Origin of the sequence: Hymenobacter sediminicola, from assembly GCF_014250515.1 — a bacterium.
GTDB lineage: Bacteria > Bacteroidota > Bacteroidia > Cytophagales > Hymenobacteraceae > Hymenobacter > Hymenobacter sediminicola.
Genome location: NZ_CP060202.1, coordinates 1,970,225 through 2,027,374 on the forward strand (window position 1 = coordinate 1,970,225; position 57,150 = coordinate 2,027,374).

Annotated in this window: 50 protein-coding genes and 1 pseudogene (2 of these 51 only partly in view); 18 read left to right on the forward strand and 33 right to left on the reverse strand. The window is 58.8% G+C overall.

Translation table 11 applies throughout. From position 1 onward, the window contains the following. The 5 genes from H4317_RS08315 to H4317_RS08335 form a co-directional block, all read right to left on the reverse strand. On the reverse strand, positions 1–132 hold the 5' portion of the coding sequence (locus H4317_RS08315; RefSeq protein ID WP_185889660.1) for an enhanced serine sensitivity protein SseB C-terminal domain-containing protein. The gene continues 852 nt to the left of window position 1, outside the view; only the first 132 of its 984 coding nucleotides appear in the window; the start codon lies at positions 130–132; its stop codon lies beyond the left edge, outside the window. A 141-nt stretch (positions 133–273) separates the two neighbouring features. Continuing rightward, positions 274–711 (reverse strand): c-type cytochrome, encoded by a 438-nt coding sequence (locus tag H4317_RS08320; RefSeq protein ID WP_260625862.1) that lies wholly within the window; start codon positions 709–711, stop codon positions 274–276. Further along, entirely contained in the window at positions 708–1,400 is a 693-nt protein-coding gene (locus H4317_RS08325; protein ID WP_185889661.1) for an SCO family protein, read from the reverse strand. The genes H4317_RS08320 and H4317_RS08325 overlap by 4 nt, the downstream gene beginning before the upstream one ends. Continuing rightward, entirely contained in the window at positions 1,400–1,828 is a 429-nt protein-coding gene (locus H4317_RS08330) for a hypothetical protein (RefSeq protein WP_185889662.1), read from the reverse strand. Before H4317_RS08330 ends, H4317_RS08325 begins: the two co-directional genes overlap by 1 nt. Before the next feature lie 101 nt (positions 1,829–1,929). Then, positions 1,930–2,631 carry a DoxX family membrane protein gene (locus H4317_RS08335; protein ID WP_185889663.1) on the reverse strand — a complete coding sequence of 234 codons (702 nt, stop codon included), beginning with the start codon at positions 2,629–2,631 and terminating at the stop codon, positions 1,930–1,932. Between the two features lie 238 nt (positions 2,632–2,869). Here H4317_RS08335 and H4317_RS08340 point away from each other — a divergent pair, with 238 nt between their 5' ends. Together H4317_RS08340 and H4317_RS08345 are read left to right on the forward strand one after the other, a co-directional pair. Next, on the forward strand, positions 2,870–3,583 hold the full coding sequence (locus H4317_RS08340; RefSeq protein WP_185889664.1) for a 3'-5' exonuclease: 714 nt from the start codon (positions 2,870–2,872) through the stop codon (positions 3,581–3,583). Continuing rightward, complete coding sequence (locus H4317_RS08345; protein WP_185889665.1) at positions 3,576–5,480, forward strand: DUF294 nucleotidyltransferase-like domain-containing protein; 1,905 nt, start codon at positions 3,576–3,578, stop codon at positions 5,478–5,480. The genes H4317_RS08340 and H4317_RS08345 overlap by 8 nt, the downstream gene beginning before the upstream one ends. A gap of 27 nt (positions 5,481–5,507) precedes the next feature. On the opposite strand, the gene H4317_RS08350 is transcribed toward H4317_RS08345, so the two are convergent. Next, positions 5,508–6,005 (reverse strand): DUF4112 domain-containing protein, encoded by a 498-nt coding sequence (locus H4317_RS08350; RefSeq protein ID WP_185889666.1) that lies wholly within the window; start codon positions 6,003–6,005, stop codon positions 5,508–5,510. A 143-nt stretch (positions 6,006–6,148) separates the two neighbouring features. On the opposite strand from H4317_RS08350, the gene H4317_RS08355 reads away from it, so the two are divergent. Further along, positions 6,149–7,138, forward strand: coding sequence for an aldo/keto reductase (locus tag H4317_RS08355; protein ID WP_185889667.1), 990 nt, complete (start codon positions 6,149–6,151; stop codon positions 7,136–7,138). A gap of 61 nt (positions 7,139–7,199) precedes the next feature. Here the strand turns inward: H4317_RS08355 and H4317_RS08360 are convergent, their stop codons facing one another. Continuing rightward, entirely contained in the window at positions 7,200–8,651 is a 1,452-nt protein-coding gene (locus H4317_RS08360) for a DNA integrity scanning protein DisA nucleotide-binding domain protein (RefSeq protein WP_185889668.1), read from the reverse strand. Positions 8,652–8,885: 234 nt separating this feature from the next. Here H4317_RS08360 and H4317_RS08365 point away from each other — a divergent pair, with 234 nt between their 5' ends. Then, on the forward strand, positions 8,886–9,143 hold the full coding sequence (locus H4317_RS08365; protein ID WP_185889669.1) for a hypothetical protein: 258 nt from the start codon (positions 8,886–8,888) through the stop codon (positions 9,141–9,143). 30 nt (positions 9,144–9,173) lie between these two features. Here H4317_RS08365 and H4317_RS08370 read toward each other — a convergent pair whose 3' ends face one another. Next, on the reverse strand, positions 9,174–10,379 hold the full coding sequence (locus tag H4317_RS08370) for a BaiN/RdsA family NAD(P)/FAD-dependent oxidoreductase (protein WP_221899189.1): 1,206 nt from the start codon (positions 10,377–10,379) through the stop codon (positions 9,174–9,176). Between the two features lie 143 nt (positions 10,380–10,522). Here H4317_RS08370 and H4317_RS08375 point away from each other — a divergent pair, with 143 nt between their 5' ends. Continuing rightward, positions 10,523–11,713 carry a cation:proton antiporter domain-containing protein gene (locus H4317_RS08375; protein WP_185889671.1) on the forward strand — a complete coding sequence of 397 codons (1,191 nt, stop codon included), beginning with the start codon at positions 10,523–10,525 and terminating at the stop codon, positions 11,711–11,713. 71 nt (positions 11,714–11,784) lie between these two features. On the opposite strand, the gene H4317_RS08380 is transcribed toward H4317_RS08375, so the two are convergent. The 6 genes from H4317_RS08380 to H4317_RS08405 all read right to left on the reverse strand — a co-directional run bounded on the left by H4317_RS08380 (position 11,785) and on the right by H4317_RS08405 (position 18,920). Continuing rightward, positions 11,785–13,563 carry a chloride channel protein gene (locus H4317_RS08380; protein ID WP_185889672.1) on the reverse strand — a complete coding sequence of 593 codons (1,779 nt, stop codon included), beginning with the start codon at positions 13,561–13,563 and terminating at the stop codon, positions 11,785–11,787. Between the two features lie 116 nt (positions 13,564–13,679). After that, a complete protein-coding gene (locus H4317_RS08385; RefSeq protein WP_185889673.1) occupies positions 13,680–14,507 on the reverse strand; it encodes a mechanosensitive ion channel family protein in 828 nt (275 codons plus the stop codon). Positions 14,508–14,599: 92 nt separating this feature from the next. Beyond that, the gene (locus tag H4317_RS08390; protein WP_185889674.1) at positions 14,600–14,986 is read right to left on the reverse strand and encodes a hypothetical protein; all 387 of its coding nucleotides are present in this window, start codon (positions 14,984–14,986) and stop codon (positions 14,600–14,602) included. Next, positions 14,983–15,288, reverse strand: coding sequence for a hypothetical protein (locus H4317_RS08395; protein ID WP_185889675.1), 306 nt, complete (start codon positions 15,286–15,288; stop codon positions 14,983–14,985). The genes H4317_RS08390 and H4317_RS08395 overlap by 4 nt, the downstream gene beginning before the upstream one ends. Before the next feature lie 96 nt (positions 15,289–15,384). Continuing rightward, complete coding sequence (locus H4317_RS08400; protein WP_185889676.1) at positions 15,385–15,819, reverse strand: nucleoside deaminase; 435 nt, start codon at positions 15,817–15,819, stop codon at positions 15,385–15,387. Positions 15,820–15,905: 86 nt separating this feature from the next. Beyond that, positions 15,906–18,920, reverse strand: coding sequence for a PD-(D/E)XK nuclease family protein (locus H4317_RS08405; protein WP_185889677.1), 3,015 nt, complete (start codon positions 18,918–18,920; stop codon positions 15,906–15,908). A gap of 69 nt (positions 18,921–18,989) precedes the next feature. Here H4317_RS08405 and H4317_RS08410 point away from each other — a divergent pair, with 69 nt between their 5' ends. From H4317_RS08410 to H4317_RS08420, 3 genes are all read left to right on the forward strand, one after another. Continuing rightward, on the forward strand, positions 18,990–20,189 hold the full coding sequence (locus H4317_RS08410) for a hypothetical protein (protein WP_185889678.1): 1,200 nt from the start codon (positions 18,990–18,992) through the stop codon (positions 20,187–20,189). A gap of 32 nt (positions 20,190–20,221) precedes the next feature. Further along, entirely contained in the window at positions 20,222–20,782 is a 561-nt protein-coding gene (locus H4317_RS08415; protein ID WP_185889679.1) for a hypothetical protein, read from the forward strand. Between the two features lie 80 nt (positions 20,783–20,862). Continuing rightward, entirely contained in the window at positions 20,863–21,366 is a 504-nt protein-coding gene (locus H4317_RS08420; RefSeq protein WP_185889680.1) for a vitamin K epoxide reductase family protein, read from the forward strand. 40 nt (positions 21,367–21,406) lie between these two features. On the opposite strand, the gene H4317_RS08425 is transcribed toward H4317_RS08420, so the two are convergent. The 5 genes from H4317_RS08425 to H4317_RS08445 all read right to left on the reverse strand — a co-directional run bounded on the left by H4317_RS08425 (position 21,407) and on the right by H4317_RS08445 (position 30,667). Then, positions 21,407–22,942, reverse strand: coding sequence for a rhomboid family intramembrane serine protease (locus H4317_RS08425; protein ID WP_185889681.1), 1,536 nt, complete (start codon positions 22,940–22,942; stop codon positions 21,407–21,409). Between the two features lie 113 nt (positions 22,943–23,055). Next, complete coding sequence (locus H4317_RS08430; RefSeq protein ID WP_185889682.1) at positions 23,056–25,269, reverse strand: xanthine dehydrogenase family protein molybdopterin-binding subunit; 2,214 nt, start codon at positions 25,267–25,269, stop codon at positions 23,056–23,058. Between the two features lie 41 nt (positions 25,270–25,310). Then, positions 25,311–25,781, reverse strand: coding sequence for a (2Fe-2S)-binding protein (locus H4317_RS08435; RefSeq protein WP_185889683.1), 471 nt, complete (start codon positions 25,779–25,781; stop codon positions 25,311–25,313). Between the two features lie 83 nt (positions 25,782–25,864). Then, positions 25,865–27,127, reverse strand: coding sequence for a TCR/Tet family MFS transporter (locus H4317_RS08440; RefSeq protein ID WP_185889684.1), 1,263 nt, complete (start codon positions 27,125–27,127; stop codon positions 25,865–25,867). A 120-nt stretch (positions 27,128–27,247) separates the two neighbouring features. Beyond that, positions 27,248–30,667, reverse strand: coding sequence for a UvrD-helicase domain-containing protein (locus H4317_RS08445; RefSeq protein ID WP_185889685.1), 3,420 nt, complete (start codon positions 30,665–30,667; stop codon positions 27,248–27,250). A 51-nt stretch (positions 30,668–30,718) separates the two neighbouring features. On the opposite strand from H4317_RS08445, the gene H4317_RS08450 reads away from it, so the two are divergent. Next, the gene (locus H4317_RS08450) at positions 30,719–31,429 is read left to right on the forward strand and encodes a hypothetical protein (protein WP_185889686.1); all 711 of its coding nucleotides are present in this window, start codon (positions 30,719–30,721) and stop codon (positions 31,427–31,429) included. A 9-nt stretch (positions 31,430–31,438) separates the two neighbouring features. On the opposite strand, the gene H4317_RS08455 is transcribed toward H4317_RS08450, so the two are convergent. Continuing rightward, positions 31,439–31,849, reverse strand: coding sequence for an acyl-CoA thioesterase (locus tag H4317_RS08455; protein ID WP_185889687.1), 411 nt, complete (start codon positions 31,847–31,849; stop codon positions 31,439–31,441). A 243-nt stretch (positions 31,850–32,092) separates the two neighbouring features. On the opposite strand from H4317_RS08455, the gene H4317_RS08460 reads away from it, so the two are divergent. Beyond that, a complete protein-coding gene (locus H4317_RS08460; protein ID WP_073282449.1) occupies positions 32,093–32,284 on the forward strand; it encodes a cold-shock protein in 192 nt (63 codons plus the stop codon). 116 nt (positions 32,285–32,400) lie between these two features. Here H4317_RS08460 and H4317_RS08465 read toward each other — a convergent pair whose 3' ends face one another. Beyond that, positions 32,401–33,117, reverse strand: a complete 717-nt coding sequence (locus tag H4317_RS08465; protein WP_185889688.1) for a DNA alkylation repair protein — start codon at positions 33,115–33,117, stop codon at positions 32,401–32,403. Positions 33,118–33,498: 381 nt separating this feature from the next. On the opposite strand from H4317_RS08465, the gene H4317_RS08470 reads away from it, so the two are divergent. Beyond that, positions 33,499–35,481 carry a DEAD/DEAH box helicase gene (locus H4317_RS08470; protein ID WP_185889689.1) on the forward strand — a complete coding sequence of 661 codons (1,983 nt, stop codon included), beginning with the start codon at positions 33,499–33,501 and terminating at the stop codon, positions 35,479–35,481. Between the two features lie 149 nt (positions 35,482–35,630). On the opposite strand, the gene H4317_RS08475 is transcribed toward H4317_RS08470, so the two are convergent. Next, positions 35,631–36,083: a PA2169 family four-helix-bundle protein gene (locus tag H4317_RS08475; RefSeq protein WP_185889690.1), complete on the reverse strand. Its 453-nt coding sequence runs from the start codon at positions 36,081–36,083 to the stop codon at positions 35,631–35,633. Between the two features lie 123 nt (positions 36,084–36,206). Next, positions 36,207–37,454: a BaiN/RdsA family NAD(P)/FAD-dependent oxidoreductase gene (locus H4317_RS08480; RefSeq protein WP_260625863.1), complete on the reverse strand. Its 1,248-nt coding sequence runs from the start codon at positions 37,452–37,454 to the stop codon at positions 36,207–36,209. Between the two features lie 678 nt (positions 37,455–38,132). On the opposite strand from H4317_RS08480, the gene H4317_RS08485 reads away from it, so the two are divergent. After that, the gene (locus H4317_RS08485; protein WP_185889691.1) at positions 38,133–39,431 is read left to right on the forward strand and encodes a hypothetical protein; all 1,299 of its coding nucleotides are present in this window, start codon (positions 38,133–38,135) and stop codon (positions 39,429–39,431) included. Between the two features lie 15 nt (positions 39,432–39,446). Here the strand turns inward: H4317_RS08485 and H4317_RS08490 are convergent, their stop codons facing one another. Beyond that, positions 39,447–40,310: a Rossmann-fold NAD(P)-binding domain-containing protein gene (locus H4317_RS08490; protein WP_185889692.1), complete on the reverse strand. Its 864-nt coding sequence runs from the start codon at positions 40,308–40,310 to the stop codon at positions 39,447–39,449. Positions 40,311–40,552: 242 nt separating this feature from the next. Between H4317_RS08490 and H4317_RS08495 the strand changes: the two genes are divergently transcribed. Next, complete coding sequence (locus H4317_RS08495) at positions 40,553–41,431, forward strand: SDR family oxidoreductase (protein WP_185889693.1); 879 nt, start codon at positions 40,553–40,555, stop codon at positions 41,429–41,431. Between the two features lie 122 nt (positions 41,432–41,553). On the opposite strand, the gene H4317_RS08500 is transcribed toward H4317_RS08495, so the two are convergent. Then, the gene (locus H4317_RS08500; protein ID WP_185889694.1) at positions 41,554–42,420 is read right to left on the reverse strand and encodes a LysM peptidoglycan-binding domain-containing protein; all 867 of its coding nucleotides are present in this window, start codon (positions 42,418–42,420) and stop codon (positions 41,554–41,556) included. A 191-nt stretch (positions 42,421–42,611) separates the two neighbouring features. On the opposite strand from H4317_RS08500, the gene H4317_RS08505 reads away from it, so the two are divergent. Then, positions 42,612–43,370 (forward strand): glycosyltransferase, encoded by a 759-nt coding sequence (locus H4317_RS08505; protein WP_185889695.1) that lies wholly within the window; start codon positions 42,612–42,614, stop codon positions 43,368–43,370. Here H4317_RS08505 and H4317_RS08510 read toward each other — a convergent pair. The 3 genes and pseudogenes from H4317_RS08510 to H4317_RS19530 form a co-directional block, all read right to left on the reverse strand. Next, complete coding sequence (locus tag H4317_RS08510) at positions 43,367–44,197, reverse strand: hypothetical protein (RefSeq protein WP_185889696.1); 831 nt, start codon at positions 44,195–44,197, stop codon at positions 43,367–43,369. The two genes, H4317_RS08505 and H4317_RS08510, sit on opposite strands and share 4 nt — an antisense overlap. Positions 44,198–44,432: 235 nt before the next feature. Next, on the reverse strand, positions 44,433–46,694 hold the full coding sequence (locus H4317_RS08515; protein WP_185889697.1) for a S46 family peptidase: 2,262 nt from the start codon (positions 46,692–46,694) through the stop codon (positions 44,433–44,435). 308 nt (positions 46,695–47,002) lie between these two features. Further along, positions 47,003–47,101: pseudogene (locus H4317_RS19530) on the reverse strand (YkvA family protein); the annotation flags it as partial. 365 nt (positions 47,102–47,466) lie between these two features. On the opposite strand from H4317_RS19530, the gene H4317_RS08525 reads away from it, so the two are divergent. Next, on the forward strand, positions 47,467–47,997 hold the full coding sequence (locus H4317_RS08525; protein WP_185889699.1) for a DinB family protein: 531 nt from the start codon (positions 47,467–47,469) through the stop codon (positions 47,995–47,997). A gap of 235 nt (positions 47,998–48,232) precedes the next feature. Here H4317_RS08525 and H4317_RS08530 read toward each other — a convergent pair whose 3' ends face one another. The 3 genes from H4317_RS08530 to H4317_RS08540 form a co-directional block, all read right to left on the reverse strand. Beyond that, entirely contained in the window at positions 48,233–48,865 is a 633-nt protein-coding gene (locus H4317_RS08530) for an RNA-binding domain-containing protein (protein WP_185889700.1), read from the reverse strand. Between the two features lie 64 nt (positions 48,866–48,929). After that, the gene (locus H4317_RS08535) at positions 48,930–49,802 is read right to left on the reverse strand and encodes an SDR family oxidoreductase (RefSeq protein WP_185889701.1); all 873 of its coding nucleotides are present in this window, start codon (positions 49,800–49,802) and stop codon (positions 48,930–48,932) included. Positions 49,803–50,008: 206 nt separating this feature from the next. Further along, on the reverse strand, positions 50,009–50,434 hold the full coding sequence (locus H4317_RS08540) for a DUF3127 domain-containing protein (RefSeq protein WP_185889702.1): 426 nt from the start codon (positions 50,432–50,434) through the stop codon (positions 50,009–50,011). A gap of 145 nt (positions 50,435–50,579) precedes the next feature. On the opposite strand from H4317_RS08540, the gene H4317_RS08545 reads away from it, so the two are divergent. Then, positions 50,580–51,575, forward strand: coding sequence for an isoaspartyl peptidase/L-asparaginase family protein (locus tag H4317_RS08545; protein ID WP_185889703.1), 996 nt, complete (start codon positions 50,580–50,582; stop codon positions 51,573–51,575). A 114-nt stretch (positions 51,576–51,689) separates the two neighbouring features. Here the strand turns inward: H4317_RS08545 and H4317_RS08550 are convergent, their stop codons facing one another. Both H4317_RS08550 and H4317_RS08555 read right to left on the reverse strand, forming a co-directional pair. Next, entirely contained in the window at positions 51,690–52,634 is a 945-nt protein-coding gene (locus H4317_RS08550; RefSeq protein ID WP_185889704.1) for a cyanophycinase, read from the reverse strand. Positions 52,635–52,756: 122 nt separating this feature from the next. Continuing rightward, positions 52,757–54,565 (reverse strand): M1 family metallopeptidase, encoded by a 1,809-nt coding sequence (locus tag H4317_RS08555; protein ID WP_185889705.1) that lies wholly within the window; start codon positions 54,563–54,565, stop codon positions 52,757–52,759. 335 nt (positions 54,566–54,900) lie between these two features. On the opposite strand from H4317_RS08555, the gene H4317_RS08560 reads away from it, so the two are divergent. Beyond that, on the forward strand, positions 54,901–56,709 hold the full coding sequence (locus H4317_RS08560; protein ID WP_185889706.1) for a L,D-transpeptidase family protein: 1,809 nt from the start codon (positions 54,901–54,903) through the stop codon (positions 56,707–56,709). A gap of 314 nt (positions 56,710–57,023) precedes the next feature. Continuing rightward, positions 57,024–57,150, forward strand: partial view of a helix-turn-helix domain-containing protein gene (locus H4317_RS19535; RefSeq protein ID WP_185889707.1) — the 5' portion only. The gene runs 503 nt beyond the window's last position; 127 of the gene's 630 nt are visible here — the first part of the coding sequence; it begins with the start codon at positions 57,024–57,026; its stop codon lies off the right edge, out of view.

A 57,150-nucleotide genomic window follows, 5' to 3' on the forward strand; every position in this document is an offset into this window, starting at 1 on the left:
GTTGGAACCCTTGTAGCGCGGGCCGGCAGGAGCGGAGGTGGAAGCAGTGCCGGGAGTGGTAGGAGAAGCCGGGGTGGCCGGAGTGGTTTCCGGCGTTTCCGGCTTCTTTTTCAGAAAGTCAAACAGACCCATAGGAATACGAAAAATGAAAGTGCAATCTACTGAGGTTTGCTGAAGTGGTGAAATCGGGAGGCGGGTAAATTGCCCGTCAATTTGCACAAAGTGCGCCCGAAACGGCTGGCACTGGCTCTTACCAGCATGCCGCGTTACATGTCACTGCCCGTCGGAGCCATGGCAGGGCTCCAGCAGTTCCGATACTTCGCGCACTGTGTACGGCTCGTTCTGGTTGCCCCAGTTGCGCTGCACAAAGTTCAACAGGTTGGTAATCTGCGAGTCGGTCAGGTCTTCGTGGCCCGGCATCACCTGGTTATAATGAATGCCATTCACCACCACGTCGCCCTTCATGCCGCGGCGCACTAGGCAGGGTAGCCCGGCACGGTTGCAGGCCACGTAGTCGGAAGCGGCTACGGGCGGAATAAGGCGGCGCAGGCCTTCGCCCTGAGTGCCGTGGCAGCTGGAGCAGTGCGTCTGGTAGAGCGCAGCGCCTTCATTCTGGCGGTTGGAGAAGCAGCCGGTACTGGCCGTAGCGAGGAGCAGCCCGGCCGCGCCGCCGGCACTCAGACGCAGAAACGGCAGCAAATACCGGCTCATTTGGCCACCGTCTGACGGGTTTCGGCTTCTTCTTTCAGCAGAATAGGCAAATCATGAATGAGCTGATCCACCTGGCTTTTCTCCATGCCATCGTACACGCCGCGAATACGCCGCTGGGAATCTACCAGCGCAAAGGTGCCGCTGTGGGCATAGCCCCCAGCTACCGTGGAATCCTTTTCGGCGCCGGTCATGTAAGCGCGGGCCAGGGCAAACACCGTATCGTGCGGAGCGGTGGCGAAGTGCCAGCGCGAAGCGTCCTGAATACCAAGCCGCTGGGCATAGTCGCGCAGCACCGGAATGGAGTCGTGGGCCGGGTCGATGGTATGGCTCAGAAACAACACGTTCGGGTCGCCCTTGAACTGCTCGTACACGCGCAGCAGTTCGCTCTGCATCTTGGGACAGATGCTGGGGCAGGTAGCAAAGAAAAAATCCGTGACATATACCTTGCCGGCAAAGGTCTGGTTGGTAATGACTTTGCCGTCCTGGTTGGTAAGCCGGAACGAGGGCACCGGGTCCGGCAGCGTATCGGAAGCGGAAGTCGGTTCCGTACGCTTGATACCCTGAATAGGTAGGCGCTCTGGCTGCGTGGAGGCTGTATCGGAGGAGCAGGCGGCCAGCAAGCTACCGGCTGCCAGCAGGCTGGCTACGGCGGCGCGGCGAAGGAAAAAACGCGGGGTGGAAGGTGTCATTAGCGGCGGGTAGAGGATGGGGCCGGCGCGGCTGCTTTGAGCAGCAGTTGCGCCGAGTCGAGGCTGGTGCGGAATAAAACAGCCACGGAGTCTATTTTGTGCTGCTGGCCCGCAAAGTAGCTGAGGCGCCGCGCTACGGCGGCCGTATCGGCGGGCTTGCGGTAGCGGTGCATCCAGTCCATCATGGCGGCATCGGCGGCAAGCAAGGCGCGGCGCTGGCGGCAGGCGGCCACAGTATCGGGGCCGGGCGTCTTCTGGAGCTGCTGACGTAGTATGGTGAGCTGGTCCATCTGAGCCATTAGCTCGTCGTGTTTGGCCAGCACGGCTTTTTCGGCGGCTTCGGCTTTCTGCTCGTCGCTGTTGAGCGAAAGGCAGCCCGATAGCAAGGCCAGAACGGGTAGCAGGTAAACTAGGTGGAGTGTTTTCACAGCCGCAAAGGTAGGGCCTGCGGACTTGTGGATGGAACGAAACCCTAAGAACTTCCTGCCTGGCGGGTCTACTTTTGGGCTTGTTCGCGGCGCTGGATTGCCTACCTATTATCGGTGGTGTTTTGTATTCCGGTATCCGGCCGAAGCCGTGCTCTACGCAGCCACAGGCTGGCAGCCAGCACCAGCAATAGCCCAACGAGCATGGTCGTCTGCATCAGCCGGAACGAAACCGGGTAGAGCAAGCTGCCGCCTACTACCAAGCCTATGCCCAGCCACCACAGGCCTTCGGCGGGTGGCGGGCCGGTTTGCAGTGGCTGGGCCCGCAGCACCGCTGCCTCGGCAGGCGGGTAAAGCAGCCACTTCAGCCGGGCATAATCGTGCAGCAGCAGGCCAACATTCAACACCAGAAACCCCGTAACCAGAAAGGGCGTGCCGGTCCAGTGCTGCGACCAGGTGAGGAAGATGATGTTGAGCCACATGGGTACCAGCAGCACCGCGCCCAGCAGCGCGAACCGGCCCGTGAGCAGCAGCAGACCCGTCAGCAGCTGGGCTACACCAATAAACTGCGCAAAGATTTCCAGGCTGTGCTCGGCCAGAAACGTGTGGTTCATGGGCGGGCCCATCAGGCCCGGGATATGGTTGTCGGAGAGCTTGTAGAGGCCGCCACCCAGCATCAAGGCCCCCAGCAGCAGGCGGGCTCCCAGCACATACAGGCGCCGCCACCAGCCGCTGGCCCATAGCGCCACTACCGTAGCCAGAAGTGGGAGCAGAATAACCGGAGAATATAAAAGCAACGGGGACATAGCAGCAGGAGCGGGTTGAATGGCGGCTTCTCGGGCAGTAATATAGCACAGACACAGAAGCCGTTCCGTACCCCTGTGGCGCGAAACCAGCAGCAGATGCCCTGAGCGTAGCTTGCTATTGCCATGCGCATACGCCTACCTTGCCATGGCTTTGCCCCAAAATGCCGCCGGGATTCGGCGTGTCGGAAATGCGCCGGCCGTGTAGGCAGGTTACCTTTCCCCGCCCAAACAGCCTTACATGTCGCCGGAATACCTGCTCTTCGTGGATACGGAAACCACCGGCCTGCCTGGTCGCTGGAACCTGCCCTATGACGCGCCCGGCGCCACGTGGCCCTATGTGGCGCAGGTGGCCTGGCAGGTATACACGCCGGACGGACAGCTGGTGAAGGAGGCAATGCATTACCTGCATATCCCAGATGGCTCCATGCTCGCGCCGGCGTTGGCCGTGCATGGCCTCACAGAAGCCTTTCTGCAGGAAGCCGGACAGGAGCCAGCTCAGGTGCTACAACTGCTCCTGAACGACCTGCAGCAGTTCCGGCCCCGGGTAATTGGCTATTTCCTGCAGCTCGACTTTCATGTGCTGAGCGCCAGTCTCCACCGTGCCGGCCTGCCCAACCTGCTGCCGGAGCTGCCCCAGTTCTGCCTGATGCGCGTAACCGAGCGGCCGAATGATGGCACGCACCGGCGCTATCAGCGGCTCTCGGAGCTGCACGAAAACCTCTTTCGCGAATCCATGCCGGCCCTGCACGATGCCTATCAGGACGCAGTAGCCACGGCACGCTGCTTTTTCGAGCTGCGCCAGCGCGGACGTATTTCGCCCGAAACACTGGTTGGCCAGCCCCCGCTGAAGGTACCCATTGCCCGGCCACGCCGGCCTATCGGCTGGCGACTGGTGGTATTGGCATCCGGCTGCTTACTATTGCTTCTTTTTGGCTGGCTTTTGTATGGATAACCGTCTTGCATTTCTGCAAACCGTAGCGCCCTTCAACACGCTGCCTTCTGATGTGCTGGTGGGCGTGGTGGAGCTGCTGCAGGAAGTACAGCATCCGCGCGAAACGCTACTCTACCAACAGGATACCTCCAAGCTGCGCCACCTCGATATCATTGTGGAAGGCGAATACGAAACGTTCTTCTACGACAGTCAGCAGCACAAACGCCTGCCCGAAGTGTATGGCCCTGGCACCTGTTACGGCGGCATGTCCATTCTGCTGAACAAAAAACGCTCGTTGCGCACCGTACTGGCCCGAAAAGGCACGCGCGTGCTCCAACTGCCCCGCCGCGACTTCCGGGCCCTGTGCCTGGCCTACGAAAGCTTCTTCCATTACTTCACGGCCCGCTACGGCGAGCGGATGCTGAATGAGGAGTATGCCCACTTCGTGAAGCCCGCCGGTCTGCCTGCCGACAACTTCTTGGTGGCCGACCAGCTGTTTTCGCGGCGTGTGGAAACGCTGGAACTGCGCGGACTGGTGATGAGCCCTGCCACCGAACCCATCTTTGAAGCAGCCCGGCGCATGGCGGCGGCCAAAGTAAGCTGCCTGTTCGTGACGGAGCCAGGCACAAGCACCATCGTCGGTTACTGCACCGACATCACCCTGCGCGACTCCGTTATTGCCCGCCAGTTGGATGCCAGCCGGCCTATAGGAGACGTGGTGGCCACGCCTATCGTGCGTATTGCCAGCGAAGCCTATGTATATGAGGCAATTCTGCTGATGTTCCAGACCAAGACGCGCTACCTGCTGGTAGAGCGCAACAATGAATATGTGGGTTTCCTGAGCCGCAACAAGTTGCTCAGCGACTTGGCTCAGTCGCCGTTTATGTTCATCCAGGCTGTGAAGCTGGCCCAGGGCACACTGGAGCTGAAACGCCGCTGGGAAATGGTACCCGACATCGTGAACCAGCTGCTGAGCCGCGGTGTGCGTCCCGAAATCGTGAACCAGGTTATCAGCACCGTCGCCGATACGATTGCGCTCCGCGTGATTGAAAACGTGCTGGCCGCCCAGGGGCCGGCGCCGGCTCGGTTCGTGTTTATGGTGCTGGGCAGCGAGGGCCGCAAAGAGCAAACCCTCGTCACGGACCAGGACAACGCCATCATCTACGAAGACAAGGCCAATGAGCAACGGGAACTGGTGCGAGCCTGGTTTCTGCGCTTCGCCGAGTCGATTTCTGATGAGCTGAATCATATCGGGCTACATTTCTGCACGGGCGGCTTCATGGCTAAAAATCCCAAGTGGACTCATTCTCTCTCGCACTGGAAGCGCAACTACCAGCAGTGGATGAGCGAATCGAACCCCGAAACGGTGATGCAGATGGCCACCTTCTTTGACTGCCGCTACCTCTACGGCGACCAGCCGCTGATGCAGGAGCTGCAAACGTTTCTGCAAGCCGAACTAGCCCGGCCACTGGACCGGTTTCTGTTTTATATGGCCAAAAATGCCCTGCAATATGAGCCGCCCCTAACCTTCTTCCGCGGCTTCCGCACCTTCGAGCAGGAAGGCCAAAGGGTGTTCGATCTGAAAAAAGCCATGTCGCCGATAGTAGATCTGGTACGGGTGTACGCGCTTAAAAATCAGGTGTTCAGCACAAATACCGGCGAACGGCTGGCCGAACTGCGGGAGCGGGGCGTGTTTCGGGAGCAGGAATATCAGGAGCTGCTGCAGGCCTACTACTACCTGATGGGTATGCGCCTGAAAAAACAGGCCCGCCAGCTCATCGACGACCGCACGGCCCCCACCAACTACCTCGACCCCAAAACCTTGACCCAGGTAGAGCAAGTAACCCTAAAGGAAATCTTCAAGGTCATCGGCGACTTTCAACTCAAGATTAAGGTAGGTTTCACTAAAACACTGTAAGTGAAATGCTTTAATATAGGCGTGGTCTTACTGAAAATACTCCCACAACGACTTGAACAGCCAGTAGCCGCCCCATAGGGCAAGCCCCCCGATTACGATGAGTGCCAGTAGCGTAGCAGCCAGCAGTCCTTTGCCAGAGCCCGTATATCGGCCTTCGGCATAGTGGCGGCGTAGCAGGCGTACGTTCTTGTCGTTGGCCTTGTACGTGAAGTCGAAGATGGTGCCCACCACCGGAATGGCACCGATGATAGTATCGAGCAGCACGTTCAGGACCATGCGTACCACTAGGTTGCCGCTAGCGCCGTGGCGCATCATGGTAAGAATAAGTACCCCCGATATGGCCAGCGACGGAATGCCGCCTACCACCGGAATCAGGCTCATGAGCGGGTCGATGCCGAAGCGCCAGTTGGTGCCAGGTACCGTAAACTGGCTGTCGAGCAGGTGCGAGATACGCTCTACCCAGCGCAGCCGCTCATCCTGGTCAAAGGTGGCGGGAAGGGGAGTTGCGGTGAGTGGAGATGTCATGGCTGAGAGGGAGAGAGGGGAGTTGCTGCGTTAAACGCAGAGTGTCCGATATAAGGTTGGTTTTCGTAAGGTCAGGACAAACGGCGCCAACCATTCATGGTGCTGCAGGTTATGTTCCTCCACACTTTCAACCCTCTACGTATATGCAGCAACGCACACTGGGCCAGTCCGGCCTCACAGTTTCTGCCCTGGGCCTTGGCTGCATGGGCATGTCAGATTTCTATGCGGGCCGCGACGATGCCGAAAGTATCCGGACGCTGCACCGCGCCGTAGAGTTGGGCGTTACATTCTTTGATACGGCTGACATGTACGGTCCTTACACCAACGAAGAGTTGGTGGGAAAAGCCCTAAAGGACCGCCGCAGTCAGGTAGTCATTGCCACCAAATTCGGTATTCTGCGCGACCCTAATGACCCGACCAAGCGTGGTATCAGCGGCCGCCCGGAGTATGTGCGCCAGGCCTGCGACGCCTCCTTGAAACGCCTCGGTACCGACTACATCGACCTTTACTATCAGCACCGCGTCGATCCGAACACGCCAACTGAAGAAACGGTGGGGGCCATGGCCGAACTGGTGAAAGCCGGCAAAGTGCGCCACCTGGGCTTAAGCGAAGCCGCCGCCGATACGTTGCGCCGCGCCCATACGGTGCACCCTATTACGGCGCTGCAAAGCGAGTACTCGCTCTGGAGCCGCGACCCGGAAGATGGTGTGCTGCAAGCCTGCCGCGAGCTGGGCATTGGCTTTGTGCCATACTCGCCGTTGGGCCGAGGCTTCCTCACGGGCCAGATTCAGAAGTTCGAGGACCTGGCCGAAGATGACTACCGCCGCCATACGCCCCGCTTTCAGGGTGAGAACTTCCAGAAAAACCTGGATTTAGTGGCCCGCATCAATGAGTTGGCTACCGAGAAAGGCTGCACTCCCGGGCAGTTGGCACTAGCTTGGGTTCTGGCCCAGGGCAATGACATAGTACCTATTCCAGGCACCAAGCGGGTGCACTACTTGGAAGAAAACCTGGGGGCACTTGAAATTAGCCTCAGTCTGGAAGAACTGGCCCATCTCAACTCCATTGCGCCCAAAGGGGCTGCTGCCGGCCAGCGCTACCCTGAGCAGATGATGAACAGCGTAAACGGCTAGCTAACATACTTATACTGCTACGTAGAGAAGGCCCCAACGGGGGCCTTCTCTACGTAGTGTTTCACCGCCGCAGCGGCGGCAATAAGTCAATTAGGCCATCTTCGCTGACCACGATGGCCAAACAGGCGTAGCGGCTGCTTTCTACATAGCGCAAAGCCGAATTGTAACGGGAGCCACGCGAGGAGTCGCCCTTTTCTGTGGCTAAGCCGTCGAGGATGGCCCCGATGGCGTAACAAGTACCATCGGGCTCTATAAATACTGCCCCATCAATATTGGTAACGAGACGGAGCACCGACGGTGTCATAAGGCGAGGAGCTACGCGGAAGCACTGGCGCGTCAGGCGTGCTGCCTCCTGCTTAGCCCCCTCTGAAATTACCAGAATGGTGCCGTTGGTTTGTTCGGTAGCGCGCTGCGTCAGTTCCCAGAGGTATTCCACGGTGCCGGTATCGAGGTGCGGGAAGATGCGCTGCACGGCACGGGCGAAATTTTCAGCATCGACACGGCCCTGCGGCAGCCGCGGAGTATTCGACACCACCTTCATCATCACCTCCTCGTTGTGCGTGAGCTCCCAGCTATAGTGCCGGGTAAAATGCACAGTAAACAGGGGCTCAAACGTCGGATCGTCAGGGGATACCAGATACCCCAGCCCAAACACGTCGGTCGCATCGGAAACCAGGGCCGTATAGTCCTCGCTGAGTTCGAGTAGCTTCCGAATTCGCCGATGGTCGCGGAGCGGAATCGGGCTTTCCAGCGTGAGCACCGGCACAATGGCCGGATGGTGGCGGCGTGCAACCAGCATCGTGCCCACGCCTTCGTCGCCCTCGTGGCGGAGCGCTGCAATGCCGTTGCAGGCATCGTAGAGGCCATGCGTGCCGGCGGCTGCGCGCAACATAAAGCTGCGGCCCGCCGCCCGCAACACCTCGTTATAGTCGCGGTCCAGCACGGGCCGGTCATCATCCGTATCCGATTCGCGAAGGGCCCGGCTACAGTCCTGCAGAAACTCCTGCACCGCCGCATGCACCAAGGAGGTGGGCCGGTTGCCAGGGCCCGGCACCGGTAGGGCGTAGTACGACTGGTAAGCTTCGGCAGAGAGCTGCAAAATCACTACAACTTGATAGCCATATAGGCTGACGGGTGTGGAGCAGAAGCTCAACCGCTCCTCCTCCCGGATGGTGCTCAGTTCCGCAAGAGTCTGTTCCGTGGCCCGCCGTAAGAGCTCATACCAGCGCAGCTTTTCGTACCGGTCGTGGTCGGTGGGGTGCAGATGGTAAACAACGTCGCGGGGGCCATCGGGCTCTAGCGCGGCGGCACGGGCCTTCACGTCAGCGAAGTCAGTAGGCGTGTAGCGCAGCGTGGAAGGCTCCACCACCACCGCCTGCGGTTCGTCTGTTTCCCGGGCCGAAGCCAGACCGAGCAAAAAAACTTCCGGCTTAAGCGTACGGTCAAGAATATTAAAAATGCCTTCAGCGAATAGCTGGGCTGAGACACGGAAAAGGCTTTGGTGGTCCCACATAGATGGGAGCTGGAAGCTGGGCAAGGGCAACGAGGAAAGTGAAGAAGAGGCGAGAGGTACCAGATACGGAAAAAGTGCCGCTGAGGATAGCCCCCGGTTTAACCGTCTGTTTTGCGGGGCAGCAACATCGGACTGGTTGAGAAGTTATAGTAGTGTCTTCCGCTTTGGCCCCTTGCGAAAGGCTCCCGGAAAGTGTATCTTAGATAGCTGCCGCACCCGCCGTAGCTGCCCGCCATGTTCGTCTATTTCCTGCTTTCCGGATTCGGGTTTCTGTGTGCATTTGCTGCGCTGCCGCTGCTCACAGGGTATTGCGCCGTCAACTATGGCCGCTCTTTCTGGCTTTGGTTTACGCTGGGCTGGGTGCTGCCTATTGTATCGTTCTTTGTGCTGGTGGCCCTCATTGTGCGCGGGCAGCTGGACCAAGGCGAACGGCTCTTAGCCGAGGCCAAATCTATTCTGGCGGAAGCAGTAGCGTTGAAAAACGAGGAATAAATACTTTCCACGGCCTAACGTGCTGCCCCCTTATAAGCGCAGGATGGATGTTGCGGCCCACGCCCCGGTGCTGAAGCAGCCCTGCAGCAGGTAGCCGCCGGTAGGAGCTTCCCAGTCTAGCATTTCGCCGGCTACAAACGTGCCGGGCCGGCGGCGCAGCATTAGGGCTTCATCCAGTTCTTCCCACGCTACACCGCCCGCTGTACTAATGGCTTCATCAAGAGGCCGGAGGGCATGCACGGGCAGAGGCACGGCGCGCAGTAGCCGGGCCAGGGCTTCGGGCGTGGCAGTGGCTTCGGGAGATGCTACTTCGCGCAGTAGGGTAGGCACGGGCGGCCCAAGGCGGAGCTGCTGGCGCAGGAAGTCGGGAAGGGAGCGGCCATTGCGGGGTTTCTGTAGCTTGGCAAGTAGTTGCTCGTCGGAAAGATCGGGCTTGAGGTCGAGCAGGAGTGTGGCTGGTGGGTTCTGCTGCAGTGCGTGCCGCAGGACAGGCGTGAGGGCATATACTGGAGTACCCTCCACCCCATAATCAGTGAGCAGCAATTCGCCCCGCTCCATCTGGCTGCCACAGTGCAAGGCTATGTTTTTGAGCGGCATGCGCCCCACTTTCTGCCGGAAAAATGCCGACCACGCCACTTCAGCCCCGCAGTTGGCGGGTTCAAACGGTACGCAGCGTACCCCAATGCTCTCGAAAGCCGTAGTCCAGCAGCCATTGGAGCCCGTTTTCTGCCAGCTCGCGCCACCCAGGGCCAGCAATGTGGCATCCGGCTGCACCACAACTTCCTCGGCAGTAGCCTCATGGCGTATGCGCAGCCCGCTGGGGCCCTCAAACCCTAGCCAACGGTAGCGGGTGTGCAACTGCACACCCAGTGCCCGCAGCCGCTGCAGCCAGGCGCGCAGCAAGTCGGCGGGCTTGTGCTGCTCCAGCGGAAACACGCGCCCACTCGTGCCCACAAACGTGGTAATGCCCAAGTCGGCGGCCCAGGCGCGTAAGTCGGCGGGGGAGAAGTGCCGCAGAAAATGCTCAAAAGCGGGCTGCCGGGCACCGTAGCGGGCCGCAAAAGCCGCCGGAGTTTCGGAGTTGGTGAGGTTGAAGCCCCCGTGACCCGCCACCAGAAACTTGCGCCCCACAGTTGCCTGCGCCTCATAAAGAGCCACGCGCCAGCCCGCTTCCGCCAGCCGCTGTGCTGCCAGCAAACCGGCTGGCCCTCCACCTACTATGGCAACGTGCTTCACTGAAAAAATACTGGAATGGAGGAGGGATAGCTGGAAATAGTGCCGAGCAAAGGTAAGGTAGGTTCGGCGGGAAATCTGGGTTTGTCGTATAGCAGGGGCATTCTGCTGCTGGACTACGGTTCCGCTTCTCCTAAACTGCATTCATGGGTTCCTACACTATACTCATCGGGCTGAGCATTGCCGTCATCCTTTCCTACTTGTTTGACCTGTTGGCGCGGGCCACCAAAGTACCGTCAGTTCTGATGCTGCTGCTCACTGGCATTGCCCTGCGCCAAGCCGCCGACTACTTCGATTTTGCCCTTGGTATTCCGAAGGTGGTGCTGGAGTTGTTCGGGATTATCGGCCTGATTATGATTGTGCTGGAAGGTGCCCTCGACCTTAAGCTCACCCGCGACAAAGCCCCGCTTATACGGCGCTCTTTCCTGGCGGCGGTACTCATGCTGGTGGTGCAGGCCGTGGCTATTGCGCTGCTGCTGCAGGCGTACGTGGGAGCTTCGTTTCAGACCTGCCTCGTGAATGCCGTACCGCTGGCCGTTATCAGCTCGGCCATTGCCATTCCCAGCGTTGCCAACCTGATGGGGGAAAAGCAGGAGTTTATTGTCTACGAAAGCACGTTTTCGGACATCCTGGGGATTATGCTATTCAATTTTGCCCTGCAAGACAACTTCGCGCAGGGCGTTTCAGTCATCACCTTCACCCGCGACGTGGTGGCGGTGCTGATAGTGGCGGTACTGAGCACGGCAGCACTGGCGTTTCTGCTGGGTCGTATCCGGCTGCACGTCAAGTTCTTCCTGATTCTGGCTTTCTTGATTCTACTCTATAGCCTTGCCAAAAAGCTGCATCTGTCGTCATTGGTGCTGGTGCTGGTGTTTGGGCTGGCCGTCAACAATGCCGAACTGCTATTGCGTGGCCCCAAGCTGCAGCGCTGGCTACACCCCGAGCAGCTAGCCGCTGAGTTGCACCCGCTCAAAAGCATCACGGCCGAATCGGCGTTTCTGATTCGCACGTTTTTCTTCCTGCTATTTGGGTTCAGTATCACGCTCAGCAGCCTTGTCAGTGCTACGCTGCTGCTGCAGGGTCTGCTCATCGTGGGCGTGCTGACGGGTATTCGCTACGTATACCTGCGCTACATTGCCCGCACCGACCTGATTCCGGAACTGTTCATTGCGCCAAAAGGCCTGATTACAGTGCTCCTGTTCTACAGCATCCCCGACAAGCACCACATTGGGGAAATCGGCGAAAATATCCTCTTCATTGTCATCCTGCTCACCGGAGTACTGATGATGATAGGCCTGCAGCTGACCAAAAAAGAGCCGGAAATAGGAGAGTACTAAGCCGGGCCACGGAGCTATGTGCTGTAAGCGCTGTCATTAGGCCCAGGCTGCCAGTTCCGCCAGTCCGTCGCCTACTCGGTTTCCTTCAGCAGTTGTTTGCGGTATCCGACCAGAATGGTGGATTTCAGCAGGAATCCAACGTAAACTCCCTGATTCACAACCGGCAAGGCCGGTACGTTCAGCTGCTCCATGCAGCGCAGAGTATCGAGGAGAGAGTCGTCGAGGTTGACGGTGGCCGGTGGGTCGGTCATCAGGTCCTGCACGCGGGTGGTGGTGTAGTGCTCATCATCGAACAGCGCGTTGCGCACAGTGTCGAGCGTGACAATACCCAGCAGAAAGCCCTTGTCATCAACCACTGGAAACAAGTTGCGGGTGGCGTGGCGAAACGTATCGACCAGCGTGCCCAGCGTATCCTGCGGGTGCACGGCCACGAAGTCGGTCTGCACAAGGTGGTGCAGGTCAAGTTGAGAAAGCAGGCTCCGGTCCCGGTCGTGGTGCACATAGACGCCGCGCTGCACCAGCTTGCGGGTGTACACGGAGTAGGGTTCGAAGTAGCGCGTAATCAGGTAGGAAGAGCTGGTAACCACCATCAGAGGCACAAAAAGGGCGTAGCCGCCCGTTATTTCGGCAATCAGGAAGATGGCCGTGAGCGGTGCGTGCACTACGCCGGCCAGCACGCCGGCCATGCCCAGCACAATGAAATGTACCTCTGTCACGCTGGTCAGGCCACTCAGATTGATGAGGCGTGCAAACACGAAGCCCAGCAGTGCCCCCGCAAACAACGACGAGCCAAACATGCCCCCATTGCCGCCTGCGCCCACCGTAATGGTGGTGGCAAACACTTTCAGCAGCATACTGGCCGTGGCTACCCCCAGCAAAATCCACACGTTTTCGTCGCGGTACACCGCGAAAATGGAGCCGTTGACCAATTCCTGGCCTTTGCCCGCCAACAGCTGCTGCACAATGTTATAGCCTTCACCGTAGAGCGGCGGAAACAGAAACACCAGCACCCCCAGCGCCAAGCCGCCCAGCGCCACTTTCCGAAATGTGCCCGGCCAGCGCTCAAAGAACTTGTCGGCCGCGAAGTACACCCGAATCATGTACACCGACAGTAGCGCCGTGCACAGCCCCAGCATCACGTAAAACGGTACCGCATCAACGGGCCAACTGGTGGTGATGAGCACGAACGGCTGGCCTTCGAACAGCGCTTTAGACACCACCGTGGCGGTAGCCGTTGAAATCAGGAGCGGAATGAAGTATGGGGCAGCCAGTTCGCTCAGTACCACTTCTACGGCAAACAGCACGCCGGCAATAGGCGAGTTGAAGATAGCCGCTACCCCTGCCGCCGCGCCGCAGCCTACCAATAGGCGCCGCTCGCGCCGGCCCACGCGCAGCAGCCGGGCCAGGTTGGAGCCCTGCGCCGCGCCAGTCACGGAAATCGGGGCCTCCAAACCTGCCGAGCCGCCAAACGACACGGTAAGCCAAGAGGTGATGAACTGCGAATACAGCTTGCTGCGCGGTACAATACTGCCCTGCCGGGCAATATTATATATCACCGGTCCCAGTCCGCGGCTCAGGTTGCCATCCAGAAAATAGCGCGTGAAAATGACCGACAGGGCAATGCCGATAATCGGGTACAGAAATAGGGCAAACACGCGCTTCTCTTCCGGCACCCACGAATACAAAAACTCCTGCGAGCTGTGCACCGAGTTCTTGAGCAGTACCGCCGTCAGGCCGGCCATCAGGCCCACCAGCACGCTCACCAGAATCAGGTACACCCGGTCGTTGATGTGGCGTAAGCGCCAGAATAACAAAGGGCTTAAAATCCGGTGAACAAGCTTTTTGGCCATAGCCGCAGGGCAAAGTGAAACGCTAGCCCGCCGCGCAGGCAAACGGTACAGTTTATCTCAACGCAGGATAGTGAAAAACTGACGTTGAAGGCCCATAAAATTCTAAAATATTGCGGCTACTGCGCCAGGTTAGGAGCAGGGTAGCCCTTCTCCTGCAGCATCGTCTTCACTTTCTGCATCAGGTCGCTTTTAATCTGCAGTGTGCCGCGGCGGTATTCGTCGGAAGACGTCCAAAAGTACACGCGCAGGTCGGCGGTGGTGCCGTTGGTTTTCTCCAGAATAATGTACGGCGGGTGGCCGGTTTCATGCTGCACATCGGGCTGGGTGCGCAGAAACTCCAGCAACAGCTGCTGCACCTGGCCCGGGTTGCCGTTGTCGCCGTAGTCTACGCTGGCCAGAAAATCCTGGCGCAGGTTACCGTCGCGGGTGAAGTTGATGAGGGGCTCTTTTAGTACCAGAGAATTAGGTAGAAATACGTGCTTGCCATCGAAGGTGCGCATGAGCGTGGTGCGCAGATTTAGCGCCTCCACGTGCCCAATCTGGTCTTTTATCTGCACGGTGTCGTTGATGTTAAACGGCCGGTTGAAGGCCAGGATAACGCCGGCTAGGAAATTTTCAGCAATGTCCTTGAAGGCAAAGCCCACAATGAACGCCGAAAGCCCAGCCCCCGCCAGCAGCCCACTCACCACCCCCGAAAGCCCTACTATCTGCATGGCCAGCAACAGCCCAATCAGCACAAACACCCACTTGCTGATGCGGGTCAGAAAGTCGGCCAGCAGCGGGTCGTGCGAGCGGCGGCGTAGCCGGCCACCGATTAAGGTACTGAGGCGGTTGGAAACAAAAATGGCTACAATCAGCAGCAATAGCGCCAGCGCCAGCTTGGGCAATACATACAAAAACTGCTGCCAGTAGGTCGACAGCACGCGGTTCAAATCCTGCAGCATAGAACGGAAATCAACTAAAACCAACCGCCCCGCGGCATGAAGCCGGCGGGGCGTTGCGGGGTTCTACGCAAAAAAACGGGCAGCAGGTTCGCTCAATGCGCTGCCGGCCGGTTCAGCCAGTGCCAGAAAATGAGCCCGCCTACGGCATACGCTACCACATCGAGCGGATCGGCGGTGGCACGGGAATCGAAGCGCGGCAATATGCCCTCAAACCATACGGCCATCACCACCCACGTGCTGAAAATCCAGGAAGTGGGAAGTACAAAAGCCGGGTTGCGGAAGTAGAACCGGCGCATCAGCCAGAGCAACAGCGTCAGTTCCAGCGGTAAAGTCAGCGTATCGGCCAGGTAGGCGGTGAAGGCGTGCGGCCACAGTGGCCACGGGCCCAGCCACTGGCGCTTGTGCGCGGCCGATACCAGATACAGCACTGTTCCCACCAGAAACAACGGGTGGCGTAGCTCAGCGGGCCAGCGTTTCATCCGGCCAGCAGCGTCAGGAACCAGACCATAAACGACACCAGTGCCGCAAAAGCCAACTGCCCTCCCCGGACGATGTACTTAAAGAAACGCAGCAAAGAGCCGTCGTCAGGGTTGATTTTGATCTGCAGGAACTCCGGAATAGGCTCCTGGGCCAGGGCCTCACGGGCTTGCTCGCTGCGCAGCCGCGGCGCATCCAGCAGCAGGCCGCACCGCTCACATCTATCCTCGGCGCGCTGCTGCCAATTGCTCCAGAAGCCGCAATGCGGGCATTTTTTGGAGGAAAGGAGCGGCTGGTTTTCCATGCGCCAAAGATACGCTACCAGAGCTTCTCGGCAGGGTGAACGGCCGATAAATCGTGGGTTCTGCTGAACCGTAACTCAGCAGAACCCACGATTCCGTTACAGCTCCATGATATCCTCGTTCCAGAGCGTAGGCTCGGCCTCGATGAACTCCTGCATCATGTCCACGCACTCCTGCGAGTCCAGAATCACGACTTCCACGCCGTGGCTTTCCAGAAAATCCTTCGACTCGCCGAAGGTGCGGGCCTCGCCCACTACCACTTTCGGAATCTTGAACTGCACGATGGTGCCGGCGCACATGTAGCAGGGCATGAGCGTAGTGTAGAGCACCGTGTCGCGGTAGGTGCGCTGGCGGCCGGCGTTACGCAGGGCGTCCATTTCGCCGTGGGCAATGGGGTCCAGCTCCTGCACGCGCTTGTTGTGGCCGCGGCTTACAATTTCGTTGCCGCGGCGCAGTACCGAGCCAATCGGAATGCCGCCTTCTTTGCGGCCCTGGCGAGCTTCGGCAATGGCAGCCTGCATGAATTCATCCATGTTATTGAGTTGTTGGTGGGTTGAGAGGAGAGCTGCCTAGACAGATAGGTGCGGGCAACGGTGCGGCAAGTACGCCATTAAACCGCTTACCGGGCGCAAATGCCGCGGTACGGGCAGTATTGGCACTTGTCGAGGTCGTCGGTTTTGCGGATGGGCTCCTGCGGGTCGAGGATGCGGTTGATGATGCGGCTGAGCAGTTCTTCGCTGCGCTGCACGAAATCCTGCCCGTCGTCGGTGAGGAAGCCCATGTCGGCCGACATGGGGCCAGCGCCCAGGTTGCGCAGCGAAATGATGGCCGTGTCGGCGGCGGGGCGGCCGCCTTGGGCCAGCATGAAGCGGTAGAGCCACAACTGACGCACTTTGTCAGCGGCCGAGGTGGCATCATGTACGAGGCGCTCAGCGGCATCAGTCGACGTTTCACCACGCTTCTGCAGCTTCAGGTCGTAGGGCTGCACGAGGCCGGTTTTGTAGTCCACTACCCGCAGACGCCCATCGGGCAACTGGTCTACTCGGTCGGCAAAGCCAATGAGGCTGACGCGCAACTTCTCTCCATCAGGCAGAGGCACGTACACGGTGGCCTGCAAGCCTTCCTCAATGCTCTGCACCTGCAGCGGCAGGCCATCCTTCTCAATGAGCAAACCTTCCAGGTAGCGGCGGACCAGTTGCGAGGCTACCTGGCCCAGCACGTGGTTGAGGCCTTCGTCGGCGCGGGCGTGGCGGTCTTTTTCCTCTTTGCGCAGGGCTTTGGCCACCATCATGGGGGCCAGCCCAATCAGACCCGGAATGTCGGCGGCCGTGAGGGGCTTGCCGCTCTGCTGAAACGGCGTGAGCAAGTCTTCCAGTGCCTCATGCACCACCGTTCCAAATCCATCGGCCCCAAGGGCTTCTTCCACCTCGTCGGTCTCACGGAACTTGGCTAGGCGGTTGAAGTAGAATTTGAGTGAGCAGGCTAAGTATTCATTCAGCGCGGTAGGAGAGAGGCCCCGGCCAAGCACCTCTCGCAGGGCCTGGAGCATCCCGGCGTCCTTTTCCAGCACCAGGTCGCCGGCTTCACTGCTGCGGATGGTTTCCTCGGCCGGCTGCGGAGCCTGGGCGGAGCTGGCAGTAGGAATCTGTGGTGTGGATGGCTGCGTTTCTACTACTGCCACCACGTCTTCCAGCACCATCTGGGGGCTTTGAGGCAACAGGTCATTCTGAAGCTGCAGCAGGAAGCGGCTTCGCTCGCCGGTGCGGGTGCCCTCGGCGCCGGGCAGCACATGCACCAGGTCTACGCGGCGGGCACGCTGCAGCAGGCGCCAGAAGTGGTAGGCGGTGGCGGCTTCGTGGTCGGCGTAGGTGGGCAGGCGGAACTCGGTCAGTACGTCGTACGGAAACAGGGACGTGTGGCGCTTGGGGGCCGGCAGCACGTTTTCGTTGCAACTGAGCAGGATGATGTGGTCGAAGTCGAGGGCGCGGGTTTCCAGCAGGCCCATCACCTGCACATCGGCAATGGGCTCGCCCGAGAAGGGCAGGCGGGTGCGCGTCATCTGCTCGTAGAGGAATCGGCGGAAGGAGCGCACCGACAGCCGCTGCTCCCGGCAGTCGAACACCGAATCGAGGCGCTTGACGAGCGTGTAGAAAAGGTACAGGTACTCCGCCTCAATGGCCGAATGCTGCTCCTGATACACTTGTTTCAGCAAGTCAATCAGGGTGTAGCAGGCCGCAATGATGTCGTCGCAGGTGTCCCAGGTCTTGAATAATGCTTCAATCAGCTCGTGCTCCTGGCCCAGCTCCAGCAGCTCGGAGGCCGGCAGCAATACCGCGTTGCGACGCACAATTTCGCGGCACACTTTATCGAGCAGGCCGTGGTATCTGGTTTCGGGCTGCTTGTCGAGCCACTGCTGGTAGCGGCGCAGAAACGGGTGGCCCAGCAGCTTTGTGACGGCCAGATGGTGGTAGCGCGGCACGCCGTAGCCGGTTTCGCTGGAGCCTTCCCGGATGCCGGTCAGGTGCACTTCAAACAGCAGATCCACGAGGTTGAACAGGGGCGTGCTCTGGAAGCTCAGGCCCATGGTCACGTTGTAGTCGGGCACGGTGTCGGGCGGGAGGCCGTGCAGCACGGGCAGCAGCAGGGTTTCGTCGGGCAGCACCACGGCCACGGTGCCGCTGGGGTTGCTGGTGCGGGCTTCGGCCAACAGCTGGCCTGCCACTTTGCCCTGCATGCTGGCGTTGGCCACGCCCACGAAACGCACGTGCCGGGGCAGCCCGCGCAGCAGTTCCTCGGGCCCGCCAAAGGCTTCGAGCGGCAGCTCCCAATTCTTGAGGTAGCGGCGCAGGTGCTGGCCAGCGCGGTTGGGAGTGTCGGCGTCCATATAAAAGGCGTCGGCATCGAAGCGCACTTCCGCTAAGCCTTCCTTCAGCAGCAGTCGAATCAGGCGTTCTTCGGCCCGCGACAAAAAGCCAAGGCCCAGAAACACGTGCCGGGCCAATGGCCGGCCCTGCTCAATGAACTCGGCTACCCGCTCGGAGGCGCGGCGGTAGGCCAGGCCAGGGTAGGCCACGCGCTGGTCGAGCATGCGGCGGCGCAGGCGGTAGTACACCTTGCTCAAATCGTCCCAGAACTTGAAATAGCCGGCCGTCATCGACTCGGGTTTGGGCGCTTCGCCCTGTAGGTCCCAGCGCTCCAGTGCCTTGGCCTGCGACAGGTATTCGAACACCTTGTCGGCGGGAGCCAGGTTCTGGTCGAGGCTGGAGAAGTCTTCGAGCAGCAGGCCGGCCCAGCCCACAAACCGGTCGAAATCAAGATGCGGGTCAATGTCCTTGAGGATGTCGTAGAGCAGCAGCTGCAGGGCAATGGGCTCTTCTACCTGCACGCCGGCCAGCTCCACCATGTAGTCTTCCATGGCTGCCACGCGCGGGCTCCACAGGGCCTCGCCGGCGTCGGTGGCCATGGCCAACTCGTTTTTCAGATACACCACCGCCCGCCGTGTGGGCACCACCACCACCAAATCCGACAGCTCCTCGGGCGCGTAGCGCGTGGTCAGGTCGCGGGCCATTTGGGCCAGAAACGACTCAGTGGAAATAGCAGTGCGAGCAGTGAGCGGGAGCGTAGGCAGATTCATCGAAAGTAAAGATACCTTGCAACCCGCCAGAAAAGGCGCATCAGCGCCGGGAAATGACGGCTGCTTTTTATGAACAACTACCCGGCACGCGCAAGTGCCATCATCCTCAGTTGGCTAGGCGTCGGGCTGGCGTCGTGCAATCAGTCGGCGCCCGGCTCCGAGCGTGCTACCGCGCCGCCGGTAGCGGCCGACACCACCGCCCGGCCGCTGGCGCCGGCGCCGGCTCTGGCTCCCGACACCATCAACTGGATGGCACCCCAGCGCGATCCGGCCGGCCCCGCTGATACCACGCTGCTTATCGATGGGCGCCGCTACCGGCTACTACTAACTGCCGAACCCGATTCCAGCCGACCATTACTGGCACTCTGGAAGCATGGCACCCGCACTGATACCTCGCGGGGCATAGATGCGCATTACCGTATTGTACTCCGCGACGCGGCCGGAAAACTGGTACTTGATAAGCAATTGCGTAAGCCAGCCTTTTATGCGGCCGCGTCGAAGGATGTGGTTATAGAGGGCGTGCCGCGGCGGCCTCAGTTGCTGGCGTATGCGCCGGCCTGGCAGGCGCTGGTGTTTGCCTTCGACTTTTGGCTGGAAGGCAGTGACGTGGGGGAGCAGTGCGTGCTGATGTTGGGCCTCAACGGGCAGGTGCTCGAACTATCAAACAGCAACACCTACGGGGGTGGGGGCTCTGACTGCATGCCCCGGTTTTCGCCTAAAGGGCAGGCTATGCTGACCTGCAACAAGCTGTTGCTGTCCGGCCGGAAGCCCATTTCGCTACTGAAACCGAAAGCAGACCTAGTACTGGCAAGTTTTCTTTCCGATACGACGCTGCTCACCATCTATGCCTACGGCGAAAACCATTATGAATACGGGCCCGACAGCTTAGTCGAGTCCATGTATTTTGAAGAACCGCCGCAAATGCGCAATGTGCCTAATGCCTTCGTGCTGAACCTGCGCGGAAAGCCTATCGCCCGCTTCCGCTACAACGGCTACACCGATGAGTTAGGCTACTACGTGCGTCATCATTACCTTCCTCAGACAAACACTTACTATCTGCTGGACGAGGAACGTGGCCTGCGCCTCCTGAACAAGCGCCAGCCCACTAGCCCGCAGGAAATCCGGTTCCGGCAGATGAGACGCTTCACCACCCCGCAGCGGCCCCGCGAAGTTCAGTTTCGGCTGCAGGGCACTGAAGTGAGCTTTGACTTTTATGTGAACCAGGACCACCCAGAGCAGATCCGCTACCGCAAGGTGAGCAGGGAGTAATATCTTGCTGCTGGTCAATATATACAGTAGCTATGCGTATCCAGATTACTCCTCTTATTATTCCCGCTACGCCTCCCGCCCCCCAAAGCCTGGCAGACTACGTGCAAGTAGTAGGGCTATGTATTATAGTGCCTATGCTGGTGCCCGCCGCCTTGGTGCTTATGCCTATTTTGCTGTTGATGATGGGCTGGGAATGGCTGATAGCACGACTACGAGCTATTACTGGTTGGCCAACAGAGAGCCCGCCGCCACCTCCCAGCCTCGTCAGCCTGCTACGCAGCCCGAAGGTTGAGCTGAGCTACTTGCCGGGCTGGTCAGTTGAAATTACGCCATCCGTGGCGCGAGGAATCTTGCTGCAACTGCTGGAGGCTACACACAACCCGGATGGTCCGGCGGGCACTTCCTGGCTGGTATACCTCGATTTGAAAACGCTGCAGTGGCAGCGCCTGCAGGAAACGTCAGGATATTTATTGGAAAATATTCCCGACGAACCCGACGTGCTGCGCGGCTGGCTGGAAGATGGGAGTGAGGTGCGCCTGCACATAGCAGAAACTCAACAAACCGTAGAAAACACGGCGCCCGAAGAGCGGTAGCTCATGCCAACCTCCACAGGAACCCTACCCCACGCCCCATCGTACCCAGTTGCAGTCATCCACTGTAACTATCCGATTCGATGAACCCTACGCAACTCAGCCACGAACTTCGCAACGGCCAGAGCCCCGACCTCACCCGCCGCCGCTGGATTATTGGCCTATCCATTTTAGGAGTAGCTGCTGGCCAGATAGTCAGCCTCTACCAAACCGGTATTATCAAGCACCTGCCCGACCCACCCGCCGGCCCTTTCGATTCCGACAAAGTAGACGCCTCCGACTACGGCTACAAGCGCCTCGACACGCCCGACGCGCTACCTATGATGGTGACGTATGGCCTCACCGCCTGCCTAGCCGGGGCCGGGGGAATCCGCCGGGCCACCACGCAGCCCGCGCTGCCCGTGGCTATGGCCGCCAAAACCTTGTTCGATACTGCCAATACGCTGTTTCTGAGCCGCGAAGAGTGGCAGGAAAACAAGGCGCTGTGCTTCTACTGCCAAATGGCAACGGTAGCCTCCGTTGTCTCGCTGGTGCTGGCTCTTCCTGAAGCGTCAAAAGGCCTAAAGAAACTACTGAGCCGCAATTAAGGGTTTTTCCTGACTGGCGCGCCGCATACGGCAGGGGGCTTTAGGTTGTCTGTTCAGGGTGCACCTGCCACCACAGACCCAGCAGGATGCCGCCCAGCAGCCCACCGATATGGCCGGCATTGTCGGTGGTGGGCGAGAAGAAGCCGAGTAGCAGCCCCGGCAACCCAAAGACTACCGGCAAAATGAGCAGCATGCCACGGGCAGCGGGCGTGGCGCGGCGGATTAGGCCCAGCATCAGGCCCAGCAGCCCGAAGATGGCGCCGGATGCTCCCACACTGATGGTATCCGGAGCCCACAGTATACTGGCCAACACGCCGGCAATTCCCGTCAGCACGTAGGTCAGCACCAGCCGCCCGGTGCCTAGCATGGGTTCCAGCATATACCCGATGACCGCCAGGCTAATCATATTATAGATGATGTGCAGCAGACCACCGTGCAGAAACATGGGAGTTAGCAGCCGCCAATAGTCGCCAGCCAGCACCAGCGGCCGGTAACTGCCGCCCCAGGCCAGCAAATCCGGGGTTCGGAAGCTCAGGCCGCCCAGTAGGCTGACCATCAGCAGATACACCGCCACGTTAAGAAGCACCAGCACCGGGGTAGCTCGCACACCCGGATTCTCGCGCAGAAACAGTTGCCCTTGCTGCCACAGAGAGGGTCGCCCAATTCCTTGTTGCCATTGCTCAACATCGGTAGAGGAAAGATGAGGAAAGACCAGCATCAGCAGGAAAACGCCCCAGCCGATTCCCAACGTGCAGGCCAGATGCCGCCGCGCTGCCGCCGCCCGGTCCGCGAAGGGCGTGTGCTCAGGCTGCAGCACCACAGCCGGAGCCGGTGTAGCGGTGCGCAGCAAGCTGGCCTGCACTGCCTGTTGAAATTCACGTCTATCCTCACGGCCACTTACGCGCGTCAGGTACCGGAAACGGGTCAGGTCCTGTGCGTTGAAGGTATCCTGGCTGCGCTGCAAAAACGCCTGAAACTCCGCTTCCTTTTGCGCCTCTTCTAGGCGGTTGCTTACCTGATGCTCGAAGTGAAGGCCCAGCCAGCCGGCCACCGCCGTGGTGTCGGTGGGAGTAGGGAGCAAAGGGCAGGCCAGGTACAGGTCGAAATCCAGATGCTCGTCGTGCTTACCGGAAACGGAAATGGCCGGATAAGCGCCCGCAAACTGCCGACTGGGGTGGCATTCCTGTAAGGTGAAGTAGCGAGTAGCAGTGGGGTGCTGGCGCAGCTCCTGGATGCTGGTGAGGCGGATAAGGCGGCTGGTGCGCTCCTGTAAGTAGTCCAGCAGAAACAGGCTCGTGAAGCCTGCCACCGCCATTGGTGCCATGTAGTAGAGCATCACCCATCGGTCATCGGAGCCGCGCCGCAGCAGCTGCAGCCGCTTATATAGCAGCGGCCACATTCCCAGCGCACTCAATCCGAAAATGCCAGCAAACAGTTGGCTGGAACTGGGGTCGAACAGGGCCAGCCGCACCGTCAGCAGCCAATAGCCACTGCCTATCAGCAGTGCCAGCAAGACGCCCAACGCCACTACCGGAAAATAAAGAAGCCGAAGCTTATAGCCAAAATTAGCCAGCATAACCCACCCGATACAATATGTAGCCGCGAAAGTAGCTAACTGTCTGCAACAGCCAAGGAAAAGAAGGCGGCTGGTGGCTCAACTGGCTAGTACTTGCCAGATACCGAACTGGCTTATCCCAGCAGCTTCTCGGGGCGGATGGGCAGGTGCCGAATCCGTTTGCCGCAGGCGTGAAATACGGCATTGGCCAGCGCGGCGGCGGTGGGGCCTTGGGCGGCCTCACCGGCTCCCAGGGGTGGCTCGGTGGGGCGGTCCAGTACGGCCACTTCCACCAGCGGCACCTCATCAAAACGGAAGATGGGGTACTGCTCCCATTGTCGCGTCGTGATGCCCTGGGCATTGAAAAGCACTTCTTCGTTGAGGGTCCAGCTGGCAGCTTGGGTGAGGCCACCCTCGGTCTGGTTTTTCAGGCCGTCGGGGTTGATGACCTCGCCGGCATCAATGGCGGCCCAGATGCGCGGTACCCGCACAAAGCCGCTGGCCGGGTCTACGCTCACTTTGGCCACCACCGCGCAGTAGGCGGCCGTGTTTTTGTAGCGCGCAAATGCCAGGCCCAGTCCCTCGTTTTCGGCTAGCTTCTGGTCTTTCACCAGTTCCCGCACCTTTCTGATAACGGCTTTGGCGCGCTCATCGGTGAGGTGGCGCAAGCGGAACTCATAGGGGTCCTGCCGGGACTGCACCGCCAGTTCTTCCATAAAGGATTCGAGGGCGAAAATATTGCCGAAAGCCCCCAGCCCCCGCAACGCTGATACTCGCAACGGCCCCTGCACGGCGTGTGCCTGCACCCGCAACGCCGGAATCTGGTAGTAGGGCTCCGAGTTGCGGTAGATGCCGCCGCTGAAGTCGTCCTCTACTTTAGGCCGCTGCGGCTGCGCTAGATACTGGGCTGCCAGCAGCTTTTCGGGTGAGCCAGCGGGCCGGGTACTATGCGTATCCGACCACAACTCGTGCTGCCAGTGCGTGATGCGGCCAGTTTTTGGATTGACGCGGGCCTGCAGATCGAAGAACATGGCACTGCCGTAGGGTTCCCAGGCGTGCTCATCGTCGCGGCTCCACTGCAGGCGTACGTGGCGGCCGGGCACGGCGCGGGCCAGTAGGGCGGCATCGGCGGCCACGTCGTCGGCGCCGTTGTGGCCGTAGCAGCCGGAACCGGGCACGCCCTTCACGTGCACGTTGTCAGAGCTCAGGCCCAGGAGTTTCGCCAGCGACTCGCGCAACGGATACACGCCCTGGCTGTGCGTCCAGACGTGCAGCATTTGGGCAGAGGGCTCAAACAAGGCCACCGCGCAGCTCGGGCCGATGGAGCCGTGCATCAGGTAGGGCTTGAAATAGCTGGACTGGTGCGTAAGGAGGCTGCCCGTTGCCGGCGCTTTCGTGAAATCACCTTTGCTGGCTACCTCCTTAGTTGTGCCGGGCAGACCGCGCAACAGCTCCGGCAGCGGTGTATCGGCCGGCAGAACCCGCCCCACCGACCACTGCGCGTGCAGCCGGCCGTAGTCCTGGGCACGCAACGCCTGGTATTCCTGTTCGGCCAGAATGCCCACGAAGCTGCCGTCTATTACCGTTTTCAGCACGCCGGGAATGGCCTGCTGCAATGCTTTTGTATCGAATTGCAGCAAGGTGGCTTCGTAGGTGGGCGGGCGCAGCACGCGGGCGTGCACCATGCCGGGAAAACGCAAGTCCTGCACGTAGTAAGCATCGGCCCGCACCATGTGCTCGATGTCTTGGCGGGGCACCGAGCGGCCCACATGCTGATAGTCGCGCTTGGGCTTGAGCGGAGCCGGCTGGCGCACTTCGTCGGTGAGCTGGCGGCCCTCCAGGAGCTGAGCGACGGAAACCTGACGGCCGTCGGTGGCCTTTATTATCCCTTGCTCAAGGCGCAGCTGTCCCGGTTTCATCCGGAGCACCGGGGCCGCCAGCGCCAGCAGTTTCTGACGAGCGGCGGCGGCGGCGTAGCGCACTGCCATGGCGCTCTGCTCGATGGAGGCACTGCCCGCAGTGTAACGCTCATCGGGCGTGCGGCCGGTTTCGGCTAGCACCACCTCCACGTCCTCTACGGCCATATTCAGCTCCTCCGCTGCCACCTGGGCCACCGCCGTCCGGATACCCTGCCCGATTTCAATCTTGCCCGTCAGTACCCGTGCCCGGCCGTTGGGCAGCAGCTCCAGCCACGCATTGATGCGCGGATTGTCCTGGAGGCTGCCGGGCAGGTCCTGCTTTGCCGGCGCATCCGCCCACAACTCAGAGGAGCTTAGCAGCACAAACCCGATAGTCAGGCAGCCGGTAGTTTTTATGAAATTACGGCGGGAGGAGTGAGGCGCAGGCATAAGACGAATAGAGCAGCAGGATAGTAGAACAGGAGGCCGAACTACCCCGATGATGCCGCGCGCTGCACCGCCCGGATGGCACGGGTGTGTACGCTGCAGCGGCACAGCACCCGAAACAGACCGTTGCGAATAGCTTCTTCGCTGGGCTGCGGATACTGCTTCAGCAATGACACGGCCGAAATAACCATACCATTCAGGCAAAAGCCGCACTGGGCCGCCTGCTCCTGCACGAAAGCTGCCTGCACCGGGTGCAGCGTGCCATCGGGGCGGGTAAGGCCTTCGAGGGTGGTAATGGACACACCGCCGGTGGTTTGGCGCACGGGCAACTGGCAGCTGGGCCAGGCAATGTCGTTGAGCAATACCATGCAGGCTCCGCATTGCTGCAGGCCGCAGCCGAACTTAGGGCCGTTCAGCCCCAGGTTGTTACGTAGCACGTAGAGCAACGGAGTTTCGGGGTCTACGCGCAGCGTGTGCTGCTGGCCATTAACGAGCAGGGTAAGGTCAGCTTCCATACTCAACCATACTGCTACACCAAGGAAAAAGATACGTGCGGCTCTACTAAACGGCTAAGCATACCGCAGCTGCTGTTGAGGCTCTAATGACCAATAACTGCTTCTGTTTTGGTGGGTTGTGTAGCGGGTAGCCCCAAATCGTGGCGGCCGAGGGAGCGGAGCGCCAGCAGCAGGCTGCCCACCGTGAGTACGGCCGCCGCCAGGAAGGCGGCTCCCGGAAAGTGGACTGGCGCGGTGGGACCAGTGAAATAGGAGAAAAGGTTGGTCATCAGGGGTGGGCCGATGATGGAAGTAAGGCTCACGAGGCTGGTGAGGGCACCTTGCAGCTCGCCCTGCTCCGTAGGCGGTACCTGCCCCGACATGATGCCCTGCAATGCCGGTCCTGCAATTCCGCCCAGGCAATAGGGGACCAGAAAAGCAAACATCATCCACCCTTTTGAGGCAAACGCAAACAACAGAAAGCCCAGCGCATACAACCCGATACCAATATATACCGAGCGTTTTGGCCCCAGCCGGGGAGCGGTGTAGCGGATCAGCAGGCCCTGTACGAGGGCTGTGAGGCCGCCTACCACGCCCAAAGAATAGCCCACCCAAGCCTCATTCCAGTGAAACCTATACATCGTGAAATACGACCAAGTGCTCTGCGTGGCATGGGCTGCAATGTATATCAGCACCAACGACCCCACTAGCCCCAGGATAACCGGGTATTTGCGCAATTGCCGAAGCGAGCCAACAGGGTTGGCCCGGCGCCAGTCGAAGGGCCGGCGGTGCTCTTTGTCCAGCGACTCGGGCAGCACGAAGAAGCCGTAGAGCCAGTTGAGCAGCGTGAGGCCCGCGGCCACCAGAAACGGTACGCGCGGCCCGAAATGCCCCAGCAACCCCCCAATCACCGGCCCGATAATGAAGCCCAACCCAAACGCGGCTCCAATCATCCCGAAGTTCTGGGCCCGGTTTTCGGGCGTGCTGATGTCGGCTATGTAGGCCGAGGCTGTTGTAAAGCTGGCGCCAGTGATACCCGCAATAATCCGCCCTACGAACAGCCACGCCACAGTAGGCGCAAATGCCAGAAACAGGTAGTCGAGGCCGAAGCCGAACAGGGCCACCAACAGCACCGGCCGTCGCCCGTATTGGTCGGACAGGTTGCCGAGGATGGGCGAAAACAGGAACTGCATACCCGCAAATGCAAACCCCATCCAGCCGCCGTAGCGGGCGGCAGCACTTAGTGGCTCGCCAGTGAGTTCCGTAATCAGCTTGGGCAACACCGGAATGATGATGCCAAATCCTATGACATCAAGCAAAAGCGTGATGAATATGAACGCCAACGCGGGTTTTCGGGCAGCAGACATAAGCGTAAGTCAGAAGTGAGCCGCACGAAAATACGGAGGTTTGTGGTGGCTAAAAATACAGTATGCTAAAAAAATTAGCTGTAAATAAATTTTAACTAAACAGGTTGTCCGAAAGAGGGGCTAAAAAACTAGTACTTCCTCTGTTCCAAAGTAGTACAGTACGCACTCCACTTGGCTGTAGCCTAGTTGCCGGAATAGTTGCGCATACTGTTGCAGTGGCATCCGGTGGGCCGGGCTAGGTGGCGGCACCTTGAAATCGAGCAGCGTGACGCGCACAGCAGCCCGGCCAGTGGCACCAGTCACGGCCTCAAATACCACCCGGTCGGGTTTGTAGTCGCGCCGCTTTACGCCGCCCACCAATATCTCCCGCTCCGTTTCCACCGATACCTGCTCACTGAAATAGCGCGCCAGTTGTGGATGATCTACCACCAGTTGCAGGCGTTGCTCCAGGGCCGGCCGCTCCCGGTTGCTGATAAAGCCTTCGGCCGCCAGCTGCCGCGCCACGCGTTCCACATCCTGCGCCAGCACCAGCCGCCGCAGGCCATAATGCAGCTTGCGGTTCCATTCGCCCAGCTTTTCCTGCACGTCAAAGTCGAACACCGTGTTGGCGTGTCGGCGCAGGCGCAGGCGCTCCTCCCAAGGCGCGGTTTCGAGGTTGGTGAGCGGGAAGTTGTTCGTAGTTGACAGCTCGTTCTTCAAGCCGTTTTCGGCAGTCGTACCCTGCGAAATGACGAACGATACCCGCTCGTCGTCCCATACGTCCTGGTGCTGCAAATACTGATGCAACAAAGCTGCAACGCTCCGAGCTGGCCCTTCCGGCGCGCCGTCTTCGGCGGCTTTTTTGCTGGTTTCGGGCCGCTTGCTGAGAATGTAGAGCCGATGCCGGGGACGTGTGAAAGCTACATAGAGCATATTCAGCCCTTCCAGAAACGTTTTTTCTCGCTCCTCCACATACTGCCCGGCCAGCACCGTACGCCCCAGGTTTTTGGTGAGGGGCACCACGGCTACGGCCGGCATTTCGGGCACGGGCTTGTCTTCCTCCGCCAGCCGGCCCCAGAGCAGCGTGCCACGGTAAGGCTCCAGGCTCCAGTCGGCAAACGGCACAATCACCACCCCGTAGGCCAGGCCCTTGGCCTTATGCACTGTGGTGATGGTAATGGCGTCGCGGCCGGCAGGGGCATTGATGCTCAGGCCAGCTTTGCGCTGCTCCCAGTAGGTGAGGAAGTTGTTAAGGTTGTTGCCGTAGCGCAGGCTGTAGTCCAGCGTCAGGTCCAGGAAGCGGAACAGGTACTCACTCTCGCCGTTGCGGCCCAGCAGCCCAAACAAGCCAATCAGGCGTTCGGTCAGCTCATATAAGCCCAAGTTGCCGGTTTCGTGCTCCTGCAAATCGTAGCCCAGCGCCCGAAATTCGTTGAAGAAGTCGGCAACGTGCTCAGCATTGGCCACGGTGGCAATGTGGCGGGCACGGGGCGGCGTAGGGGCGAGGCGGCGCACTACCTTGTCGAGCAGCAGCAGCGCCTCAGCCCGGGCCAAGGTGTCTACCGGCTGGTTCAGCACCCTGAAAATGGCCACCAGCAAGTTCACCACCTCCGCAAACTCCAGCGACAGTGAATCGGCCGAAATGATGTCGTAGCCGCGCTCCTTTAGGAACTTCGCCACCAAGCGGCTGCCCCGCCGCGTTCGGCTCAGCACGGCCACGTCGCGGGGCCGGAATCCGTCGTGCAGGGCTTGTTGCACTAGCTCCAGCGTCAGGTAGAGCGTGCTTTCATCGTAGTCGAGCGTGGTATCGGGTAGATAACCGTCTAGCGGCTCATCGGTATAGCATCCGGCGGCGGCATCGTAGCGCCTAGCGGGGGCTTCGTTCTGCGTAAACAGGATTTCCACGTGGCCCGGCCGCTGCGGCTTGTCGGGCACCGACTGCTGAAAACCAGGCTCAAACAGATCCTGTACCAGCGCGAAATCAGGGTGCTGAGCCCGAAGCTGACTGAAAAACCGGTTGTTGAAGTCTACGATTTCCGCGGCTGAGCGGTAGTTGGTATTCAGCGCCTGTGGTTCCAGCCGCCCAGTAAGGCCCATGTACCGTTCACGCAGTAGCTCCCGCGTTTCCGGATCGGTGGCACGGGCAACTAAGGCGCTTGTGTTGCCTTGGTGCAGACGCAGAATCTGTTCCATTTCGCCCCCACGCCAGCGGTAAATAGCCTGTTTGGCATCTCCCACCGCCAGGTTAAGAAAGTCGTTGCCGAGGTTGTTTTCCACCAGCGGCAGCAGGTTATTCCATTGCAGCACTGACGTGTCCTGGAACTCGTCGATGAGCAGGTGGTTGTACCGCTCGCCTAGCCGCTCGTACAGAAACGGTACCGGTTCCTTCAGCACAATACCGGCAATACGGCGGTTGAATTCACTGATAAGCACGATGTTCCGCTCCCGGCTCACCTGCTCCACTATCTTATTCAGCTCGCTCAGCAGTGAGGCATGGAACAGGTAGGACTGCATGGCCGACACCAATAGGTAGGCGCTAAGGTGCCGCTCGCGCAAGGCCAGCAGCTCAGCAAAGGCATCGTCGAGAGCAGGGCGCACGACGGCAATGCGGCTAGCGTAGGGCTCCTTCTTGCCCGTGGCACTGGCCCAGTTGCCGGTTTCAAACACCTTCAGGGCTGTGGCCGTGGGCGTATCACTTTCTTCCAGCCAGCGTTTCCAGTTGGCGAAGTGCGTGTATACGCCCCGCTCCCCGCCAGCCAGGTGGCTGGGCTCCAGGTCGGCGTCGCGCAGGGCCGCTATGGCTTTTTCAGCGACTTCCAGCACCTCCGCCTCCATCACGTCGCGGCGCTGGCGCAGGGTTTCGTGCAGGCGGCGGAAGTCCTGCAGCGTGAGCGTCTGGAGCTGTGCTACGGCCTCGTGCACGGTTTCGTTGAACAGAAACTTGCCAAAATCCGCCAACTCGTCGGGCAGGTTGTTCCAGCTTTTGCCTTCGTCGGCGCGGCTGAGGGCGTATTCCGTGAGCGTGCGGGCCAGTAGCTTGGAATTCGGGTCGCGGTTCACCTTATCCAGCAGGGCCGCCACGGCGGTTTGCAGCACAGCATCGGTGTCCAGCTCCACCTCAAACGTGGCCGGCAGCCCCAACTCCCGCGTGAAAGCCGTAACAATGCGCTGCACAAACGAGTCGATGGTGCTCACCGCAAAGTCGGCGTAGTGGTAGAGCACCAGTCGGAAAGTAGCTTGTGCTCGGCGGCGTACTTCCTGCTGCTTCTCGGCGGTGGTTTCGGTGCGGCGCGGCAACTGGCCTTCGGCATCCAGCTCGTCGGTTACTTCGGCCAGCAGCGTATCCGTTTCGCCTTCTACCGGATAGGCAAACCGCCGCAACGCTCCGATAATGCGCTGCTTCATTTCGCCTGCCGCATCGTTGGTGAACGTAATGGCCAGCACCCGCTTAAAGTATGACGGGTCCTCGCTGCCCAGCGCCAGCTTCAGGTACTCCTTGGTAAGCTGGTACGTTTTGCCGGAGCCGGCAGAAGAAGAGTAAATGCGGAAGGTGGCAGGCATTGAAGGAGGAATAGATTGATAAAGGTCGCAGCAATAGTTCTATGTTGCATTATGGATTACAGCACTGATTTATCAATTATAACTTGGCTGGAGATTGATGAGGAGAGAATTTACAACAGCTCACAGCGGCGAGTAGCTGATGTGCTGCCAGATATATTTTCTGCCTATACTGCTTTGCTACCGGCTGTTGGGATTATCGAAGGGTTTCCGTTCGAGCAAATCAACATCTATAAATCCACCATCGCGCAGATCAATACTAATGCATCTGTCTGGAAGCAATACGGTGTTTTTAGTGCACATCAAACACCAGACTACAAACTCACGAAATTCAGTGATCTGACAGTTCGGTTTGGTGTTACATATGACGCTAATGTAATTAAGCGCTTGGAGTGGGGCACGCAGGGATTTGCTGTAAAATGGGAGCAGACAGCCAGCAACTTACTGCATCTGTTGCGTGAATTAGCTCAATGTGCCACGCTGAACCTTTATATAGTAGATTATTGCCGTTATGAAGCTGTAGAAGTGTTGCCCTCATCCGACCAAGTAGTGTATTCCGTCACTATTGAAGAGTTTATAAGCCTACTATCTGCAACTTCCTTTGATACTACCCTTTATCTATTTCCTGATGACAGAAGCTGGTGCCTGATAAATGTGGAAGATGGGGACTATCCCATTTTAGGCACTAGCCGAGAGTTAGGAGAAGCTCTCAGCTCAAAATCGTCTATAGAAATGTTTCCTTTGTCGCCAGAAAGCAATGTGTGAGTAGCCGCTTTACACCGGTCCCCACAGCCGCTCCACCATTTCCGGCGTCACGCGCACAGGGCGCTTGGTTTGCGGGTCCAGTAGCACCCACTGCGTCTCGGCTTCGCAGAGCAGCTTGCCATCCTCGGCCCGCTCTATCTGCACGAAGCGCTGGCTCTGGGCGCCGCGCACCTCGCCAATCCAAGTGGTGCAGCGCAGCTCTTCGCCCAGCAGGGCCGGATGGTGGTAGCGGATGCGGTGCTCCCGCACTACCCATATATACGTGTGGCCGTCGGCGGGCGGGTAGGCTGTGTGCCAGTGCGCGGCGGCTGTGTCCTGCACCCAGCGCACGTACTGCACGTTGTTAGCGTGGTCTAGCTCGTCGATGTCCTGGGGCTGTACCGTGAGCAGGTGAGAAAAACGAAAGGCAGGAGCAGACATGGCAGGCGGCGTAGGGAGACAAGCACGCAAAGGAACACCGAAGTGGACGCTTTTGAAAGGCAGCTCAAAAGGCAATTATCTACAACTTCTTGTGCGAGTGAGAGCGAAACTCAAAACTTCCGCTATCTTTGACACAGTTTAAGAATTGTGGCTTACACAGGCCTGTTGAGTACTTTCGATGAGAAGGGGAAAGCAGAGTTGAGTGCTGCTTCTCTTAAAGAAACATCCATCATCACAAGTACCATGCAGACAGGAACTGTAAAATTCTTCAACGAAACCAAAGGCTTCGGTTTCATCAAAGTTGACGGCACCGGCGAAGACATCTTCGTACACGTAACCGAGTGTGTTGACGAAATCCGCGACAACGACAAAGTGCAATTCGAAATTGCTCAGGGCCGTAAAGGCCTGAACGCTGTAAAAGTGAAGCTGGCGTAGTCCGTTTCCTTTTCGGATACAACGAAAAGCAGGCTCCGGTAGGGGCCTGCTTTTTTGTTGTCCTATCTCACCGGTCTGCGGCTGTTAAAAGGAGTGTAGAATACTGCCAATAGTACCTACTGAGAGTTTTTCGGTTTAGCAGCTTTCTGCTTGCGTGCCCATACCCGCTCCAGATAGGCCGGGATTACAAATGTCTGGCAACTGGTGTCGCTGTGGTCGATGGTGATGGGGCCAATATGCGCAGCGGCCCGCTCTATCCGCTGCCGAAGCGCTGCAGTACGGCTGCCAATGGCAATAAGACAGTTGTTCATGGCCTCTTTGGCGCGGTTAGGAGCCTGCTGTACCACCTGCTCTATCCGCTGGATGTAAGGCTCGAAGTAGGAGTCAGGCAGGGAACTGCTGTGAATAGCACGGTGCGCGAGCAGCGCGTAGCCGGCTCGCTGCAGCATCTCAGCGGGCGCATTCAGCCACTTATCCATTTGCGCTTGGGCAAAGGCACTGCCCGCTACCAGTGCTGCCAGAAAATCGGCGAGGGGATGGTAGCGGATGTCGGCAGCCCAGGCTTGTGCTTCTGTTTCTGTTAGTTGCTGCGGATCAGCAATCAACAGGGCCAGCGTACGCGCATCCGTATTGCCGGTGGCCCATAGCTGCCGGGCCAGCGCATGGGCAGCAGTTCTGTCTTTGCCGCGGCCCACTAATTCCTTTTTCAGTTTGCCGAGGTCAGCAAAGCTCACTCCATATACATTGTCGCCGGCTCCGTGGCGGCGGTAGGTTTTGCGGGTCTGCTCGGTGCCCAGTGCTTCGAGGCGGGAAATAGTCTCAGCGAAGGTCATGGCGGGAAGCTTAGGAAAGATAGCTGTACAATAAATGTGTACAATTTCAAGCAGAAACAATAGCTTTCTATTAGGGAATAAACGTGTTCCGAGAGGTACTGTGGGTACTTTGCTATCAAATAAATTGCCTGGAGTCGATAAGCGGGCTAAACGAATAGTGCACGTATTATAGCCTTTGCCGTAAATAATCCGTATCTTTGCACCCGCATTTGAGAACGGCCACGTTCCGCGCAGCTTAAGGGCTGCCTTTAAAAGAAACTTGTTGGGCCGGCTTTGTCTTCCGTCCGTTGCTTCCGTCACTTGTCGTTGTGTAGAGTGGGAGAAGAGCGTCGCTGAATCCGCTGTTTTCAGAGCTATTCACTCCACTCCATCAACACAGACATGGAAAACGAAACCGTTAAGACCAAGTTCAGCGAGCTGACCCTCTCTGAAGAAATGCAGCGTGCCATCACCGAGGTTGGCTACGAAGAAGCATCCCCCATTCAGGCCGCTGGTATCCCGGTATTGCTCCAGGGCCGCGACGTAATAGGCCAGGCCCAGACCGGTACCGGCAAAACTGCCGCCTTCTCCATCCCCGCCATCGAGCGGGTCGATACCGACTCGCGTGAGGTGCAGTGCCTCGTGCTCTGTCCCACCCGCGAGTTGGCGGTGCAGGTTTCGGGCGAAATCCAGAAGCTGGGCAAATACAAGCGTGGTCTGGCCGTAGTGCCGATCTACGGTGGCTCTTCTTACGACCGTCAGTTCCGCGCCCTGGAGCGTGGCGTACAGATCGTAATTGGTACTCCCGGCCGCGTAATGGACCACATTGAGCGTGGTACGCTCAAGCTGGAGCATTGCAAAATGATCATCCTCGATGAGGCCGACGAAATGCTCGACATGGGCTTCCGTGACGACATCGAGACGGTGCTCAAGAAAATGCCTGAAGACCGCCAGACGGTATTCTTCTCGGCGACCATGAGCAAGCCGATCATGGAGATGACCAAGCGCTACCAGAAGGATCCACAGATCGTGAAGGTAAACCATCAGGAAATGACGGTTACCAACATCGAGCAGAGCTACTTCGAGGTGCGCGGTCCGCAGAAGAAAGACGTCCTGACCCGTCTGATCGACATGTACAACATCAAGTCAGGCATCGTCTTCGCTAACACGAAGCGCATGGTGGACGAGATTGTGGGCGACTTGCAAGCCAAAGGCTACTTCGCCGAAGGCCTGCACGGCGACATGGGTCAGCAGCAGCGCCAGAACACGCTCGACAAATTCCGCAAAGGCACTCTCGAAATCCTGGTAGCTACCGACGTGGCCGCCCGTGGTATCGATGTAGACAACGTGGAAGTAGTAGTAAACTACGACTTGCCTGCCGACGAGGAATACTACGTACACCGCATCGGCCGTACCGGCCGCGCCGGCAAGCAGGGCAAGGCCTTCACGTTTGTGAGCGGCCGCGACATCTACAAGCTGCGCGACATCATGCGCTTCACCAAAGCCACCATCAAGCAGGAGCGCGTGCCGTCCTTCGAAGATGTGTCGGAGGTGAAAACCACGCTCATGCTCAACTCCATTAAGGAGGTGATTGTGAAGGGCAATTTGGACAAATACATTGCCCGTGTGCAGCGCCTAATTGATCAGGATCAGGAAGAAGCCGTTACGTCCCTGGACGTGGCCGCCGCTTTGCTGAAAATGACGATGAAGGAAGACAAGCGCGCTCAGGAAAGCCTCGACGCCAGCCGTACCCAGGGGGCTGCTCGCGCCGGCTTCACCCGTCTGTTCGTGACGATGGGCAAGAAGGACCGTCTGCACCCCCGCGACATCGTGGACCTGATTGCCGAAAACACCAGCCTCACGGCCAGCAAAGTCGGTGACATTGCCCTCTACGACAAGTTCAGCTTCGTGGAAGTACCGAATGAGTTCGTGGAAGAAGTAGTGAGCCAGCTTGGCCGCAGCTCAATCCAGGGCCGTCCGGTCGCCTTCAACATTGCTACGCCCCGCCAGGAAGGCGATGCGCAGCAGGAAGGCGGTAACCGCGGTGGCTTCGGTGGCGGTGAGCGTCCTCGCCGCACAGGCGGCTTCGGCGGCGGTGAGCGTCGGGAAGGCGGCGGCAGCTACGGTGGCAACCGCGGCGGCGGCTCCTTCGGCGGCAACCGTGGCGGTGGCAGCTATGGTGGTGGCGAACGTCGGGAAGGTGGCAGTAGCTACGGTGGCAACCGCGGCGGCAGCAGCTACGGTGGCGGCTACAAAGGTGGTAACCGCAGCGAAGGTGGCGGCTCCTACGGTGGTGGCAACCGCTACGGCGGTAACCGCAGCGAAGGTGGCTCTTCCTACGGCGGAGGCAAGAGCAAGCGGGAAGACAATAATTTTGACGAATAGCCTATGCACAACGTCTTTCCTGTGTCTTGCATAGGGAAGACGTTGACTGCTAAACCCAAAGCCCAACAAAAAAGCCTCGTTCTCACGAGGCTTTTTTGTTGGGCTTTGGACTTTCACGACTTGCGCGAAGTAGCCATTAGCGGGTGGGCTTATTTGGAGGCGTCGCGCAGGTCACGGATTTCGTCGTGGCCTTGCTTGATGCCGGCCGCCTGCTTGGCAATGAGGGCACTTAGGTTGCCGGGTAAACCTTCGATTTTCCGGGCTTTTTCGTATGCGCCTTTGGCGTAGTCTTCGCCCCGTTCGCACTCAGCCAGAATGCTGTGGCGGTCTTTGCTGGTTACCAGACCTTTCAGGTTGATGAAGGCGCGGTGGATAGTGCCCGTGATAGAAGACTCCGACTCCTGGTTTGGATGCAGGTTTAGCTTGTGCATCTCGTCCTGCAGTTCCGTTAGGTACTCGGAGCGCTGGGCAGCGTATTTCTTGAAAATCTGTTTCAGGTCAGCGTCTTCCACGTCGGTTAGCGCTTCGGCATAGCCTTTCTGGCCATCTTTCAGCGTGTCGAGAAGTTCGTTGAGGCCGGCTTGGACTACTTTAGTATCCATGAGGAATTGTAGATTAAGTGGTAAAAAAGGTGGGTTGTGCCCTTCTTTACTCCCAAACTCCTGCCAGGGTTACGGGCACTGAAACGAGAAGAAGCTGATCTTTGTCAGGTCCAGGATGGTAGGCTATTCGGCGGCGGCAGCCATAGCCCGACCTGCCAGATACCCCGTGGTCCAGGCTGCCTGAAAGTTGAAGCCGCCCGTAATTCCGTCGATATCAAGCACTTCGCCGGCAAAGTGCAAGCCGGATACGCGGCGACTTTCCATGGTTTTCATGTCTATTTCTCCCAGCATCACGCCGCCACAGGTCACAAACTCATCCTTATAAGTGGTTTTGCCGCGTACGGGCAGGGCCGTGTTCAGCAGCGCTTCAATCAGGCGGTTTTGCGGCTTGGCCGGCAACTCATTCCAACGTACTTCGGGCCCGATGCCAGCCTGCTCCGTGAGCGTGCGCCACAGCCGCTGCGGCAACCCAAATATTGGATTGGAAACCACAAGTTTGCGGCCGTTTTGCTCGCGGTACTCGTGCAGCCAGGTGCGCAGTGTGGCCTCGGTGTGCTCCGGAATCCAGTTGATAAGGGCCGTGCTCTGGTAGCTCAACTCGTGCAGGCGGCGGGCTCCCCAGGCCGAAAGTTTCAGCACGGCTGGGCCGCTCACGCCCCAGTGCGTCACCAGCACGGGGCCTTCATATTCTAGCTTTTCGCCGGCTACCCGCACCCGAGCCAGCGGTACGCTCACGCCGGGCAACTCCCGCAGCGGCGAGTCGGGCACGTTGAAGGTGAACAGACTGGGCACTGGGGCCGCAATAGTATGGCCCAACTGCCGCAGCCACTCGTACTGCTCCGCTTTGGGGTTGCCGCCCGTGGCAATAAGCAGCCGGGCCACCGTCAGGTCAGCACCGTGGGCCCCACTGAGACGCAGGCGAAATCCACCGTCGGGTAGGGGTTCGATCTGCTCGGGCTGGGTTTGGGTGAGAATGCGCACACCCGCCTGCCGGGCCGCGTCGAGCAGGCACTGCGCAATGGTTTCAGACGAGTCGGTGACGGGAAACATGCGGCCGTCGGGCTCGGTTTTGAGCGCCACGCCCCGCTGCGCGAACCAACGGATGGTGGCTTGTGCATCGAACTGCCGGAAGGGCTCCTTGAGCTGCTTGGCCCCGCGCGGGTAGTGCGCCACGAGTTGGGCAGGGGTATCGGCGGCGTGGGTTACGTTGCAGCGGCCGCCGCCCGAAATCCGGACCTTGCTCAGCAGCTTGCCGGTTTTTTCTATCAGATACACCGTAAGGCGCGGGTTGGCTTCGGCGCAGGCAATGGCCCCGAAAAAGCCCGCTGCCCCGCCACCCAGCACCGCCACCGTCGAATTAGAATGCTTCACGCCGGCAAAGGTACGACCGGAACCGCGTGGCGACGGCGGCCGCCGCCAGTGGAAAGCGGCAGGCACGGTATGTGGCCCATCAGAAAGGATATAGGCAGGGGATTGAGCAGTGAAATCCGTATACTTAGTGTTCCATTGATCAATTACTTACAGGCACAACGATGGGTGCAATTTCCAACACCGCTATATGGTAGAGTAGCCCGATACGGTGGTGCCAGGAGCCTACGTGCGGACATTGGCCGCCACCAACCGACGAGCCTTTCCGGCCGTAGGACTTAACTTCCTAGAACAGTACCGGCGCACGGGGCGCCCGCTGCTGGCCGCACAAAAAGTAGCTATTCACTAGACACTCTACTTAAGCCCCGACTACTCATGGTAGTTGGGCTTTTCTTGTATATGAAACTGCGAATTTACTTGAGCTTGTGGCTCATAATTGGGCTGTTGAAGATTGCACAAGGCCAACAAACGAACTGGGAGCGAACAACTTCATTCCTTAGCCCAAATCCCCGAACGGTAACTACTACAGTAGTAAGAATGCAGGTTACTGGTAATAGCATCTATACGAATGGAGGTAATGGAAGTGGATATAGTGTTAACGGGTATTTTGCTAGTTATGACTTAAATGGAAATACGAATTGGCAATTTGCCTCCCGAAAATGGCGCTCCGGTGAGAGTGACTTGCGGCCCTGGGGAACCGGGGTGGTGTTTGCCGGGGGGCTGCCGCCGGCTACCATCCTGCCCGGCAACGGTATCAACGGCTCCACCTACCTGCAATGGCTGAATAGCCGGGGCGACACGGTGCGCACGGTGCGCATTCCGCGCGACACACTGGAAAGCGTACCCGTGCGCCTGCTGGCCCGGCGCGGCTACTACTACGTGGCCGGTATCAGCGACGGGGCCGGCACCGGCCAAACCAAGGATGCCCCCCACTACTCGCTGCTCTGCACCGATACCACGGGGGCTCTGCAATGGGCCCGCAGCTACCCCAACAACCAGTGGACGTTTACGGGGGGCGGCGTGCCGCAACTCATTCAAGCCTATTCCTACACGAGCCATTTGTGTGAGGCACCCCGCAACGGACTGTTGATCAGTGGCTCTACCCAGGTGCAAGGCTACGGCGACTTACAGTTTCAGGTAATAGAAACCGATTCGGTAGGCCGGGTGCGGCGCGTTCAGGCCATCACGCCGCAAGGTACCGGCGCCGGCATCTCGCAGGGCAGGCTCTGGAACAACACTATTCTGCTGCGCGACGGTAGCGGTTACGTGATGACGGCCAGCCTCAAATACAGCAACGAGCCCACCCGCAACTACGGGCTGGTGATGAAGTTCGACACGGCGCTGCAAGTAGTGTGGCAATACCGCCTCGACCCGCCCGCCAACGAGCCGCAGCTCTACTCCTGCAAGGTATACGAGCAGCCCGATGGTACGCTGCTCACGCTCTACACTACCGGCGGGGGCCGTACCTCCAGCAACCGGCTGCAGCTGCTGCGCCTGAGTGCCCAGGGCCAGCGCCGGGGCCTGCGCACCTACTGCACCCAAACCATCACCGACCCACGCCCCTACGACTGGCAGCCGCTGCCCGACTCCTCATTTGTGGTGGCCGGGCGCTCCGTGCAGGCGTCGCCCCAGGGAAACACGTTTCCGGCTTTTGTGGCGCGCTTTTATACGCCCTGCCCTACGGTGCAGGCGACGGCCGTGCCCGTGGGCCGGGGCGGGCTGGCGCCCTACCCGCAGCCAGCTACGGCCGGGCAGGCAGTGCAGGTACCCTGGCAGCGCCCGGCCGGCCGCAGTACCCAGGTGGCCCTGCGCCTGCTCGATGCGCTGGGCCGCGAGGTGCTGCGCCAGCCGCTGGCCGGGGCCGGCGGCACGGCCGCGCTGGCGCTGCCTGCCCGCCTGTCGGCGGGCCTGTACGTGGTGCAGCTACTGGCCGGCGAGGTGCCCGCCGCCAGCAGCCGGCTGCTGGTGCAGGCACCGTAAGCGTCGCTCAGCTGCTTAGCAGTTTTCCAGCGCGGCTAACACGTTGTCGTGTCGGAACTGGTAGCCCGTGACCTGACGAAGTAGGCTGCTGTCGATGGTTTTGCCGCTGGTTTCGGTGGTTTCGGGCTGAAACGTAGGAGCTTCTAAGCCCAGGGCTTCGGCCGCAGCGGGGTAAAAGGTGCGGCGCAGCGGGTGCTGTCCGGCGCAAGCATTGAAGGTGTAGCCCCAGGCTTTCTCGCGGATGATGTGCAGCAGCAGCCCTACGCAGTCGTCGAGGTGAATAAGGTTGACGGGCGCGTTGCCCTGCTGTAGATCGTGGCGGCCGGCCAGGAACCGGCCTGGCGGCCGCTCGGGCCCAAACAAGCCTCCCAAGCGTACCACCGTCGTCAGCCACTGACCCCAGCGCGGCGTAAACTGCCCTTCGGCCCGCAACAAATCGGAAGGTGCATCCGGCGATGAAACGGCGTCGCCTTCCCGCATGAGCCGGTTTTCGTTGGGATAGACACTCGTGGAGCTGACGAACAGCACGTGCCTCACCCCGGCCGCCGCCACCGCCGAGCCTACCGGCCGGAGCAGGGCCGGATAGGCCCCGGCGGCCGCCGCGCGGGGCGGTACATTTAATACTAGCACATCTGCCCCAGCCAGTAGCGCATGCAAGGAATCAGCATCAATCTGCGAAAATTCCGGGCCCAGCCGCAGCAGGTAGGGCCGGATGCCGGCGTCGCGCAGGGTGAGCAGCTGGGTAGGAGTGGTGGTAGAGCCATTGACGGCGTAGCCCTCTGCTACCAGCGCCTTGGCCAGTGGTAGGCCCAGCCAGCCGCAGCCAAGTACGGCAACGGTTGTGGGAACGGGTCGGAGTGAGTGGGGAGAATCAGCCATGCGGGGTAAAGGTGCGGAAATTTACTGCGTGGCCGAACGGCTACGACGAAGGGCGCAACCTAGTCATGCGCTCTAAGCGGGACTATGTTAGGAGTTTTTTTGAACTTGCCCACCGGTTGCTTCCCCAAGCAGCGCCACTCGGTCTTCGAAATATGTCGTTTTATGAATATAAAATGACACCTCGTGGCTGCTGTGGCATTTTGGTCCTGTGCATTTATTTTTCATTCTCAACGTCCCACTTCATGTCTGCTCACCCGTACGCTCAACCCATGCTCCGCGACAACGCGCTCCAAGGCAAAACCATCGTCGTGACAGGTGGTGGCACCGGCCTCGGCCGCGCCATGACTACCTACTTTCTGCAGCTGGGGGCCAACGTCGTCATCAGCAGCCGCAAGCTGGACGTGCTGGAAAAAACGGCTGCTGAGCTGCGCGAACAGACCCAGAACACCAACGTATTGGCTGTGCAGTGCGACGTGCGCAAATACGAGGAGGTAGAAGCCATGCTGCAGAAAACCATCGACACGTTTGGCGGGGTGGATGTGCTGCTCAACAACGCGGCCGGCAACTTCATCAGCCCCACGGAACGCCTGAGTCACAAGGCGTTTGATGTGATTGTAGATATTGTGCTGCGCGGTTCCTACAACTGCACGCTGGCCTTCGGCAAGCGCTGGATTGCGGACAAAAAGCCCGGCACCATCCTCAACATCGTGACGACTTATGCTTCCGTTGGCTCGGCCTACGTGGTGCCTTCGGCGGCGGCCAAGGCGGGCGTGCTGGCCATGACCCGCTCACTGGCCGTGGAATGGGCCAAGTACGGCATCCGCTCCAACGCCATTGCCCCCGGTCCGTTCCCGACAGAAGGCGCCTGGAGCCGGCTTTTCCCCGAGCCGCTGGCTAAAAAGCTCGATCCGGCTGCGTCCGTGCCGCTCAAGCGCGTCGGCGACCATCAGGAACTGGCCAACCTAGCTGCTTACATGGTGTCGGATTTCTCGGCCTATATGAATGGAGAAGTAGTAACTCTCGATGGAGGGGAGTGGCTGAACGGGGCCGGCGAGTTTAACAAGCTCGAAGCCATTCCGGCGCCGATGTGGGACGAAATCGAAAAAGCCATGCGCCGCTAACTCGCAATATCAGCATAGCTAGAAACGGCATTCCGCGCGGCGCAGAAGAAGCTTGCTAGTGTGGTAGGATCATCTACTGCATTGGCAAGCTTCTTCTGCGCCGCGCGGAATGCCGTTTTGTATCAGAACTTATAGCCCGGAAACCCCTTGGTAAATTCGGCGGCGGGAATGGGCTGATTGGCTACTACGTCGCTGAATTCGAACTTCTCGAACAGGCCTTTGTCGTCGTTTACCTGCACCACTAGCGGGAGCATAATCTTCTGGTCGACGCAGACAATGGTACGACGGCCGTAGCTGTTAGGCACCTGCAGGGTACGGCCTACCTCCACTTTCTCGCCGGGGCTGAGGCCGTTGCGCTCCATGACGCGGTACTCGCCACAGCCAAATTTATCGGCAATCCGCTCCGGCGTGTCGCCGGCCACGGCTTTATAAGCCACGTAGCGGAACTGTGGAAAATCGGAGCGAAGCACGTAGCACGGGCGGCCCGCAATAGTTGTGTCGCCGGCGTAGCGAAAACTCTTCTCGAAGCTATGGTCGCGGCGCTGGCTGGAGCCTTTGATAAGGTCGGCGATGGTGCCGAAACCCGCATCCAGTACCGTGTGGTGCTGGTTTTTGCGCATCACGGAGCCATTCGGGTCCAAGTTGAGCGTCACGTACGGAAAGCTGTTGGGGTACACCCAGGCGTCGCCATCGTTCTGGCCTGTCACCCAAAGCACTTCAATGCCTTTGGCGTTTTTGAGGTATACCCGCAACGGACCGAACGTCATTTTCATGGCCGTGCGCGCCTGCTGGTATTTGCCATCGGCCAGGCGCTCCTGGGCCCGCACATTGCAGCGCAGACTTTTCAGGTTCTCGATGGTGCTACTGAGGCGGCTCATCAACTGCTCCGTCGTGATACGGTCGGCGCCGGGAGCCGGCGAGGGGAGAAAAGTGGCGAAAGCCACTCCTAAGCCAAGAAACAAAACCGGAAACCGGGAAAAACGCATCATAAAGGAAATAAACGGAAACGTAAGTTAAAGACGCGGACCGCACAGTGCACAAACCGGGCCGGAAGAAACTAAAAATCGGCAACACGCGCTTAACGCCATTTCACGGCTCAGAGTTAAGGCAGCACGGCAATCGGCAACTTTTTCAGGCCGAAGCCGGAATAATGGAGCAATCTGTTCCTGACTTTTCTCCGATGCACTTCACTGTAATTACGCCTACCCACAACCGCCGACAGTTTCTGCCCGAAGCCGTGGCCAGTGTCCGTGCCACCGTCTCAGCGCCCCTGGATTTTGGGTATGAGCATTTTATCTGCGAAAATGCTTCCACGGATGGCACCGCCGACTGGCTACGCGAAGCCGTGCACCAAGATGGGGCGCCCGTGCGCACCATCAGCCAGCCAGACAAGCTGCTACCTGGCCCGGCCCGCAACCTGCTTATTCGCCAAACCACGGCCACCGGCTGGATTGTGCCCCTCGATGATGATGATGTGCTACTACAGCGCTGCCTCTTCCACTACGCTAACCTGGTGCAAGGCCACCCCGGTCAGCAGTGGTTTGTAGCTGATTTTCTGCGGGTGGATGAGGAAAAGCGCTATCTGCCCGGCGAGGACTACTATGCCTGGAAATTCGAAACGCCGGCCGATATGCTGCGCGCCATCTTTCGGGCCGAGCATTTCATTCAGGGCAATGTGTGCTACAGCCGCCAGCTGTTTGATGAAGTAGGCGGCTACGACGAAGAGCTGAAAATGGCCGAAGACTTGGACCTGTACGTGCGGTTCCTGTTGGCTGGTTACCTGCCGGTTGTCTCGCCCCACATCAGCCATCTGCACCGCTTCCACACCAGCAACGTCAGCATCGGGGTAGATGCCGAGAAGCATGGTACTGACCTGCGCGATATATATGACAAGTATGCCGGGCAACTGCAGGCGCTGGAAATTGAGCGGCCCGGCTAAGGCTGCTTTTGCTGTTGTTCAAAGGCCTTGCGTGTGAGCAGGGCCAGAGACGCATCGGCCGGCGTAAATACCGAGACGAACTTTTCGCCTAACACCACATGCTGCTTGCCGGGCAATTGATGGCGGTACAGAAGCAGCGTGCAGATGTCGGTGGGGGTGATGAAAGCTGCCGCGCCGGGTTGATGCGTGTGCAGCGTGGCCGCTACTTTTTGGCCTACCGGGGCTGGACCAAGGGCAATGAAGCTGCTGTGCAGCTTTTCTTTATGCAGGAGTTTGCCACTGGTGCTGTAGCGCAGCAGGTAGTCGTTGCCGAGCGGGACGGTGCCGGTGGTAGTGGCCCCGGTAAGCACGTACACCCATGTTTCAGTGCCTTTTTCCAGCAGCACCGGGTTCAGTGAGGCATTTTTCGGTATCTCGAAGCCAGCAACGCGTGGTACATCCTCCATTGATTTCGTGCGAATGGCCAAGAGCTGTTTCTCGCGCTCCGTAAGCGGCCGGGCACCGGAGCGGTGCGCACTAGCAGCCCGGACGTTGCCGGTTGGGAAGCTGTAGGCCGAAAGCACCTGTGGCGCCGCCACTGGCCCGCCCACAAACACGGTGCGCACAGAATCATCGGGAGTAGAGTAGCTGAAATAGCTGCGAATCTGGTGTGTGTCGAAGGTAGTGGCTTGCAGCAGGTCGGTGGCTACCCAGGAAGCTCGCTCGGAAGTGTAAAGGGCCATTCCTTCGCGCAGTAGGTTTTGGCGGGTGACTTCCAGGCTGGACTGCGCCAGTGCCGCACGAAACGGCAGTGCCAGCAGGGCGCTGGCCAACACGTATATTTTCATAGATACACAAGTGATTCACTACTAAGCAGCCACAAGAAAGCCTGTTGCTTCGTATAAAGCAAGGCCCTTGCTGCCGCAACTGCTTTATCATCTTGCCTTGGGCGCTTGCGTGGTTCTAAGCCGCCAGATAAGTAGGATCCGCAACTCAGTTGAGCGTATGCCACATGATAGGACTACAAACAAAACGCCCGCTACTGCTGGTAGCGGGCGTTTTGTATAGCGGCTTGGCAGAAGCTTAACTGGCTTTCTGGCGGGCGGGCTTGCGCTTTATCTTTTCCAGTTTCTTATCTGAGCCAGTTGGGGCAGTTGCGTCGTTGGCAGCACCTACCAGGGTCATTTCCTTCACCAGGTGGCCGGCACCGGCGAACTTATCAACGACAAACAGCATGTAGCGCACGTCCAGCGTGATATTCCGAACCCGGTCGGGGTCGAACATGATATCAGACATGGTGCCCTCCCAGTTCCGGTCGAAGTTGGTGCCAATCAGCTCCCCCCGGCCGTTGATGACAGGTGAGCCGGAGTTGCCGCCGGTGGTGTGGTTAGTGGCAATGAAGGCCACCGGCACCGAGCCTTTGTAGGCATATGGACCGTAGTCCTTGGCATTGTATAGTTCCACGAGGCGGGCTGGCACCTCAAACTCGGGGTTTGTAGGGTCAGCCTTTTCCATGATACCGTCGAGGGTGGTGTAGAAGTCATACTTCGTGCCGTCGGCAGGATTATAAGGCTGCACCTGGCCGTAGGCTACGCGAAGCGTGGAGTTGGCATCGGGGTAGAACTTGCGTTGCGTCTGCTGCTGGCGCAGGCCAGCCACGTAGGTGCGCTGCAATAGCGCAATGTTGTCGGTGGCAGTGGTGTAAGTGGGCAGGATGGCCGTTTTATAGTTGTTGATGATGGCCGCCGCCAGCTGGGCTGCCGGGTCGTCGAGCAAGGCGCGGGCATTGCCCTTGGCTACCTCGCTGAGCACAGCTTGGGCGCCGGCCTCGCTCGTCAGGCGCGACTTGCTATAGAGCTGCTCTACATAGGCGTTCCAGCCACCTTTAGCGGCATACTGCTTCTGCATGTTCTTTACATAAGCGGGCAGCAGCGCAGCGGGCGTACCGTTGGCGTAGAGTGGGAGCAGAGCAGCAGCTACCTTCTGGTCGGTGGCAGGAGTAGTGTTCTTAAAGAAGTTGACAGTACCTGCGCGGGCTTTCTCCACGGCTGCGTTCAGCTCAGCAGCAGCCACTTTTTTCTCGGCCATTTCGGCCAGCGGGAGCAGGCTGTTGGCATAGGCCAGCAACTCAATGCCCAGCGCGGCTTCGGTCACGTAGTCACGGGCCAGGGTGTAGTCGCGGCCGGTGGTATAATATTTCTGGAGCTGCGGCAGCAGATTGGCGTAAGTGGCGCGGCGGGCATCGTCACCGGAGGAGGCCCACTGCTGGAATACAGCTTCCTGCTCCTGTTTGCGCGTTACGGCGTCAAGCTTTTTCAGGCCGCGTACCTCACCAATCCACTTCTTCCAATAGTTGGCAATGCTGGCATACTTGGCTGCGTACTGGATACGCACCCGGTCGGATGCTTTCATATCAGTATCGAGCACCTTCAGCTTAGCTTCCCGAATCCGGATTTTAGCTGGGTCCGACACCGAGTAAATTTCATCCACTCCCCACGAAGTCAAATACTCGTTGGTGCGGCCCGGGAAGCCGAATACCAGCGTGAAGTCGCCGGGCTGCACGCCAGCCAGCGAGATGGGCAAATGGTGGCGCGGCTTGAACGGCACATTCTGGGCCGAATATGGTGCGGGCTTGTTGTCGGGGCCGGCATAGATACGGAAGATGCTGAAGTCGCCGGTGTGGCGGGGCCAGGCCCAGTTGTCGGTATCACCCCCAAATTTGCCGATGCTGCTCGGGGGCGCGCCCACCAGACGGATATCCTGGAACACTTCCGTCACAAACATATAATACTCGTTGCCATTGAAAAACGGCCGGATAAATGACTGGTAGTGCGTGCCTTGCACAGCAGCCTGCGCAATGCGCTGGATGTTGGCCTGCACCAGCTTTTCGCGGTCGGCCTCCTGTATGTTCTGGGTCGGAACGCCGGTCAGAACCTGACTGGTCACGTCCTCCATTCGCACGATGAAGGTGGCCGTGAGGCCCGGATTGGTCAGCTCCTGCTCCCGGTTCATGGCCCAGTAGCCCTTCGTGAGGTAATCATTCTCCACCGATGAGTGCTGCTGAATCTGGCCGTAGCCGCAATGGTGATTGGTAAGCAGTAGGCCCTGGTCGGAAATGATTTCGCCGGTGCAGCCACCGCCAAACTGTACCACGGCGTCTTTCAGGCTACCTTGGTTGATGGAGTAAATCTGGTCGGCGGTGAGCTTGAGGCCCTTGCTCTGCATATCGGCCTCGTTGAGTTGCTTGAGCAGTAGCGGCAGCCACATGCCCTCATCGGCGCGGGCCTGGGGCAGGAAGGAAAGAAACGTAAGGGCCAGCAGCGCCAGCCGCGAAGTAATGCGCATAAGAGGGGAATTGGTGGGCGAAACGCAAAGATAACCAGCCAGGGGAGCCGGCAGAAGTCAGACGCTTATTTGGGAGAAAGGATGCACAAAAAAGCCCAGTCTACACTGTAGGCTGGGCTTCTAAATAAAGTCAGGCTGGCTTACGAATGCCCCAGCTCAGCTACAGCCGGCGCGTTCTGGGTGTTGGTATTGGAGGCCGCCGGATTTCTGGAAGCCGCTGGAATGTCGTCGGTTTCTTCGGCAGCGTGGGTTTTTTCCCACTCCCGGAAGCGCAGTATTTCGCCCTGGAATTTCTCAATAAACCAGCTGATTAGGGCCAGATCATCGAGGAAACCTACCACGGGGATAAAATCAGGCACCAGATCTACGGGGGAAAGTGTGTAGAGCAGCACACCCAACGCCGATACCACGGTGCTGGTTTCTACCTGCCGATACTCGCCGCTCACGTAGTTGCGCACCAAGCGCACCAGCGTACGGCCCACGTCGAATACCTGCTTAAACTTGTTGTCGCCGCTTTCCTTGCTGGCGAGCTTGTTGGCCACTTCGTTCAGCACCAACACCACCTTGAACGGGCGACCGAGCAACTTGCCGGCACGGTTGAGAAAGACGCTGAACAGCGCGTTTTTGGAAATGGAAAGGCCTTTTTCGACGAGTGAAGACATAGTAGATGGTAAAATGACAGGGAATGAATGGCTCTACGGCTTCTGGTAATGCGGAGTTATAGAGAGTTGCTACGGGCCTTGTAAGAGGAAATTTGTGTTACGTTTGCCGCATGAGCCACATCACGCCACCCGCCGCCACCGAGTATGCCCCGTACTACGGTACCTATGTCCGCCTTGTCACCGGCGACCCGCTGGCAGCCCTACAGGCCCAGCCGGCCGAATTGCGCCACCTGTTAACAGGCCTGACGGAGGAGCAGGGGCAGTTTCGGTATGCCCCCGGCAAATGGAGTATCAAGGAAATGCTGGTGCATATGATTGATACAGAGCGCATTTTCGCTTACCGCGCCCTGCGTATTGCCCGCGGCGACACTACGCCGCTACCCGGCTTCGAGCAGGATGACTATGTGCCTGCTTCCGAAGCTGATGCCCGCTCTCTGACCAGCATTCTGCACGAATACGACACTGTGCGGGCGGCTACGCTGAGCCTGCTTGAGTCGTTGAGCGAGGCGCAGCTGAGCCGGCAGGGAACGGCCAGCGGCCAGCCTGTGAGCGTACGGGCCATGAATTTCATTATTGCCGGGCATGAAGCGCATCATCTGCATATATTGCAGGAGCGGTATCTGCCACTGCTGGCAGCTTAGCGCGCCGTTGGGCAACACACTGGCCGCCGGCAGCGTTATGCTGTCAAGTTCTCACCCTCCAATTTCCTACTATCATGGCTAAAGCACAGGAACCCCGCAAAGAAAAGAAGAAAGAGCCGGCCAAAACCACTAAGGAAAAGAAGGCCGCCAAAGACGAGAAAAAGGCCCTAAAGGCTCGTCAGCAAGACTAAGCTAAAAAAGCCCCTCTATCCGAAAATAGAGGGGCTTTTTTAGCTTATAGCGTGTAGTAAACTTCCTTCTCTTTGTCGTGGTGCTTAAGGTAGCCGTGCAGCGTGAGCTTGATGAGGATACGGTAGGCGCGCCGCTTCCCAATGTTGAGCAGCTTCATATACTGCGCCAACGTGATGCGCGAGTGGCTACCCAGATAGTCCAGCACCGCTAGCTCATCTTTATTGAGCGGCAGCTTTTCCAGGCGGGGCATTTCCAGGTCCTCATGGCGCTGCAGGGCTTTCTCAGTGAGCTGACTGGTTTGCACACTTTCGTCGCGTACGCGCACGTAGCCGCGCCAGTCGCCCTCCGCCACCTGGGCGCGGTGCGGCTTGTGCGCACTTTCAGGCACCGTCACGATGAGGACGGTGCGGCCGTCTTCCTCCCATTCTTTGATGTAAAGCGTTAGCGCGGGTTCTACGTAGTGTAGCGCCGCCTGGCGCAGCAGGTAGATTTCCTCCTCCGCGTCGCGTACGCCCACAATACGGCCATCATCTTCTACGCCTATCAGCACCTGGCCGCCATGCGTGTTGGCCAGCGAGGCCAACGTGCGTGAAATGCGCGACGGATGCGTGGTTTTCTTCTTGAATTCCAGCTGTTCGCCTTCACCCTGGCGAATGAGTTCCTGCAAATCAGTCATGGGAAATAGTATAGAGGAGGCGTACCGACAACCGACTTCTGTATAGAATTGTCTTGGCAGGAACCTATGAAATGCCGGTTTCTTCCTCCGAAATACGCCAGAGCCGGGCGGCCTCCGTGCGGCTCTGCGAGCGGGAAGAGCAGCGGCCGGGCCGCAGATTTTTGAAGTACACACCGCTCACGCGGGCCACTTCCGGGGCCGTAGCCAGATACAAACTGGTGCGGGCACCTTGCTCCGGGCTGATCATAAACGGCTTGGCCGGCCACCACAGCGCTTTCATGCCCCAAGAGCTGCCCGGATGCACCAAGCCTGTATCAACCAGGCCCGGATGCAGACAGTTAGCCGTCACGTTAGTAAGCTCCAGCCGGTGAGACAACTCGTTGGTGAATAAAATATTAGCCAGCTTGGAGTCGGCGTAAGCCGTGAGCCAGCTGTACTTTTCTGGATTATTGCGCGCCTCCTGTAGTGGTTCAATCTCACCCAGCCAATGTGCTTCCGATGCAACCGTTACTATCCGCGCGCTTTGGGCTTCGCTCAACAGGGGCAGCAGCAGGTTGGTCAGGGCAAAAACGGCCAGATGGTTCGTCGCCCAGCTCAACTCATGGCCCTCTTCCGTGACGGTGAGTGGGCCCGGCATAATCCCGGCGTTATTGACCAGGATGTCGAGCTGGCTATGGTCGCGCTGCATGTCAGCGGCCAGATTGCGGACGTTGGCCAGCAGTGACAAATCTGTGAGGCGAACTTCCAGCTGGGCTTCCGGTACAGCAAACTGAATGGCGGCGCGGGCTCGTTCAGCCTTATCGGGGTTGCGGGCCACTAGTACCACACGTGCCCCGCGGCGGGCCAGCTCCCGGGCCGTCACCAGCCCAATACCACTGCTGGCGCCCGTAACCAATGCCGTTTTTCCGTGTAAGGAAGAAATAGAAGAAGCGGCCATGCGCAGAAAAAGGGAAGCGAAGAGAAGAAAAATACTGGCCAGCCGGCCGACATAGGTGCGTTAACGAAAAACTACCGGGTAGAAGTTCTGCCAATGTGCTGCCGGACGCCTACAAGCTACGCACCTGATACTAGCCAGCCACTAAAAATGCCGCCCCATTTCTGGAAGCGGCATTTTTAGTAGTACTTAAGTTCAACAAGCGTTGCTTAGAAAGGTAGGTCGTTGTCGTCGTCCGAGGCAATAGGAGCGGAGGAGGCGCGCAGGTTGGGGTTCTGGTTCTGAGCCGGAGCAGCAGCCCGGGGAGCCGCTTGCTGATAGCCGCCACCGCCACCCTGTGGAGCGGCAGCGCCGCCAGCCGCTGGCTCAATGCGCCAGGCTTCCAGGTTGGTGAAGTACAGCATCTGGCCGTTTTTGTTGAAGCCGCGGCCCCGCAGGTTGAACGCAATTTTAACTTCGTCTCCTACTTTATACTGGTCGATGAGGGCAGTTTTGTCCTGCACCAGTTGGAACTTGATATGCTCAGGGTACTGGCCATCTACAACTTCCAGAACAAATTCGCGCTTGCGGAATTTCTCGCTCACCTGCTGTTCGTCGAAGATTTCGTGCAGGCGGCCGGTAGCATCGTAAGCCATAAGGGTAATAGTTTGTGGGGGTGAAAACAGTCTATCAAACGTACGAAAAAAAACGGGTTCCGGCTAGCCTCCTTAGCACGACTTAGCGGCAGTAGCCTACGTACCTTTGTCTTACGTTTCCACTTTTCTTTCTGCTGCTCTACTTATGAATTCTTCCTTCGCACTGGCCATCCATGGAGGAGCCGGCACTATCTCGCGCCAGCTGATGACGCCCGAAAAGGAGCAGGCTTACCAAGCCGCGCTCCGCCAGAGCCTGGAAGCCGGCCATGCCGTGCTACGCCAGGGTGGGCCTGCTCTTGATGCCGTGGAAGCGGCCGTGCGCAGCCTCGAAGACTGTCCGCTGTTCAACGCGGGCCGTGGTGCCGTATTCACTCACGAAGGCCACCACGAAATGGATGCCGCCATTATGGATGGCCGCAACCGGGCTGCCGGAGCTGTAGCCGGAGCCCGCTCAGTGCAAAACCCCATTCTGGCCGCCCGCCTCGTGATGGAAAAAACCGACCATGTGCTGCTGGCTTACCCTGGCGCCGACGAACTGGCCCGGGAACATGGCTTGCCTTTGCAGCCTGCCGAATACTTCTTCACTCAGCAGCGCTACGACCAGCTTCAGGAGGCGCTGCAGGAAGGCCGTATGCGCCTCGACCACTCCGAGCCGGTACATCCCGAAACTACAGCGCCCGTTTCGGAGCCCGCCGCATTTGCCAGTAACGAAGACCCGAAAAAGAAAATGGGTACTGTGGGAGCCGTAGCCCGCGACCAGTACGGCAACCTGGCCGCCGCTACCAGCACCGGCGGCATGACCAACAAACGCTACTCCCGCATCGGCGACTCACCTATTATCGGTAGCGGTACCTTCGCCGACAACCGCACCTGCGCCATCAGCTGTACCGGTCACGGCGAGTTTTTTCTGCGGGCTGTGGTTGCGCACGATATCAGCTGCCTGATGGAATACCGCGGCCTGAGCCTGGCCGAAGCCTGCCGCGTAGTTGTGCACGACAAGCTGGCTCCCATTGGCGGCGAAGGCGGGCTGGTGGCCGTAGATGCGGCCGGCAACATCGCCTTGCCCTTCAACTCTGAGGGAATGTATCGGGGCAGCATCGGGTCGGCTTCCGACCTCTACATTGGTATCTACAAGGACTAGCGTGCCGGGCGTTTTCTGGGCCTATATATATAAGGAGTAGCCTGCCACTGTACGCAGGACATAAAAAGGGCTCGTATCCTGCAGGATATGAGCCCTTTTGCTTTTGAAAATGGCCTACTGAACTTCTGTAGATACCGGCGTCGCATTGGCATCCTGGCCGGCTGTCATGCGGATAGATTCGGCGGCCTGCTGGCGCAGTTTCAGGTCCGGATAGAATTCGCGCTGGCGTACATCGTAGAGGTTGCCTTTCACCAGCACGTGCAGCAGCATGCTTTCGATAGAAATAGCCTCGCCTTTTTTGGCGGCGGCGGCGTTGTTGTGCTCCAGCTTATGGCCATCCATAATGACCACTAGATTAGAGCCAATGGCCTCCAGCTGATTTCCCTCCGTGATAAGGACGCCAGTATCTTCGCCCAGCCCAATGCCGATGAGCTTGGGGTGCAGTGCCACGGCCTCAATAATCCGTCCGAACCGGCCGCGCTTCACAAAGTGCGAGTCGATGATGACGCTGTCAATCAGGCCGAGGCCGGTTCCCATCTTCACGGCGCCTTTCATCAGCGCATCGGGCACGCTGCCGCCCTTGATCATGGTTTTGGACATGGCCATGGCGCCAGCCGAAGTACCGGCAATAATGAAGTTGGGCTGCTCGTAGTAGCGTTGCTTCAGCACTTGCAGAAACTCAGAGCCACCGAACATTTCCGTCAGGCGCGACTGGTTGCCGCCGCTCATCATCACCACATCGGCTTGGCGCAGGCGCTCCAGGTACTCCGGCTGCCGGGCATCTTCGGGGGTCCGGATATCCATAATGTTCACGTTGTTGCAATTGAGCATCGTGAACGAGGATATGTAGATGCGGGCCACTTCTTCCGGAATCATAGAGGCCGTGGTGATGACCTCTATGCGGGGATCTTCCAGACCGGATTCCAGAATAACCCGTTTCAGAATGCCCAGCTCGAAAAAATTGAGGTAGTATTTCTTTTTAGTGCGGGGATTGGGATATGTGCCCTTGTCCTCGTTGCCGCCTATGGCAATAAGCTTACCGAGAGGTTTGGATGTCATCAACGCAAAAAATCAACTGAAGGAAAACGAAAAATAAAACTACTGTCGTCCGAATGCAAGCTTCGGGCCAGCCAAATCAGTGTCGAGCTTCCGGAAAAAAGATTCCCAGCAGAAATCCGGCGCTATGGTTTGCCCACTAATACGTCAAAGGTGCTCGTAGCGACTGAATGGTAATTGGGCCGGGCCTTGGCGTAGAGCTGGCGGGCCCGCTCCGCTCCGCCGGGTGTAGCCAGCAACGCTTTGTAGAGTGGGACCAAAAATTTGCGTCGGCCCACATGGGTTAGGAACTGATGCAGGGCTTCATCGGCGGGGGAGTAGCCGGCGGCAATGGTGTGCGGAAACCAAGCCGCCAGAATTTCGGCGTTGCCGGATAGCGTGAAGCCGAAGGCCGCGTCCAGCTCCGTGAGCTGCTGGGTAGTTATTGCTTTGGGAAGACCGTGCAGAAAATGCACCCATTCGTGGCTGCTCCATTCGTCGGTGTTCAGCACGCGGGCCGGAGTGCCTTGTTGCCAGTTTTGCAGTGCATCCTCTACGGCATCAAACCGAGCCGAGCCGACGGGTGGGGCCACGGCCGGGATGCCGGGCCGGTTGATCCAAGCATCGAGCTGGACCTGTTGCTCCAGCCCAGGATGCTTGTCCAGTAGCTCGCGGCGCAGGTACGCCACAAAGGAAGCCGTGTCCATACTCTGAAAACTGTGGCGGGCGAAGTAGTCCTTAATAAAGGTGTCCAGAGCCGGGCGGCCCACCAGGTGCTCCAATGTGAGTAGGAGGTAGTCGCCTTTCTCGTATGCAATTTCATTGAGGCCTTCGTCCGGGTCTCGTCCGGCTAGGTCCAGGTGCAGGTGGGTATCAGGGCTGGTCGCTCCGAGTTCCTCTACGGTATGAAGCAGGGCTGAGTGGCCGAGCACCTGCAGCATATCGGCGTAGGGGCGGCCATACAGCTTCTCCATAATGCGCCGCTCGAAGTATACTGTGAAGCCTTCGTTCAGCCAGAAATCATTCCAGGTAGCGTTAGTCACGAGGTTGCCGCTCCAGGAGTGGGCCAGCTCGTGGGCTACTAAGCTGGTCAGGCTACGGTCGCCGGCTAAAATAGTAGGCGTTACAAATGTTAAGCGTGGGTTCTCCATTCCGCCAAACGGAAAAGAGGGGGGTAGAACCAGCAAATCGTACCGTTCCCAGCGGTAAGGACCATACAACTCTTCGGCGGCAGCTACCATTTTCTCCAGGTCCTCAAACTCACTCGTTGCTACGGGCAGCGTTATTGGTTCGGCATAGATACCGGTGCGGGCACTGAGCGGCGTGAATTCCAGGTCGCCGATGGCCAGTGCCATCAGGTAGGCCGGAATCGGCTGGTCCATTCGGAAATGATACTCGCCAGTGGTGTTGCGCTCTTGCGGGTTGCTGGCACTCATCAACGCCAATAGCTCTACCGGAGCCTGCACACGGGCTTCATACGTGAAGCGGATGCCGGGAGAGTCTTGGCAAGGAATCCAGGTCCGGGCCAGAATGGCCTGCGACTGAGTGAACAGAAATGGATGCTGGCGGCCGGCCGTTTGCTCCGGGCTCAACCATTGCAGGGCGGCGGCGCCCGGCGTAGTCTGGTAGCGGATTGTAACGGTAGTCGTGTCGGGGCGGATAGCAATACGCAGCGGCTGGCCCAGCACGGCATCCGTGGCTCCCAGCTCAAAAGAGGTTGGCTCACCGGCTAGGCCGCCCAGCAGTACGGCTTCTATCTGCAGTTCCCGTGCATCGAGTAACAGTTCAGTAGCGCCGGAATTATGGAGCTGCCAGGTAGCTGTTCCTCGCAGGATGCGCTCCGTGAAATCTACCGCTAGGTCGAGCGCCAGATGGTGGACGCTGACCTGAGTAGGGCGGGCATAGCTGTGCGGATCGGGCGTGGTGTGCAGGGGGGAGATGAGAGAAGCAGGCATAAGAAAGGAGCAACTATATGGAGCCGTAGCCAGTGTAGTGAAGGCTACAGGGCGCGGCAAAGGTAGCCAAAACTGACCGCGCGGCTGGCGGAGGCTAGGTTTGTGGCTGATAGCAAGCTCCTCACTAAAGCAGGCAGAACGGAAGCAGCTATCCGGCTGTGACACTCATTTTGGAAGCCCGCCAATAGGGAAGTCTAATAACAAAACTGCTATCTTGCAGGCAGTGGAATAAGCTATGCCGTGGGCAACTAATCGGCCCGGAACACAGTAGAACGCGCAACTGGCTATTAGTATGCCGGTTGAGAATGTTCTTTTATTCCCTCTTACTTACCTGCATGAATTCATCATTTCGTCCGGCTTTCCTGACTACTCTGCTGTTCTGGCTTCTGGGCCTCACGATGCTGGCCTCTGCCTCGTCGTGCAGCCAGGAGCAGAAGGAGAAAATCAAGGACGCCCTGCCTGGTGGCCCGGCCAAAGCCGGTGGCCCCCAGCCAACCCTCGACAGCGTGTACATCGTGAAGTACATGAGTGCCGAGCCCAAGTTTAAAGACCAGATTGAGTGGGGCAAGAAGTTTTACCGGGAGCGAAATTTCCGCCTCGGGTGGTTCCGTAACCACGAGCTAGTGCCGCAGGCTAAGACCATGCTGGGCGTTCTGAACAAGGCCGCCGACGAAGGTCTTGATCCTAAAGAATATAAGACCAAGGACTTTGATAAGCTTTTCGCTGATCTGGAGGCTGCCCAATCTGACTCTACCAAGCGCAACACGCTGGAGAAGGAGATAGATGTAGCTCTGTCCGGCACGTATTTCAACTGGGCTTCCGATTTCTACCGGGGCACCGTAGACCCACGCGCTGTCAAGACCATTGACTGGCAGGTGAAGCGCAACAAAATCAAGCTGCACAAGGCTTTGATGACGATCCTGAAAGAGCGCGAAAGCACGTACCCGTATTACGAGTTCGAGCCGCTGCATCCGGAATATGACCAGTTGAAGAAGGCCCTAGCAGAATACCGTGCGCTACAGCGCAATGGCGGCTGGGCTACTATCCCGGCAACTACCAAGCTCAAGCCGGGCCAGACCTCTCCGGCCGTAGCGGCATTGCGCCAGCGCCTGCTGGGCACCAAGGCTCCGGCGACTGCGCCTGTTGCCGCCACACCAGCTGCCGCTACTGACCCGGCCGCTACTCCGGCCCGCACAGTAGCGAACAAGCCGGACAACACGGGCACTGCCGTTCCGGCCGCAGCCGCGCCCGGTGAGAAATATGATGCCGAGCTGGTGCAGGCAGTAAAGTCGTTCCAGACACAAAACGGCCTCAACCCGGATGGGGTAGTAGGGGGCGAAACGTTACGTTTGCTTAACATTCCGGTAGCCCAGCGCATCGATCAACTAATCCTGAATATGGAGCGGTGGCGCTGGATTCCGAAGCGCTTCGAGCCGAGCTATCTGCTCGTAAATATCCCCGACTATAAACTCCACATGATTGAAAACAACAAGGAGGTTTTCGACATGCGGGTTATCGTAGGGAAGGCCCTCAATGCCACCCCGGTCTTCAGCGACAAGATGGAATACGTGGTGCTGGCGCCTTACTGGAACGTGCCCTACAGCATCATCGATAAGGAGCTTCGCCCGAAGCTGGCGGCCAATGCACAGGCCACCCTCGACCGGCTCGATATGGAAGTGGTGAAGGGTTCCGGTGCTAAGGCTACTCCCATTGATCCTAATAGCATCGACTGGGCCAACTTAACTCCGGCCACCTGGAAGTACACGCTGCGTCGTCGGCCAGGACCTATGAATGACCTCGGCGACGTGAAGTTCATCTTCCCTAATTCCAACGACGTGTACCTACACGACACCCCGCACGACGAATTGTTCAGCCAGGCCAAGCGGGGATTTAGCCATGGCTGCGTGCGGGTAGCGGAGCCACTGAAGCTGGCCGAATACCTGTTGCGCAACAAGCCCGGCTGGGACATGATGAAGATCGAAGAAACCATAGCCGGTCGGGAGGAGAAGTATGTAAGCCTGCCTGAGCATCTGCCGGTCTACCTAGTGTACTTCACGTCTTGGGTAGACGACGCCGGAAACGTGCATTTCCGAGATGATATATATGGGCATGATAAATCACTGGCTAAAGAATACTTCAATTAACTGGTGATTTACCCCGTTAGCTACCTACCGCTAACGGAGCCATGTTGGTTAGCTGTTACCGAAAAGCCCCGTTGTGCTAATACTGCACAACGGGGCTTTTGCTATACAGTAAATCCCCCAGCAGGATGGCAAGGGGTACGGTTGGATGATGGGTGAAAACGACAGTTTACATATGTATTACAAATGTAAACCAGGGGAATAGAGGGCGAGTCATTGTATACAATTGTATATCGGATGTAGAAAGGGCTAGCAGTTAATTACAATCGTACATTTGTAATCAAACGTACAGAACGGTTATGGTAGAAAGGATCAGAATGTTATTAGAAGCTAAACAGCTTACTCCAACTCAATTTGCGGATGCAATAGGAGTAGCCCGGCCTGTAGTAAGCCACATACTGAGCGGCCGGAACAAACCGAGCCTGGAAGTAGTGCAAAAGATCA

Bases quoted from the DNA above. Each gene is read 5' to 3' on its own strand.
- H4317_RS08320 (WP_260625862.1), bottom strand. From the start codon at position 711: ATGAGCCGGTATTTGCTGCCGTTTCTGCGTCTGAGTGCCGGCGGCGCG.
- H4317_RS08325 (WP_185889661.1), bottom strand. From the start codon at position 1,400: ATGACACCTTCCACCCCGCGTTTTTTCCTTCGCCGCGCCGCCGTAGCC.
- H4317_RS08335 (WP_185889663.1), bottom strand. From the start codon at position 2,631: ATGTCCCCGTTGCTTTTATATTCTCCGGTTATTCTGCTCCCACTTCTG.
- H4317_RS08340 (WP_185889664.1), top strand. From the start codon at position 2,870: ATGTCGCCGGAATACCTGCTCTTCGTGGATACGGAAACCACCGGCCTG.
- H4317_RS08345 (WP_185889665.1), top strand. From the start codon at position 3,576: ATGGATAACCGTCTTGCATTTCTGCAAACCGTAGCGCCCTTCAACACG.
- H4317_RS08350 (WP_185889666.1), bottom strand. From the start codon at position 6,005: ATGACATCTCCACTCACCGCAACTCCCCTTCCCGCCACCTTTGACCAG.
- H4317_RS08355 (WP_185889667.1), top strand. From the start codon at position 6,149: ATGCAGCAACGCACACTGGGCCAGTCCGGCCTCACAGTTTCTGCCCTG.
- H4317_RS08360 (WP_185889668.1), bottom strand. From the start codon at position 8,651: ATGTGGGACCACCAAAGCCTTTTCCGTGTCTCAGCCCAGCTATTCGCT.
- H4317_RS08365 (WP_185889669.1), top strand. From the start codon at position 8,886: ATGTTCGTCTATTTCCTGCTTTCCGGATTCGGGTTTCTGTGTGCATTT.
- H4317_RS08375 (WP_185889671.1), top strand. From the start codon at position 10,523: ATGGGTTCCTACACTATACTCATCGGGCTGAGCATTGCCGTCATCCTT.
- H4317_RS08380 (WP_185889672.1), bottom strand. From the start codon at position 13,563: ATGGCCAAAAAGCTTGTTCACCGGATTTTAAGCCCTTTGTTATTCTGG.
- H4317_RS08385 (WP_185889673.1), bottom strand. From the start codon at position 14,507: ATGCTGCAGGATTTGAACCGCGTGCTGTCGACCTACTGGCAGCAGTTT.
- H4317_RS08390 (WP_185889674.1), bottom strand. From the start codon at position 14,986: ATGAAACGCTGGCCCGCTGAGCTACGCCACCCGTTGTTTCTGGTGGGA.
- H4317_RS08395 (WP_185889675.1), bottom strand. From the start codon at position 15,288: ATGGAAAACCAGCCGCTCCTTTCCTCCAAAAAATGCCCGCATTGCGGC.
- H4317_RS08400 (WP_185889676.1), bottom strand. From the start codon at position 15,819: ATGGATGAATTCATGCAGGCTGCCATTGCCGAAGCTCGCCAGGGCCGC.
- H4317_RS08405 (WP_185889677.1), bottom strand. From the start codon at position 18,920: ATGAATCTGCCTACGCTCCCGCTCACTGCTCGCACTGCTATTTCCACT.
- H4317_RS08410 (WP_185889678.1), top strand. From the start codon at position 18,990: ATGAACAACTACCCGGCACGCGCAAGTGCCATCATCCTCAGTTGGCTA.
- H4317_RS08415 (WP_185889679.1), top strand. From the start codon at position 20,222: ATGCGTATCCAGATTACTCCTCTTATTATTCCCGCTACGCCTCCCGCC.
- H4317_RS08420 (WP_185889680.1), top strand. From the start codon at position 20,863: ATGAACCCTACGCAACTCAGCCACGAACTTCGCAACGGCCAGAGCCCC.
- H4317_RS08425 (WP_185889681.1), bottom strand. From the start codon at position 22,942: ATGCTGGCTAATTTTGGCTATAAGCTTCGGCTTCTTTATTTTCCGGTA.
- H4317_RS08430 (WP_185889682.1), bottom strand. From the start codon at position 25,269: ATGCCTGCGCCTCACTCCTCCCGCCGTAATTTCATAAAAACTACCGGC.
- H4317_RS08435 (WP_185889683.1), bottom strand. From the start codon at position 25,781: ATGGAAGCTGACCTTACCCTGCTCGTTAATGGCCAGCAGCACACGCTG.
- H4317_RS08440 (WP_185889684.1), bottom strand. From the start codon at position 27,127: ATGTCTGCTGCCCGAAAACCCGCGTTGGCGTTCATATTCATCACGCTT.
- H4317_RS08445 (WP_185889685.1), bottom strand. From the start codon at position 30,667: ATGCCTGCCACCTTCCGCATTTACTCTTCTTCTGCCGGCTCCGGCAAA.
- H4317_RS08450 (WP_185889686.1), top strand. From the start codon at position 30,719: ATGGATTACAGCACTGATTTATCAATTATAACTTGGCTGGAGATTGAT.
- H4317_RS08455 (WP_185889687.1), bottom strand. From the start codon at position 31,849: ATGTCTGCTCCTGCCTTTCGTTTTTCTCACCTGCTCACGGTACAGCCC.
- H4317_RS08460 (WP_073282449.1), top strand. From the start codon at position 32,093: ATGCAGACAGGAACTGTAAAATTCTTCAACGAAACCAAAGGCTTCGGT.
- H4317_RS08465 (WP_185889688.1), bottom strand. From the start codon at position 33,117: ATGACCTTCGCTGAGACTATTTCCCGCCTCGAAGCACTGGGCACCGAG.
- H4317_RS08470 (WP_185889689.1), top strand. From the start codon at position 33,499: ATGGAAAACGAAACCGTTAAGACCAAGTTCAGCGAGCTGACCCTCTCT.
- H4317_RS08475 (WP_185889690.1), bottom strand. From the start codon at position 36,083: ATGGATACTAAAGTAGTCCAAGCCGGCCTCAACGAACTTCTCGACACG.
- H4317_RS08490 (WP_185889692.1), bottom strand. From the start codon at position 40,310: ATGGCTGATTCTCCCCACTCACTCCGACCCGTTCCCACAACCGTTGCC.
- H4317_RS08495 (WP_185889693.1), top strand. From the start codon at position 40,553: ATGTCTGCTCACCCGTACGCTCAACCCATGCTCCGCGACAACGCGCTC.
- H4317_RS08500 (WP_185889694.1), bottom strand. From the start codon at position 42,420: ATGATGCGTTTTTCCCGGTTTCCGGTTTTGTTTCTTGGCTTAGGAGTG.
- H4317_RS08505 (WP_185889695.1), top strand. From the start codon at position 42,612: ATGCACTTCACTGTAATTACGCCTACCCACAACCGCCGACAGTTTCTG.
- H4317_RS08510 (WP_185889696.1), bottom strand. From the start codon at position 44,197: ATGAAAATATACGTGTTGGCCAGCGCCCTGCTGGCACTGCCGTTTCGT.
- H4317_RS08515 (WP_185889697.1), bottom strand. From the start codon at position 46,694: ATGCGCATTACTTCGCGGCTGGCGCTGCTGGCCCTTACGTTTCTTTCC.
- H4317_RS08525 (WP_185889699.1), top strand. From the start codon at position 47,467: ATGAGCCACATCACGCCACCCGCCGCCACCGAGTATGCCCCGTACTAC.
- H4317_RS08530 (WP_185889700.1), bottom strand. From the start codon at position 48,865: ATGACTGATTTGCAGGAACTCATTCGCCAGGGTGAAGGCGAACAGCTG.
- H4317_RS08535 (WP_185889701.1), bottom strand. From the start codon at position 49,802: ATGGCCGCTTCTTCTATTTCTTCCTTACACGGAAAAACGGCATTGGTT.
- H4317_RS08540 (WP_185889702.1), bottom strand. From the start codon at position 50,434: ATGGCTTACGATGCTACCGGCCGCCTGCACGAAATCTTCGACGAACAG.
- H4317_RS08545 (WP_185889703.1), top strand. From the start codon at position 50,580: ATGAATTCTTCCTTCGCACTGGCCATCCATGGAGGAGCCGGCACTATC.
- H4317_RS08550 (WP_185889704.1), bottom strand. From the start codon at position 52,634: ATGACATCCAAACCTCTCGGTAAGCTTATTGCCATAGGCGGCAACGAG.
- H4317_RS08555 (WP_185889705.1), bottom strand. From the start codon at position 54,565: ATGCCTGCTTCTCTCATCTCCCCCCTGCACACCACGCCCGATCCGCAC.
- H4317_RS08560 (WP_185889706.1), top strand. From the start codon at position 54,901: ATGAATTCATCATTTCGTCCGGCTTTCCTGACTACTCTGCTGTTCTGG.